Annotated in this window: 53 protein-coding genes and 2 tRNA genes (2 of these 55 only partly in view); 18 read left to right on the plus strand and 37 right to left on the minus strand. The window is 59.5% G+C overall.

Going from position 1 to position 56,902, the window contains the following annotated elements:
* From ACIOU9_RS06955 to ACIOU9_RS06990, 8 genes are all read right to left on the minus strand, one after another.
* Positions 1-364, minus strand: the beginning of a protein-coding gene (locus tag ACIOU9_RS06955) for a DUF4081 domain-containing GNAT family N-acetyltransferase (RefSeq protein ID WP_286134155.1). Its footprint begins 533 nt before the window's first position; the window shows 364 of its 897 coding nt (coding positions 1-364); the start codon lies at positions 362-364; its stop codon lies off the left edge, out of view.
* Entirely contained in the window at positions 318-1,484 is a 1,167-nt protein-coding gene (gene ispG, locus ACIOU9_RS06960) for a flavodoxin-dependent (E)-4-hydroxy-3-methylbut-2-enyl-diphosphate synthase (RefSeq protein WP_105657267.1), read from the minus strand. Before ispG ends, ACIOU9_RS06955 begins: the two co-directional genes overlap by 47 nt.
* Positions 1,485-1,623: 139 nt before the next feature.
* Positions 1,624-2,178 (minus strand): NAD(P)H-dependent oxidoreductase, encoded by a 555-nt coding sequence (locus ACIOU9_RS06965; protein ID WP_105657266.1) that lies wholly within the window; start codon positions 2,176-2,178, stop codon positions 1,624-1,626.
* Between the two features lie 121 nt (positions 2,179-2,299).
* Positions 2,300-2,722: an alternative ribosome rescue aminoacyl-tRNA hydrolase ArfB gene (gene arfB / locus ACIOU9_RS06970; protein ID WP_105657308.1), complete on the minus strand. Its 423-nt coding sequence runs from the start codon at positions 2,720-2,722 to the stop codon at positions 2,300-2,302.
* A gap of 114 nt (positions 2,723-2,836) precedes the next feature.
* A complete protein-coding gene (locus ACIOU9_RS06975; RefSeq protein WP_105657265.1) occupies positions 2,837-3,136 on the minus strand; it encodes a YciI family protein in 300 nt (99 codons plus the stop codon).
* A gap of 23 nt (positions 3,137-3,159) precedes the next feature.
* Complete coding sequence (locus ACIOU9_RS06980; protein ID WP_105657264.1) at positions 3,160-4,509, minus strand: RIP metalloprotease; 1,350 nt, start codon at positions 4,507-4,509, stop codon at positions 3,160-3,162.
* Positions 4,506-5,729, minus strand: coding sequence for a 1-deoxy-D-xylulose-5-phosphate reductoisomerase (dxr, locus tag ACIOU9_RS06985; protein WP_105657263.1), 1,224 nt, complete (start codon positions 5,727-5,729; stop codon positions 4,506-4,508). The genes ACIOU9_RS06980 and dxr overlap by 4 nt, the downstream gene beginning before the upstream one ends.
* 76 nt (positions 5,730-5,805) lie before the next feature.
* Positions 5,806-6,960, minus strand: a complete 1,155-nt coding sequence (locus tag ACIOU9_RS06990; RefSeq protein WP_105657262.1) for an acyl-CoA dehydrogenase family protein — start codon at positions 6,958-6,960, stop codon at positions 5,806-5,808.
* A gap of 237 nt (positions 6,961-7,197) precedes the next feature.
* Here ACIOU9_RS06990 and ACIOU9_RS06995 point away from each other — a divergent pair, with 237 nt between their 5' ends.
* Both ACIOU9_RS06995 and ACIOU9_RS07000 read left to right on the plus strand, forming a co-directional pair.
* Entirely contained in the window at positions 7,198-7,818 is a 621-nt protein-coding gene (locus tag ACIOU9_RS06995; RefSeq protein ID WP_105657261.1) for a TetR/AcrR family transcriptional regulator, read from the plus strand.
* Between the two features lie 69 nt (positions 7,819-7,887).
* A complete protein-coding gene (locus tag ACIOU9_RS07000; protein WP_105657260.1) occupies positions 7,888-8,349 on the plus strand; it encodes a GNAT family N-acetyltransferase in 462 nt (153 codons plus the stop codon).
* A 445-nt stretch (positions 8,350-8,794) separates the two neighbouring features.
* Here ACIOU9_RS07000 and ACIOU9_RS07005 read toward each other — a convergent pair whose 3' ends face one another.
* The 11 genes from ACIOU9_RS07005 to pdhA all read right to left on the minus strand — a co-directional run bounded on the left by ACIOU9_RS07005 (position 8,795) and on the right by pdhA (position 24,591).
* Positions 8,795-10,492 carry an ABC transporter ATP-binding protein gene (locus ACIOU9_RS07005; protein WP_105657259.1) on the minus strand — a complete coding sequence of 566 codons (1,698 nt, stop codon included), beginning with the start codon at positions 10,490-10,492 and terminating at the stop codon, positions 8,795-8,797.
* Positions 10,489-11,559 carry an ABC transporter permease gene (locus ACIOU9_RS07010; protein ID WP_105657258.1) on the minus strand — a complete coding sequence of 357 codons (1,071 nt, stop codon included), beginning with the start codon at positions 11,557-11,559 and terminating at the stop codon, positions 10,489-10,491. The genes ACIOU9_RS07005 and ACIOU9_RS07010 overlap by 4 nt, the downstream gene beginning before the upstream one ends.
* Positions 11,560-11,610: 51 nt before the next feature.
* Positions 11,611-13,128 (minus strand): ABC transporter permease, encoded by a 1,518-nt coding sequence (locus ACIOU9_RS07015; protein ID WP_105657257.1) that lies wholly within the window; start codon positions 13,126-13,128, stop codon positions 11,611-11,613.
* A gap of 141 nt (positions 13,129-13,269) precedes the next feature.
* On the minus strand, positions 13,270-15,078 hold the full coding sequence (locus ACIOU9_RS07020) for an ABC transporter family substrate-binding protein (RefSeq protein ID WP_105657256.1): 1,809 nt from the start codon (positions 15,076-15,078) through the stop codon (positions 13,270-13,272).
* A 437-nt stretch (positions 15,079-15,515) separates the two neighbouring features.
* Complete coding sequence (locus ACIOU9_RS07025) at positions 15,516-17,159, minus strand: ABC transporter ATP-binding protein (RefSeq protein WP_105657255.1); 1,644 nt, start codon at positions 17,157-17,159, stop codon at positions 15,516-15,518.
* 3 nt (positions 17,160-17,162) lie between these two features.
* Entirely contained in the window at positions 17,163-18,185 is a 1,023-nt protein-coding gene (locus ACIOU9_RS07030) for an ABC transporter permease (RefSeq protein WP_286134154.1), read from the minus strand.
* On the minus strand, positions 18,178-19,104 hold the full coding sequence (locus tag ACIOU9_RS07035; protein ID WP_105657254.1) for an ABC transporter permease: 927 nt from the start codon (positions 19,102-19,104) through the stop codon (positions 18,178-18,180). Before ACIOU9_RS07035 ends, ACIOU9_RS07030 begins: the two co-directional genes overlap by 8 nt.
* 190 nt (positions 19,105-19,294) lie before the next feature.
* Positions 19,295-20,926 (minus strand): ABC transporter substrate-binding protein, encoded by a 1,632-nt coding sequence (locus ACIOU9_RS07040; protein ID WP_105657253.1) that lies wholly within the window; start codon positions 20,924-20,926, stop codon positions 19,295-19,297.
* A 196-nt stretch (positions 20,927-21,122) separates the two neighbouring features.
* The gene (locus ACIOU9_RS07045) at positions 21,123-22,472 is read right to left on the minus strand and encodes a dihydrolipoamide acetyltransferase family protein (RefSeq protein WP_105657252.1); all 1,350 of its coding nucleotides are present in this window, start codon (positions 22,470-22,472) and stop codon (positions 21,123-21,125) included.
* The gene (locus ACIOU9_RS07050; protein ID WP_105657306.1) at positions 22,472-23,461 is read right to left on the minus strand and encodes an alpha-ketoacid dehydrogenase subunit beta; all 990 of its coding nucleotides are present in this window, start codon (positions 23,459-23,461) and stop codon (positions 22,472-22,474) included. Before ACIOU9_RS07050 ends, ACIOU9_RS07045 begins: the two co-directional genes overlap by 1 nt.
* Positions 23,462-23,475: 14 nt before the next feature.
* Positions 23,476-24,591 carry a pyruvate dehydrogenase (acetyl-transferring) E1 component subunit alpha gene (gene pdhA, locus ACIOU9_RS07055; RefSeq protein WP_105657251.1) on the minus strand — a complete coding sequence of 372 codons (1,116 nt, stop codon included), beginning with the start codon at positions 24,589-24,591 and terminating at the stop codon, positions 23,476-23,478.
* A gap of 150 nt (positions 24,592-24,741) precedes the next feature.
* Here pdhA and ACIOU9_RS07060 point away from each other — a divergent pair, with 150 nt between their 5' ends.
* Complete coding sequence (locus tag ACIOU9_RS07060) at positions 24,742-25,215, plus strand: Lrp/AsnC family transcriptional regulator (protein WP_105657250.1); 474 nt, start codon at positions 24,742-24,744, stop codon at positions 25,213-25,215.
* Positions 25,216-25,300: 85 nt separating this feature from the next.
* On the opposite strand, the gene ACIOU9_RS07065 is transcribed toward ACIOU9_RS07060, so the two are convergent.
* Both ACIOU9_RS07065 and ACIOU9_RS07070 read right to left on the minus strand, forming a co-directional pair.
* Positions 25,301-26,926 (minus strand): cation acetate symporter, encoded by a 1,626-nt coding sequence (locus tag ACIOU9_RS07065; RefSeq protein WP_105657249.1) that lies wholly within the window; start codon positions 26,924-26,926, stop codon positions 25,301-25,303.
* Complete coding sequence (locus ACIOU9_RS07070; protein WP_105657248.1) at positions 26,927-27,271, minus strand: DUF485 domain-containing protein; 345 nt, start codon at positions 27,269-27,271, stop codon at positions 26,927-26,929.
* 197 nt (positions 27,272-27,468) lie between these two features.
* Here ACIOU9_RS07070 and ACIOU9_RS07075 point away from each other — a divergent pair, with 197 nt between their 5' ends.
* From ACIOU9_RS07075 to ACIOU9_RS07090, 4 genes are all read left to right on the plus strand, one after another.
* Entirely contained in the window at positions 27,469-28,650 is a 1,182-nt protein-coding gene (locus ACIOU9_RS07075; protein ID WP_105657305.1) for a sensor histidine kinase, read from the plus strand.
* Between the two features lie 29 nt (positions 28,651-28,679).
* Positions 28,680-29,396, plus strand: coding sequence for a LytTR family DNA-binding domain-containing protein (locus ACIOU9_RS07080; RefSeq protein ID WP_105657247.1), 717 nt, complete (start codon positions 28,680-28,682; stop codon positions 29,394-29,396).
* A 125-nt stretch (positions 29,397-29,521) separates the two neighbouring features.
* Entirely contained in the window at positions 29,522-29,821 is a 300-nt protein-coding gene (locus ACIOU9_RS07085) for a hypothetical protein (RefSeq protein WP_286172046.1), read from the plus strand.
* Positions 29,814-31,289, plus strand: coding sequence for a cation acetate symporter (locus ACIOU9_RS07090; RefSeq protein WP_402696381.1), 1,476 nt, complete (start codon positions 29,814-29,816; stop codon positions 31,287-31,289). Before ACIOU9_RS07085 ends, ACIOU9_RS07090 begins: the two co-directional genes overlap by 8 nt.
* Here the strand turns inward: ACIOU9_RS07090 and ACIOU9_RS07095 are convergent.
* Positions 31,286-32,236 carry a DMT family transporter gene (locus tag ACIOU9_RS07095; RefSeq protein WP_105657244.1) on the minus strand — a complete coding sequence of 317 codons (951 nt, stop codon included), beginning with the start codon at positions 32,234-32,236 and terminating at the stop codon, positions 31,286-31,288. The genes ACIOU9_RS07090 and ACIOU9_RS07095 overlap by 4 nt on opposite strands.
* 39 nt (positions 32,237-32,275) lie before the next feature.
* Here ACIOU9_RS07095 and ACIOU9_RS07100 point away from each other — a divergent pair, with 39 nt between their 5' ends.
* The gene (locus tag ACIOU9_RS07100) at positions 32,276-32,779 is read left to right on the plus strand and encodes a MarR family winged helix-turn-helix transcriptional regulator (protein WP_105657243.1); all 504 of its coding nucleotides are present in this window, start codon (positions 32,276-32,278) and stop codon (positions 32,777-32,779) included.
* Positions 32,780-32,883: 104 nt separating this feature from the next.
* On the opposite strand, the gene ACIOU9_RS07105 is transcribed toward ACIOU9_RS07100, so the two are convergent.
* The 6 genes from ACIOU9_RS07105 to rpsB all read right to left on the minus strand — a co-directional run bounded on the left by ACIOU9_RS07105 (position 32,884) and on the right by rpsB (position 38,558).
* A complete protein-coding gene (locus ACIOU9_RS07105) occupies positions 32,884-33,456 on the minus strand; it encodes a DivIVA domain-containing protein (protein WP_105657242.1) in 573 nt (190 codons plus the stop codon).
* A 149-nt stretch (positions 33,457-33,605) separates the two neighbouring features.
* The gene (locus ACIOU9_RS07110; RefSeq protein ID WP_286134152.1) at positions 33,606-35,162 is read right to left on the minus strand and encodes a phosphatidate cytidylyltransferase; all 1,557 of its coding nucleotides are present in this window, start codon (positions 35,160-35,162) and stop codon (positions 33,606-33,608) included.
* Positions 35,162-35,719, minus strand: coding sequence for a ribosome recycling factor (frr, locus tag ACIOU9_RS07115; protein ID WP_105657241.1), 558 nt, complete (start codon positions 35,717-35,719; stop codon positions 35,162-35,164). Before frr ends, ACIOU9_RS07110 begins: the two co-directional genes overlap by 1 nt.
* Positions 35,720-35,797: 78 nt before the next feature.
* On the minus strand, positions 35,798-36,520 hold the full coding sequence (pyrH, locus tag ACIOU9_RS07120; RefSeq protein WP_105657240.1) for a UMP kinase: 723 nt from the start codon (positions 36,518-36,520) through the stop codon (positions 35,798-35,800).
* A 204-nt stretch (positions 36,521-36,724) separates the two neighbouring features.
* Positions 36,725-37,561, minus strand: coding sequence for a translation elongation factor Ts (gene tsf, locus ACIOU9_RS07125; RefSeq protein WP_105657303.1), 837 nt, complete (start codon positions 37,559-37,561; stop codon positions 36,725-36,727).
* A gap of 145 nt (positions 37,562-37,706) precedes the next feature.
* Positions 37,707-38,558: a 30S ribosomal protein S2 gene (gene rpsB, locus ACIOU9_RS07130; protein ID WP_105657239.1), complete on the minus strand. Its 852-nt coding sequence runs from the start codon at positions 38,556-38,558 to the stop codon at positions 37,707-37,709.
* Positions 38,559-38,954: 396 nt separating this feature from the next.
* Here rpsB and ACIOU9_RS07135 point away from each other — a divergent pair, with 396 nt between their 5' ends.
* Positions 38,955-39,488 carry a M23 family metallopeptidase gene (locus ACIOU9_RS07135; protein ID WP_105657238.1) on the plus strand — a complete coding sequence of 178 codons (534 nt, stop codon included), beginning with the start codon at positions 38,955-38,957 and terminating at the stop codon, positions 39,486-39,488.
* A gap of 256 nt (positions 39,489-39,744) precedes the next feature.
* Here the strand turns inward: ACIOU9_RS07135 and ACIOU9_RS07140 are convergent.
* The 7 genes from ACIOU9_RS07140 to ACIOU9_RS07170 all read right to left on the minus strand — a co-directional run bounded on the left by ACIOU9_RS07140 (position 39,745) and on the right by ACIOU9_RS07170 (position 45,861).
* A tRNA-Ile gene (locus ACIOU9_RS07140) sits at positions 39,745-39,821 on the minus strand.
* Between the two features lie 99 nt (positions 39,822-39,920).
* Entirely contained in the window at positions 39,921-41,108 is a 1,188-nt protein-coding gene (locus ACIOU9_RS07145; RefSeq protein WP_105657237.1) for a glycosyltransferase, read from the minus strand.
* Positions 41,109-41,159: 51 nt separating this feature from the next.
* Complete coding sequence (locus ACIOU9_RS07150) at positions 41,160-42,071, minus strand: DMT family transporter (protein WP_105657236.1); 912 nt, start codon at positions 42,069-42,071, stop codon at positions 41,160-41,162.
* A gap of 86 nt (positions 42,072-42,157) precedes the next feature.
* Positions 42,158-43,003 (minus strand): phage holin family protein, encoded by an 846-nt coding sequence (locus ACIOU9_RS07155; RefSeq protein WP_166650650.1) that lies wholly within the window; start codon positions 43,001-43,003, stop codon positions 42,158-42,160.
* Between the two features lie 273 nt (positions 43,004-43,276).
* Positions 43,277-43,352 (minus strand) — tRNA-Asn (locus ACIOU9_RS07160).
* Between the two features lie 139 nt (positions 43,353-43,491).
* Positions 43,492-44,565, minus strand: coding sequence for a glycosyltransferase family 1 protein (locus tag ACIOU9_RS07165; protein ID WP_105657234.1), 1,074 nt, complete (start codon positions 44,563-44,565; stop codon positions 43,492-43,494).
* A gap of 42 nt (positions 44,566-44,607) precedes the next feature.
* On the minus strand, positions 44,608-45,861 hold the full coding sequence (locus ACIOU9_RS07170) for an MFS transporter (protein ID WP_133833003.1): 1,254 nt from the start codon (positions 45,859-45,861) through the stop codon (positions 44,608-44,610).
* A 353-nt stretch (positions 45,862-46,214) separates the two neighbouring features.
* Here ACIOU9_RS07170 and ACIOU9_RS07175 point away from each other — a divergent pair, with 353 nt between their 5' ends.
* The 3 genes from ACIOU9_RS07175 to ACIOU9_RS07185 are packed head-to-tail and all read left to right on the plus strand — an operon-like array spanning position 46,215 to position 51,410.
* Complete coding sequence (locus tag ACIOU9_RS07175) at positions 46,215-47,708, plus strand: aspartate aminotransferase family protein (protein WP_105657302.1); 1,494 nt, start codon at positions 46,215-46,217, stop codon at positions 47,706-47,708.
* Positions 47,705-49,051, plus strand: a complete 1,347-nt coding sequence (locus tag ACIOU9_RS07180; protein ID WP_105657232.1) for a lysine N(6)-hydroxylase/L-ornithine N(5)-oxygenase family protein — start codon at positions 47,705-47,707, stop codon at positions 49,049-49,051. The genes ACIOU9_RS07175 and ACIOU9_RS07180 overlap by 4 nt, the downstream gene beginning before the upstream one ends.
* A gap of 10 nt (positions 49,052-49,061) precedes the next feature.
* Positions 49,062-51,410, plus strand: coding sequence for a GNAT family N-acetyltransferase (locus ACIOU9_RS07185; RefSeq protein WP_105657231.1), 2,349 nt, complete (start codon positions 49,062-49,064; stop codon positions 51,408-51,410).
* A gap of 54 nt (positions 51,411-51,464) precedes the next feature.
* Here ACIOU9_RS07185 and ACIOU9_RS07190 read toward each other — a convergent pair whose 3' ends face one another.
* Entirely contained in the window at positions 51,465-52,112 is a 648-nt protein-coding gene (locus ACIOU9_RS07190; protein ID WP_105657230.1) for a maleylpyruvate isomerase family mycothiol-dependent enzyme, read from the minus strand.
* Positions 52,113-52,320: 208 nt separating this feature from the next.
* Here ACIOU9_RS07190 and ACIOU9_RS07195 point away from each other — a divergent pair, with 208 nt between their 5' ends.
* From ACIOU9_RS07195 to bioB, 5 genes are all read left to right on the plus strand, one after another.
* Positions 52,321-52,665 carry a PadR family transcriptional regulator gene (locus ACIOU9_RS07195; protein ID WP_105657229.1) on the plus strand — a complete coding sequence of 115 codons (345 nt, stop codon included), beginning with the start codon at positions 52,321-52,323 and terminating at the stop codon, positions 52,663-52,665.
* A gap of 2 nt (positions 52,666-52,667) precedes the next feature.
* Complete coding sequence (locus ACIOU9_RS07200; RefSeq protein ID WP_105657228.1) at positions 52,668-53,039, plus strand: DUF1048 domain-containing protein; 372 nt, start codon at positions 52,668-52,670, stop codon at positions 53,037-53,039.
* A gap of 1 nt (position 53,040) precedes the next feature.
* On the plus strand, positions 53,041-53,832 hold the full coding sequence (locus ACIOU9_RS07205; protein ID WP_402696387.1) for an ABC transporter ATP-binding protein: 792 nt from the start codon (positions 53,041-53,043) through the stop codon (positions 53,830-53,832).
* Positions 53,829-54,605 (plus strand): ABC transporter permease, encoded by a 777-nt coding sequence (locus ACIOU9_RS07210; RefSeq protein ID WP_105657226.1) that lies wholly within the window; start codon positions 53,829-53,831, stop codon positions 54,603-54,605. The genes ACIOU9_RS07205 and ACIOU9_RS07210 overlap by 4 nt, the downstream gene beginning before the upstream one ends.
* Before the next feature lie 180 nt (positions 54,606-54,785).
* Positions 54,786-56,018: a biotin synthase BioB gene (gene bioB / locus ACIOU9_RS07215; protein ID WP_402696389.1), complete on the plus strand. Its 1,233-nt coding sequence runs from the start codon at positions 54,786-54,788 to the stop codon at positions 56,016-56,018.
* Between the two features lie 22 nt (positions 56,019-56,040).
* Here the strand turns inward: bioB and map are convergent, their stop codons facing one another.
* Complete coding sequence (gene map / locus ACIOU9_RS07220) at positions 56,041-56,823, minus strand: type I methionyl aminopeptidase (protein ID WP_332486657.1); 783 nt, start codon at positions 56,821-56,823, stop codon at positions 56,041-56,043.
* Between the two features lie 46 nt (positions 56,824-56,869).
* Here map and ACIOU9_RS07225 point away from each other — a divergent pair, with 46 nt between their 5' ends.
* Positions 56,870-56,902, plus strand: partial view of a helix-turn-helix transcriptional regulator gene (locus ACIOU9_RS07225; RefSeq protein ID WP_332486659.1) — the 5' end (the start) only. Its footprint extends 261 nt past the window's final position; only the first 33 of its 294 coding nucleotides appear in the window; its start codon is at positions 56,870-56,872; its stop codon lies beyond the right edge, outside the window.

Genomic DNA, 56,902 nt, shown 5'->3' on the forward strand with positions numbered 1-56,902 from the left:
CTGTTTCTGCCGGTCCGAATACCGAGGCGAATCGCTGTCGGGAATCGATGGCATGCATGGCGTACTTCTGGGCATCGGACTCCGGCATGGCGGTGGGCGCCATATTAGCGCCCACCCAGCATGCCGATTCAAGACCTTCGCTGCCGTCCAAGCCAACGATGTGCGCAAACCCGTCTGGGACTGCTGACCGGTGGATGCTCACCTGCGAACGGGTGAATATATTGGCGACGGGGTCGCGATCGAGCAGCTCAATGAGGGCTGTCGTATCACGACGGCCCAAGATGCGCGGCTCTCCCTCGACGCTCCGGCGGCTAGTTCTAGCTGACGGAGACCATGGGAGAACCCGAGGAAGGATTCTCGTCATTGTCCAGTCCCATTTCTGCTGCCAAACGGTTGGCTTCTTCAATCAAAGTCTCAACAATTTGATCTTCCGGGACGGTCTTGATGACTTCGCCCTTAACGAAGATCTGCCCCTTGCCATTGCCGGAGGCAACGCCGAGGTCAGCGTCGCGGGCTTCGCCCGGTCCGTTGACAACGCAGCCCATTACTGCCACGCGCAATGGAGCCTTCATGCCTTCGAGCCCAGCGGTAACCTGCTCGGCCAAGGTGTAGACATCCACCTGGGCACGACCGCAGGACGGGCAAGAAACGATGTCCAGCTTGCGGGGGCGCAGGTTCAACGATTCCAGAATCTGGTTGCCGACCTTCACCTCTTCTACCGGTGGAGCGGACAGCGATACGCGAATGGTGTCGCCAATGCCCTTGGAGAGCAGTGCACCGAAAGCGGTGGCGGACTTGATGGTGCCCTGGAATGCTGGACCGGCTTCGGTCACGCCCAGGTGCAGTGGCCAGTCCCCGCGTTCGGCCAGCATCTCGTAGGCACGGACCATGATCACAGGGTCGTTGTGCTTTACCGAGATCTTGAAGTCATGGAATCCATGCTCTTCAAATAGGGAAGCTTCCCAAACAGCTGATTCAACCAGCGCTTCAGGGGTGGCCTTGCCGTACTTCTGCAGCAAGCGGCGATCCAGCGAGCCAGCATTGACGCCGATGCGAATGGAGGTGCCGTGGTCCTTGGCGGCCTGCGCGATTTCCTTGACCTGGTCATCGAACTGGCGGATATTGCCGGGGTTCACGCGCACCGCGCCACAGCCTGCTTCGATGGCAGCGTAGACGTACTTTGGCTGGAAGTGGATATCGGCGATCACCGGGATCTGCGACTTCATCGCAATGATCTTCAGCGCTTCCGCATCCTTATCCGTTGGGCAGGCCACACGCACGATGTCGCAACCGGCAGCGGTCAGCTCGGCAATCTGCTGCAAGGTGGCGTTGATGTCGTGGGTCTTGGTGGTAGTCATCGACTGAACCGAAATCGGCGAGTCGGAGCCGACACCTACGGATCCAACCTGGAACTGGCGAGTCTTGCGACGTGGTGCGAGTACCGGCGGTGGGCCTGCCGGCATGCCTAGGCTGACCGAAGTCAATGGACGCCTCCGAATAGATTGTGGGTATTTCTCTAGTCCAAGTATGTCACCGTATCGCGGTGAGCGGGTACTCATGCGAGAAAGGCCACGGTTACCGTGGCCTTTCTTGCACTATTGAGCTTCCGGGGATCGTGAAAACCTAGTTGGCTTCGGCGATTTCCTTGATGCTGCTCAGCACGCCAGAGACCTGCTCGACAACTTCAGCGTCATCCTTCGGGTGCAGTTCAGCGAAGCGTACTACCGAGTTAGGGATAGCCAGCTTGACGTTTTCCAGCACGTTGGCGCCGGCGATGTTCAGTGCCTTGCGCGCTTCGTCCTGCGCCCAGACGCCACCGTACTGTCCGAAAGCGGTGCCAACGACCACGGTTGGCATGTCCTTGAGTGCACCGGCACCGAAGGGGCGGGACAGCCAGTCAATGGCGTTCTTCAGGACAGCTGGCATGGTGCCGTTGTACTCAGGAGTGACCAGCATCAGCGCATCGGCGTCACCGGCTGCGTCGCGCAGGGCCTGGGCGGCGGCAGGAACGCCACCTTCCACGTCGTGGTCCTCGTTGTAGAAAGGAATGTTCTCCAAGCCGCTGAACACGGAAACTTCCATGCCTTCAGGTGCGTTGTGCGAAGTGGCTTCGGCCAGCTGCTGGTTGGTCGAACCGTTGCGCAGGGAACCGACGAGGGTGAGGACCTTGGTGGTCATAGGGTGTTCTCCTAAAGGCAAAATAATAGAAAGCTGACGCTTCACCTACTTTCAACCGTTTCCCCACCCCAACCATTCCGTGCAGCAAAGTGACATGAAGCACAGTAGTCGATCGCTGGGATCAGTCCATCCCTGGTTTGCGGCGAAGTTGCTTGGTGGCTGAGCGAGTAGCTTTGGCACTCAGCCTGCGCCGGTGAGAACCGCGGGTAGGTTTCGTTGCCCTGCGTGCCGGTGCATCCGGCGCCAGCGCTTTTTCCACGATGCGCCCCAACTTCTCTTGGGCGAGCTGGCGGTTGCGCCATTGCGATCGTTCTTCGGAAGCAGTCACGACGATGGCCCCGGCCACCAAGCGAGGTCCGAGCTTCGCCAGCAAGCGCTGACGCTGCCAGTCGGACAAGGCCCGCGAAGCGCCAATTACCCAGGTGAGTTCCACCCGTGAGTCCGAGGTATTCACATGCTGCCCGCCGGGGCCCGAGGAACGGGAGAAATGCCAGTTCAGCTCGGTTGCAGGGATCGCCAGCGTTGACGTGATCTGCACATCCATGATGTTTTCCACTTCCTCTCCCCTACCAGTCTGCGCCATCCGAGCTGTTTAATGCAGGCAGCCTCCGCTGTTCTCGGAAAAGAACAGCGGAGGCTGGTGCAAGGTACCTATCGCCTAGGACGCGAAATCCTCCAGCAGGCCAATTACCGGGTTCCATTCGGTGACGGTGGCCGCGCCGATTCCGCCAACCTTCTGGAAAGGATCATTGGAAAGCACTTCGTCCAGCGCAGCTTGCGATTCTGCCGCGAAGATCAACAGCGCGCCGTCGTTGACCGGGGTCGGCCCCGAAGCAAGAAGGCGTACCGCACCTTCGCCGAGGAAGCCGCAAAGGTACTGGCGGTGTGCTGGACGGTGTTCATTGCGCAGCTCGGTGGAGTTCTCGGCGTACGCGTATTCAACAGCAAAAACAGTCATGCCTACAGCATATTTCTCCCTGCTTAGAACAGCTGTATCGGCTTGAAGATATCCGCATATATTAAGAGCCCGCCCATGACCAGCATCGCTACCACCACGACATAAGTCAGCGGCAATAGCTTGACCGTGTCCACAGGCCGTACCTTCTTGATCCTGAAGATCCTGGCAACTGTGCGCTTCAGCCCCTCATACAGCGCGCCCACCACGTGGCCGCCATCCAGCGGCAGCAGCGGGATCAGGTTGAAGGCGAACAGGGCCAAGTTCAAACCGCCCACCAATGACAGCAAGGTTGCGAATTTGTCAGCTACCGAGATGGAATCCTCCGCGCTGATCTCTCCGGCAATGCGCCCAACGCCCACGATGGACACCGGCCCATTCGGGTCGCGTTCCTCGCTGCCAAAAGCAGCTTGGGCGACATCCACCATGCGCTGGGGCAGGTGCAGGATGACATCGCCAATTCTCAGCAACTGATCCCCGATCACGCCGGGAACCGCGCTCAGCGGCTGGGTCAGGTCCCGCTGCAAGGAGCCCATCCCGACGAAACCGACCTTGGTCATGATGTATTCGCCCTGCTCATCGAGCAGCACGTAGCCATTTTTGTCGGTCGCCGGGCGTTCGGTCAGGTACGGAGTCAGCTCGGTGGTGCGAATCTGCCCGTCGCGGGCATAGTCCAGGGTGATGGGTTCTCCTGGATGATCGCGGATGACATCGGTGAGCTTATTCCATTCAGCTTCCGCAACAGCGGTGCCGTTTACGGCGGTGATCGTGTCCCCTGGCAGGAGGCCTGCCTCGTAAGCCGGCGCTGGGACATCCTTGTCGGTGCATTCGGCCTGCTCTGCGTTCTGTGCGCTGGCAATGCACTGGTACACCTCGGAGACCGTGGTGGTTGGCGTAGCCTGGCCGAAGCTGGTCAGCACGATGCCGATCACCACGAACCCGATGACCAGGTTCATGATTGGGCCACCGAGCATGATGATGACGCGCTTGTAGATCGGCAGCTGGTAGAACAGCCGGCCTTCATCGCTGGGCAGCACGTTCTCGTTGGCCTGCGAGCGTGCGTCATCCACCATCTGTCCGAAGACCTTCTGGAAGAGATTCGGCTTCTTCACGGAAGCATCCGAGACGACCTGGTCGCGTGGCGGGTACATGCCCACCATCGAGATGTAGCCGCCCAGGGGCAGGGCCTTGATGCCGTATTGCGTTTCGCCACGCTTGAAGGAAACCAGCGTTTTGCCGAAACCGATCATGTACTGCGGAACGCGCAGCTTGAACAGTTTCGCGGGTACCAGGTGCCCGATTTCATGCAGCGCAATGGAAAGCCCGACGGCTACCACCATGAATAGGACGCCGCCGATGAACAGCAATGCACTCATGCTTTGGCCTCGATGATCTTCGTTGCATGGGCGCGGGCCCAGCGGTCTGTTTCCAGCACTGTTTCGACCGATAGCGCTGCGCTCATCGGGGTGTACTCGTCCAAGGCCCGTTCCACGGTCTCAACGATGTCGGTGAAGCGGATCTTTCCATCATGGAAGGCATCCACTGCAATTTCGTTGGCGGCGTTATAGACAGCCATATGCGTTCCCGACGACGCTGCGGCCTGCTTGGCAAGCTTTACAGCGCTGAAGACCTCCTCATCCAGTGGTTCGAAGGTCCAGCTTGCTGCGGTGGAGAAATCGCAAGCCTTCGCGGCACCGGTAACCCGATGCGGCCAATTAATGCCCAAAGCGATCGGCAGGCGCATATCCGGCGGCGATGCCTGGGCGATCACCGAACCGTCGATGAACTCCACCATCGAGTGAATGATTGACTGGCGATGCACCACAGGCTCGATCTTTTCCAGTGGCACGTCGAACAGCAGGTGGGCTTCGATGACTTCCAAAGCCTTGTTGACCATGGTGGCCGAGTTGGTGGTGACCATGCGCCCCATGTCCCAGGTTGGATGAGCCAGCGCCTGGGCGGGGGTGACATCACGCAGCTGCTCATGGCTGTAGCCGAAGAATGGACCGCCAGAGGCAGTCACCAGCAGCTTGGCCACTTCCTCGGGCGCGCCAGAGCGCAGGGCCTGTGCGAGGGCGGAGTGCTCGGAATCAACGGGCGAGATCTGGCCTGGTGCCGCGATCCGCTTGACTACCTGGCCTCCGATGATCAGGGATTCCTTATTGGCCAGTGCCAGCAGGTGGCCGGCTTCCAAGGCAGCAATGGTCGGGGCTAGGCCAATGGCACCGGTGATGCCATTGAGCACCACGTCGGCCTCGGCGAAAGCGGCAACCTCGGTTGCCGCATGCGCGCCGGCCACCAGCTCGGGAGTGTATCCGGTTACCGATGCATCTTCTGCGGCTCGCTTAATGGCCGCGGCAAGCTCCTCCTTGGATTCCACCGCGCTGCCAACGAGCGCAGGGCGGTGCTTAATTGCCTGGCGAGCCAGTAATTCAAGGTTGTACCCACCGGACAGCGCTGCCACGGAGAATTGTCCGGATGCGTTTTCGATGACGTCCAGTCCCTGCGTGCCGATGGAACCGGTGGAACCGATCAGGCTGACGCGACGGGGATGTCCGGCTGGAATGAAAGTTTTCTGGGAGCTCACCCTACCCATTATGGTTCGTTTTACTGTGAGCGCCCAAAGAGCGCCACACCCCAAAATCAGGATGCAGCGCCCCCTCTGGCAAGAATCAGAGACCTAAGCTGCGGGCAATGAGCATCTGCTGGACCTGCGTGGTTCCTTCGCCGATTTCCAGGATCTTCGAATCGCGGTAGTGCCGTGCAACCAATGACTCATTCATGAATCCGTAGCCGCCAAAGATCTGGGTAGCATCACGGGCGTTATCCATCGCCGCTTCGCTGGCAATCAGCTTGGCATGCGCGGCTTCGATCTTGAAGTCCTTGCCGGCGAGCATCTTCGCCGCCGCCGCGTAGTAGGCCAGACGGGCCGTGTGGGCGCGCGAAGCCATGCGAGCGATCATGAAGGAGATGCCTTGGTACTGGCCGATGGCCTGGCCGAAGGAAGTCCGTGTCTTGGCATACTTCACCGCCTCGTCGAGGCAACCCTGGGCGGCTCCGGTGGCCAACGCCGCGATGGCGATACGTCCCTCATCGAGAATTTCCAAGAAGTAGGCGTATCCGCGTCCGCGCTCGCCAAGCAGGTTCTCCTCCGGAACTCGCACGCTGCTGAAGCTCAGCGGATGGGTGTCACTGGCACGCCAACCCACCTTGTCGTAGGCCTTCTCCGCGGTGAATCCTTCGGTTCCCGTCGGCACGATGATTGCCGAGATTTCCTTCTTGCCGGTTGCTTCGTCGACACCGGTGACAGCGGTGGCCGTGACGAGGGAAGTGATGTCGGTACCGGAGTTGGTTATGAATTCTTTGGCGCCATCGATAACCCATTCGCCATTTTCCAGTTTCGCTTTGGTCAAGGAAGCTGAGGCGTCGGAGCCTGCACCGGGTTCGGTCAGGCCAAAACCGGCCAAGCGTTCGCCGGCGGCCAGGGCTGGCAGCCACTTCTGCTTCTGGCCCTCGCTGCCAAAGCGGTAGATCGGCATCGCGCCCAGGGAGACGCCGGCTTCGAGAGTGATGGCTACCGACTGGTCTACCTTGCCCAGTTCTTCGAGCGCCAGCGCGAGGTGGAAGTAGTCGCCGCCGGAACCGCCGTATTCTTCGGAGACTGGCAGCCCGAAGAGACCCATCTGCCCCATTTGCTTGACGATGTCATAGGGGAACGCATGGTTGGCATCGTTCTGCGCGCTCTGCGGGGCTACGACTTCCTGGGCGAATTCGCGGACCATGTCGACCAGGTCTTGATACTGGTCGTCGAGTTCGAGATCAATCATCAGGCTCTCTCTTCGTTGAGGGACGAACCGGCATCGGCTGCGGGATGTGCATAAACCGGTGGCGGTCATGTTCTGCGCCAGGTGCGTGAGTTTCTTGGAAGCACACGCCGCGACGCGTATGGTTAATATTTATTAACTGGTTGCTGCCTACGGGTGGGTAAACAGCTACATTTTTGACATTAGTGGCAGCGGTCACACTTGTCCAGACCGAGGCTTGGCAAACGTAAGGAGTTGATTGTGTTGGCGAGCAAATACCAGTCGCTCAATGAACCAACAGAGCGTGAGCGCGCCAAAGCTGAACGACGAGAAGCACTCTTGCGCGAAGCCACTCGACTGTTCGCCTTGAATGGCTACGCGGGTGTTTCGCTGGAGGATCTGGGCGCTGCCTGCGGCATATCCGGTCCGGCCGTGTACCGGCATTTCGCCGGCAAGCAGGCAGTGCTTATCGCTCTGCTAGTAGATATGTCCAAAGATATCTATGCCGGGGGCTGCACGGCCACGGAAGCCGGCGGCACTCCCCTGGAGGTGCTTTCGCGTCTGGTTGATTTCCACACTGACTTCTCGCTGTCCCGCCCGGACATTTTGCAGGTCCAGGACCGTGATTTGAAATCGCTCCCGAAGGCCGAACTGGCATTAGTCCGCAAACTCCAGAACTCCTATATCGGGCTTTGGACTACGGAACTGGCCAAATTGCATCCCACCGGAAGCAAGCAGTCGCACAGATTCCGCGCGCACGCCGTCTTCGGCTTGCTGAACTCGACTGCTCATTCCGCCCACTCGCCGAGGACTAAAAAGTCCGGCCTGAAGCCGTTATTGTCCAACATGGCACTCGCCGCACTCACTTCCCCGGTAGTGTAGGTTTCAAGCCATTGTTCACTGGTGTGCCAATACCGGCACGCTGACCCACACGATTGAAAGGCCTTTATCGTGCAGCTACGAGAAGTCCGCCCTTCCGACTTGGACGCATTCTTCGCTCATCAGCAAGAACCCGAGGCGAACCTCATGGCCGCTTATCAAGCGCGTAACCCAGCCGACCGCGCGGTATTCGACCACCACTGGAACTCGATTCTGAACGATCCGAATGTTCTGGTTCGCACCATCGAGCATGAGGGCGAAGTCGTTGGATCCATTCTGGTCTTCGACGGCGAAGTACCAGAGATCAATTTCTGGACTTCGACCAAGTACTGGGGCAAGGGACTGACCACCAGCGCGGTAGACACCTTCCTCGCCGAATACACCAAGCGCCCATTGACCGCGCATGTGGTCCAGGACAATCTAGGTTCCATCAAGGTCCTGGAACGCCGAGGGTTCAAGACCGTTGGCACCGAGCAGATCTTCTCCAACGCCCGCGCAGAGGTCGTTACCGAAAACGTCATGCAGCTGGACTAGATTCCAAAAGATAGGCAAAAGCTGGCTCTCGGCAGAGAGCCAGCTTTTGCCTATTAACGGGCCTCTACCGCCGAGGTTCCCTTGGTCCTTTCCTGGATCAGCATCGTCCCGCGCCCGGCGCAAAGCCCCAGGCAGGCGTCTGCGGGTTCCGCCCGAGCTGGTTTTCTGCTGCACGATCCGTGCAAGAACGCCAGTGCGGGTCATCCTGTGATTCCTGCAGCGATGAGTGTTGAGCCCGAGGCATTCCCTCTCGTTCAGCTGGTCCAAGTTCCGCCGCCCAGCACCTGCTCGTAGGCCCGCAAGTACTTGTATCGCTTTCCCGGACCGAGGCCGGATCCGGGGAATCGGCTTTCGCCATGTCCAGCTCTCCCGGGCAGACGGAAGGGGCCCGCTTCCAGTTAAAGATCTGGAAACGAGCCCCCTTATTCGTCGTTCAGCTCAGCATCTACTTCGTGCTGTTCAGCAAGCGCCAAGCCTCACGGCGTACTGCCTGCTCATGCGGATCCGGCACCGGAGCCGCGGCCAACAGGCGTTTGGTGTAGTCGTGCGTTGGGGCATGCAGCACGGTATCCACCATGCCCTGCTCAACCGCCCTGCCTGACTGCATCACTACGACCGCATCAGCCAGCATGTCAACGACAGCCAGATCATGGCTGACAAAGAGGCACGCGAAGTTGAAGTCCCGTTGCAGGTCCTGCAGCATTTCCAATACGACTGCCTGAACCGAAACATCCAAAGCACTAGTTGGCTCATCGGCAATCAGCAGCTCGGGGTTCAAGGTCAACGCGCGAGCAATGCAAACACGTTGACGCTGGCCGCCTGAGAGCTCGTGGGGGTATCGGTTGATCACGTTGCGCGGCAGCTTCACCGCATCGAGCAGTTCTTCAGCACGCTTGATGCGCCCTGCTTTGCTGCCAACCTTGTGAACCACCATTGGTTCGGTGATGCAATCGCCAATAGGGAAACGCGGGTTCAAGGATGCTGCCGGGTCCTGGAAGATGACGCCGATTTTCTTGCGAACCGCACGGGCTTCCTTCGGGGAAAGTTTCGGCAGATCATGGCCCTGGACCGACAAGCTGCCGCTAGCCACAGGCAACAAGCCGAGCACCGCCTTGGCGATGGTGGATTTGCCAGAGCCGGACTCGCCCACAATGCCTAGGACTTCGCCCTTGGCAATATCGAAGCTCACCTCTTCCACGGCGCGGAAGATCTTTCCCCGCATGTCGTATTCCAGCACGAGGTCCTTGGCTTCAAGCACCAGCTCGCGTCCTGGAGGCGCAGTTTCGGAGCTGTGCGGGGGCGTCGCAGTAGTAACAGCCGGAGCAGACAAGCGCGGTACCGCGGCCAGCAGACGCTGGGTGTATGGATGTTCCGGGCGCAGCAGAACTTGCTCCACGGTGCCGGTCTCGACGAGGTTGCCCTGGAACATCACGGCCACTTCATCGGCCATATCCGCGACAACACCCATGTTGTGGGTGATCAGCAAGATGCCGGTATTCAGTCGATTCTTGAGCTCGCGCAGCAGATCGAGAATTTCTGCCTGCACCGTTACATCCAGTGCGGTGGTTGGCTCATCGGCGATGATCACCTTGGGATCGCAGGATATCGCCATGGCAATGACGATACGCTGGCGCTGGCCGCCGGAAAACTGGTGCGGGTACTGCTTGACGCGCTTGGCGGGATCCGGGATGCCCACCATGTCCAGCAGCTCGATGGCCCGGTCGGTTGCTTCCTTGCCATAGGCGATGTCGTGCAGTTCCAGCGCTTCAGTCAACTGCCGCTCAATGGTCAGCACCGGGTTCAGCGCAGTCATGGGCTCCTGGAAGACCATCGCGATGTCGGTGGCACGCATCTTGCGCAGCTTGCCTTCGTCCAGGCCAACCACGTTGACGTTGCCGACCTTGGCGACACCTGAGACATTGGCGTTTTCCGGCAGCAGGCCCATCGCCGCAGTTGAGGTGACGGACTTGCCGGAACCGGACTCGCCAACCAGCGCCACGACCTGCCCGGGGCGGACGGTCAAGGACAAGCCCTTGACTGCGTGGACGTCTGCACCACCGGTGGCAAAGACGACGTTGAGGTCGGTGAAGCTCAGCGCGTAGCCGTCTGAGCCTTGTTCGTTCATTGGTGCTGCGTGGCTCATGGCTTCTCCTTGCGGGTTGGAAGGGCGAACAGGCCGGCGCGGCGGCGGCGCTTCTTTCCGATTTGGCGCGGGTCGAACGCATCGCGCAAGCCGTCACCCAAGAAGTTCACCGACAGGGCGATGGTAACGATGATCATGCCTGGCCACCAGAACAAATACGGGCGGGTGGTGAAGGCGTTCTGGTACTGGCTGATCAGCAGGCCCAGCGAGGATTCTGGAGCCTTCACGCCGAAGCCCAGGTAGGACAGCGAGGACTCCAGCAGGATCGCGCCAGCGATCGCGAAGGTTGCGTTCACGATGATCACGCCCATGGTGTTGGGGATCAGGTGCTTGAAGATCACGCGGCTGGTCTTCGAACCCATGGCCTGGGCGGCAGCAACGTATTCGCGTTCGCGCAGCGAAAGGATTTCACCGCGCACCAGTCGGGCCAAGCCGGTCCAGGTCACCAGGCCGAGCACGAGGGCCAGGATGATGATGGAACCGGTGGATGCACCAGCCATCTTGCCCAGAACAGCGGCCAGGACCAGCAATGGGATCACGATGAACAGGTCAGTGATGCGCATCAGGATTTCGTCAACCCATCCGCGGAAGTAGCCGGCAACAGCACCGATGACGGTTCCCAGGACAGTGGCGACCAAGCCAACCACAACGCCGATAATGATGGACTTCTGCGTGCCGTTCATGACCAGGGCGAAGTAGTCCTTGCCGACCGAGTCCTGCCCGAAGGGGTGCTCGCCGATGCGGATGCCTTCGCCGCCGAGCCAGGCGGGGACCAGGCTCAAGGTCGGCTTGCCGCCATCCACAACGGCACCAGCGTGGTAGAAGTTCTGTCCCCACCAGCCGGGGATCGGTCCCCAGCCAATGGAGCTGAAAGCGAAAACGGTGATGACGACCAGGATCACCGCGGAAATCATCGCCGGCTTGTGGCTGACGAAGCGCTCGAGAACAATGCGTCCCTGGCTCTTCGGCTTTTCGTGGATTTGGGCCAGCTTGGCGTCTTCCACCTCGGCCACGGAATTCAGGTTCTGCGGCTCGTTCTCGTTCAAGTTCTTGTTCGGGGTGCTCATCGCTGGTCCTTAGGGTTGCAGGCATGAAGGATGTTCATTGGTCCATGCCTCCTAGACTCGGATTCGTGGGTCAAGCAGGGCGTAAACGATATCCGCCAGCAAGTTGAAGATGATTGCGGCGGTACCGGTAACCAGGAAGAACGCCATCACAGGTGCCGGGTCGACATGATCCAGGCCGGTTGCGAACATTTCGCCCATGCCCTTCCAGCCGAAGACGCGCTCGGTAATCACGGCACCGCCGATCAGGCCGGCGAAGTCGAAGGCTGCAATGGTGGCGATGGGGATCATCGCGTTGCGGAACGCGTGCCGGAAAATCACGGTGCGTTCGCTCAATCCCTTGGAACGGGCGGTGCGAATGTAGTCCTGGCGCTGCACTTCGAGCATGGAAGAACGCGTGTAGCGCGAATAGCTAGCCAAAGAAATCACTGCAAGCAGGATGGTCGGCATCAGCAACTGGGTGCCGTTATCCAGGAAGTGATCCCAGAAACCGCCTTCGAGGTTAGCAGTGGACGACCCGATGGTCGCGATGGGGCGACCCTTGACATCCAGGAAACCAGGCCAAGCGCGGAACATGTGATCGACAACGGTCAATCCTGCACCGACAACACCGGTGGCTACGGAGACGGACATCGCTGCTTTGCGCAAGCGGCCGCCCATGAAGCGCCCGACTACTGCCGGAATCGCTACCGCGAGGACCAATCCGAACAAGAGAATCCATGCGTTTGGTTCCAGCAGCATGTAGAAGGTCGCGTAGTACATGGCCAAGACCAGCACGACGGTAATCAGCGCCGGGTACAGCACGCGCTTTTCATTCAGGCCAACGCTCATGGCAGTGGCGCTCAAGGCCACGAGTGCCGTCAGCACGATGATGATTGCGGGGCCCATTTGCGGGTAGCGGTAGAAATTCAGCCAAATGCTGTACTGCAGCACCAGCGGGACGAAAACAGCGGCAGCTATGAAGGTGATGCCACGGCGCTTCAAGGAGCCCCCGAGGAACATCTGCAGGACGAGTCCGACGACGATGCCTATGGCTATGGATGACCCCAGGGATATCTGCGGATCCGCCAGCCAGTCGTTGTAGCTGATCGCCAGGTACTCCTTGAGCAGCACAGCTGCCCAGAAGACGGGAAGCGAGAAGAAGAGGAAGGTCATGAAGGTAACGATGTAATCCAGGCCGGAGTACTGGCGGATTGCAGTCAAAACGCCAATGGCGATACCCAGAACCGCGGCGATCACCGTAGCGAGCACTACCAGCCGCAAGGTGGACGATGCGGCATTGGCCAGCAAGCCGGAGACCTCTACGCCGTTGATATTCTGTCCCAGGTCGCATTGGCCAATCAGGCATTTGCTGGCGCCGGTCAGCCAGTCCCAGTAGCGTCCGTACCAGGGTGCATCCAGGTTCATGTATTCCACACGCTGGGCCATCAAGTACTCGCGGTTATCCGCGTTGCTTTCGCGGAGGTCCTTGAGCGGGTCACCTGAATTGATTACCAGTACGTAGAGCAAGAGCGATGCGGCGAACAGCACGGCAAGTGCTGAGCCTAGTCTCTTGGCGATAAATTTCCACACGGTTCTAATGTCCTACTTTCATCTCACGGAAGTGAGCCGGCCCTTGAGGTTGGGGACCTTTGAACACACTGCGGGGCCCGATTTTTGATCGGGCCCCACATGTGCTCACTCACATTGTGCAAGTACGTTGCCTAGGGGCAATTACTCAGCACGTACCCACTGCTCGGCGTTCCAGACGATCTGGTCCTGCGTTGCGGTGTGACGGACATTTTGGATATCCGAACCCGAGGCGCTCAAGCCTGGGTGGGCGAATACCGGGATGCCGAACAGGTCATCCCACAACAGCTTCTCGATCTTCTTGGTCTGCTCGGCATGGACAGCCGGGTCCAGCGAGCTTGCCAGGGTCGCCCATGCTGCATCGACTTCAGCGTTCGAGTACTGGCCGAAGTTCTGCGGCTTGCCGGTGGCGTAGATGTTCTGGCCGGAACTGATCTGGCCGGAACCTGCCCAAGCGAACAGTGCTACTTCGTAGTCGCCACGGTCTTGCGCACCGTTTGGCGAGAAGAAGTCAGCCGAACCGGTGTCCTCGATCTTGAAGCCCGCTTCATCGCAGGAGGACTTGATGGCCGAGACCTGGTTGGCGCGGCGTTCATTAGGTGCCGAGTAGCCGATGCGTACTTCGGTACCCACAGCGTCCTGCTCTTCGAGGATCTTCTTGGCGCCTTCGATATCAACCTGGTCGTAGCGGCCGTCGTAGGATGCGTCCACTACTTCCTGGTAGTTATCCTGGAACGGGAAGACTTCGCGGGAGTTCATCACGATGGCGTCAGGGTTCAGCGGCTTGATCAGGTTGTCAACAATCTGCTGACGTGGAACACACATGGCAAAGGCCTTGCGCAGTTCCAGATTGGTCATTTCGTTGCCCTTGGCGAAGTTGAAGTCAAGGTGCTCCCAGGTCAGGGTGTCGCCCTTCTGGATTGCTACAGCGTCGCCAAGATTCTCCAGCTGCGCGAGCGTATCAACGGTGGGCTGCGGGTTAATGACGTCAACGTCTTTATTCTGCAATGCCTGGACCATGCTTGCGTCTTCAAGGAAGCGGAAGGTCAGTTCCTTGGTTGCAGGCGCGGGGCCATAGTAGTTCTCGTTGGCAACCAGGGTTACGGACTCTCCAGCTTTCCAGCTACCCAGCTTGTAGGGGCCGGATACAGGCGAGATCTTCTCATCGGGCAGCTTGCCCGGGTCAGTCATCCAGCCTTCGTTCCAGAAATCGGCAGCCTTCTTCAGCTTGTCGGATTCCCCAGCGAGAATGGCTTTGACGAGCTCTTCGGTGCTCATGCCCGACTCTTCGGCCACCACATGTGCTGGGTGGAGCATCCAGGACTGGAGGGCCCAGTCCGGATCAGGCTCGGCGAATTCAACAGTGAATTCCTTGCCATCCCAGTCGCCCTGCGGACCAGCTGGAACAGTGTCGCCGAGATCAACAGAGACCGAGTTGAACAGCGGCTTGTCCTTGGCACCTTCGTTGAGGTTCAGGTTCTGCACTGCCCATGCCAGCACGGAGTCGGCCACGGTGATCGGCGTGCCATCGGACCATTTGGCTTCTTCGTTGATGGTGTACTTGATGGTGAGCGGATCGTCGCTCACCTTCTCATAGCTGCCCAAGGCCTCGTTGGGGTACAGCGTGCCGTCAGTACCGAAGTAGCTGAACCCAGCGAACATCCGGTCCACGATGGCCGAGTTGTAGGTGGAATAGGTGTTCGGAGTAAAGCCGTTGTAGCTCAGGAATTCCGGGGCACCTACGGTGACGTTGATATTGTCTTCGGCAGTCTTGATATCACCCAGATCGGCTTTGCCGCTGTTTGCTGCTTCTGCCGAACCGTTGCCGCCACCTGCGCCAGCATCCTTTGATGCATCGGCGCCTGTGTCTCCGCCGCCTGGTGCACAAGCCGAAAGGGCCAGGGCCAGTGCTGCGCCTACAGCTACTGCTTTCGAAACGCGCTGAAACCGCATTTCGCCTCCTTGAGTTCTTGAACGATACGAGTGCTGGATCGGTGGATCCAATGTGGATCAGATCACATGATCAATCCATTGAGCAATAGACTAACCCGAATTTTCTGGCTTGGATATAGAAAGAAGCGCTTCAGATATTGCCGCGACTCTCCCCCTGAGAGTCATTCGCAACGCGCTTGTTACCCACGGGTTTACGAGATCCAGCTCACATCCCCGAGATTTCAAGGATTTCTTTCAGATTGGGAAAAATCAATCGGGCAACTGTTTCATGCATGTTGACTCGCGGAGTGATTTATAACATTTTTGCAACGTTTGTTTCAGATTGATTAAATCTGAAATATTCGTTGAATATGACGTTGATTGAGCTCAGGTTAAGCGCAGAATGGGCCGGTGAAACCTTACGGTTTCACCGGCCCATTCAGCGGATTTCCGAGCTGCTAGATCAGCGAAGCTCCAGGGATCGCAGCCAGCAGGTTGCGGGTATATGCACTCTTTGGCGCATCGAAAATCTCGTCCGTCGTTCCCTGTTCGACGATCTTTCCGTGTTCCATCACGCATACGTTGTCCGCGATCTGGCGGACTACAGCCAGGTCGTGGGTAATGAACAGGTAGGTAAGGCCCATTTCGCGTTGCAGCTCATCAAGCAGCTCAAGCACCTGGGCCTGCACCAGCACGTCCAACGCCGAAACAGCCTCATCGCAAACGATCATTTCCGGCTGCAAGGCCAGAGCACGCGCGATCGCGATGCGCTGGCGCTGTCCGCCGGACAGCTCGTTCGGGAAGCGGTGCATGGTGGATGCCGGCATGGAAACCTGATCCAGCAGTTCCTTGACCTTCTTCTCCCGTGATGCCGCGTTACCAATACCGTGAATGCGCAGTGGTTCTTCGATGGTTCGGAATATCGAGTACATCGGATCCAAGGATCCGTACGGATCCTGGAAAATCGGCTGGACACGTCGGCGGTACTTGAACAAGTGCTTCTCGCTCAGGTTGCCAATCTGTTCGCCATCAAAGATGATCTCGCCCTCGGTCTTGTCCAACAGGTTGAGCACCATCTGGGCGATGGTGGACTTGCCGGAACCGGACTCGCCTACCACGGCGGTGGTGGTGCCCTTGGGGATCTCGAAGGACACGTTGTCCACCGCGGTGAACTTCTCCTTCTTGCCGAACCCCTTGCGGATATCGAAGACCTTCGTCAGGTTGCTGACTTTCAGCAGCGGCTCGGCCTTGCCCGGAATTACCTCATCAACAATCGCCTCGTGCTTGTCTCCACGCTGTGCTGACAACGATGGAGCCGAGTTGATCAGGCGCTGGGTGTACGGGTGCTTGGGGTTGCGCAGAATCTCCAGCGCTGGGCCATATTCGACGACACGCCCCTTGTACATCACGACGACCTTCTCGGCACGCTCTGCTGCCAAGCCCAGGTCGTGGGTAATCAGCAGCACGGCGGTGCCCAGTTCACTGGTCATGGTGTCCAGATGGTCCAGGATCTGCTGCTGCACGGTGACGTCCAGTGCGCTGGTTGGCTCATCGGCAATCAGCAGGCGCGGGCGGCAGGCCAGGCCAATGGCGATCAGCGCACGCTGACGCATGCCACCGGAGAATTCGTGCGGGTACTGCCTCGCACGCGTCTCCGGATCGGGCAAACCTGCATCGGCCAAGACCTGGGCTACACGCTTGTTCGGGTTATCCCCCGCCAAGCCGTTGGCTTTCAGGGTTTCCTTGACCTGGAACCCGATCTTCCAGACCGGGTTCAAGTTGGACATCGGATCCTGCGGAACCATGCCAATATGGTTGCCGCGCAGCTCTACGAATCGCTTTTCGCTCGCTTGGGCGATGTCCTCGCCGTCAAAAAGAATCTGGCCGGATGAGACCTTGCCGTTGCCGGCCAACAGGCCGATAGCAGCCAGTGCCGAAGTTGACTTGCCGGAACCGGACTCGCCCACGATGGCCACGGTTTCCCCGGGCATCACGGTGAAGTTGGCGTCGCGCACTGCGTGCACTGGACCGTCAGGAGTGGAGAAAGTGATCGCCAGGTCCTTGACTTCCAGCAGAGGCTTGGGAGTTGCACTCTGAGTCATTGCTTAGGCTCCCTTCCGGGCCTTCGGATCCAGTGCGTCGCGCACTGCATCGCCGAGCATGATGAAGCTCAATACCGTTACCGAAAGGAACAGTGCTGGCCACATCAGCATGGTCGGGTTATTGCGCAGCTGGGTACGTGCGGAGGAAATATCGTTGCCCCAGCTCATGACGTCTGGCGGAAGCCCGACGCCCAGGAAGGACAGCGTGGCCTCGGCAACGATGTATACGCCGAGGTTCACCGTGGCAACAACAATGATCGGTGCCAACGAGTTCGGGATGACGTGCTTGACCAAAGCGCTGAACTTGGACAGGCCCAACGCGCGCGAGGCCTTCACGAAGTCCGCGTTGCGGGCCTCGATCACTGCGCCGCGGGTAATGCGTGCCAGCTGCGGCCAGCCGAAGATCGCAAGGGTGATGATAACCGTCCAAACGCTTCGGTTTTCACGGAAGGCAGGAAGCTGCATCACGATGATGGCGCCAAGGATCAGCGGCAGCGCGAAGAAGATATCGCCCAGACGAGCCAGGATGGTGTCGATCCAGCCGCCGTAGTAGCCTGCCAGCGCGCCAATGGCACCGCCGAGCAGCACCACGATGAGGGTAGTGAATACGCCTACGAGCAGCGAAGCACGCGTGCCGTAGATCGTACGGGCGTAGATGTCGCAACCCTGCAGGTTGAAGCCCATGATATGTCCTTGGCGTGCTGGCTCATTGGAATTTTCCAGCAAGCATGCCTGGTTGCCAGTCGGATCAATGGACGTGAACAGCTGCGGGAACGCAGCTACAACCACGACGGCGATGATCAGAAGCGTGGAGATGATGAACAGCGGCTGCTTGCGCAGTGAACGCCATGCTTCAGCCCACATGGACAATGGCTTGCCGGTTTCCTTGACAGAATCCACCGCCTGCAGCGGAGTCTCCTCCAATGGGGCCACGTAGTGCTCAATTTTGTACTTGGAAACTTTGCCGGCACGGGTGTTTCGGATGGGAAGGCCGTCTTCGGGATTAAAGTTCTGGTTCTCAGGCATAACGGATCCTTGGGTCAAGCAGTGCGTACAGCATATCCACGATCAGGTTGGCGATCACGAAGACGATCACCAAGACGCCTACAACGGCAACCACCGTCGGGGTTTCGCCCTTCTGGATTGCCTGGTAGAGCAAGTGGCCGACACCGGGGACATTGAAGATACCCTCGGTAACAATGGCGCCGCCCATGAGTGCGCCCAAGTCGGCGCCAAGGTAGGTCACGACTGGAATCAGCGAGTTGCGCAAGATGTGCACGGTGACAACGCGGTTGCGGCTCAGGCCCTTGGCAGTTGCGGTGCGCACATAGTCAGCGGTTTTGTTCTCAATGATGGAGGTACGCGTCAGTCGCAAAACGTAAGCCAGAGAAACGAGTCCCAGGACCAAGGCCGGCAGGATCAGTTCGCCCCAGGTTGCCGAACCGGAAACGGTTGGCTTTGCCCATTCGAGCTTGACTCCGACCACGTACTGGAGCAGGAAGCCCAGTACGAAGGTTGGAACTGCGATGACCAGCAGCGATGCGATCAGGACGGTCGAGTCGAACAATTTGCCCTTGCGCATGCCGGCGATGACGCCGAAGATGATGCCGAAGACAGATTCGATCAGCAACGCCAGTATCGCCAGGCGTGCAGTGACAGGGAATGCTCGTGCGAGCATCTCCTTGACTTCTTGGCCCGAGAATGAAGTTCCCAGGTCCAAAGTCACCAGGTTCTTCAAGTACAGGCCGTATTGGACCCAAAAAGGCTTATCCAAGTTGTATTGCGCAGTTAGGGCCGCTTGGGTGGCATCACTCATTGGCTTGCCGCCGGAGAGTGCCGCGATTGGGTCACCGGGAGTCGCGAAAACCAAGAAGTACACCAGCAAAGTAGCACCGATAAACACCGGGATCAGCTGCGCGATTCTCTTCAGGGTAAAACTTAACATGCTTGCATCTCACCTCGAGACACATGAGGGCACAAGGCCATTTTTATCCTCTTTCCGTCGATAAAGTAATCGACGTTTATTTTTGCGAGGCAGGACGGACACGCCAAAGGGAGACCCTGAGCTGCTCGGATCTCCCTTGACGAGTTTTCAGCTTCTATTCGCTCTGATTAGGCCGAATGCTGAAGGAAACTTATTTGCCAGTGATTTGCTGGTACATAGGAACACCGTTCCAGCCGAACTCAACGTTATCCACGTTTTCGCTCCAACCACCCTGAACTGCCTGGTACCACAGCGGGATAGCCGGCAGATCCTTGAACAGGATTTCCTGTGCTTCGTTGAAGATCTTCGCACCCTCAACAGGATCCGTGGCGGACAGGCCCTCGGTCAGCTTGGCGTCGAATTCCTTGCTGGAGTACTTACCGTCATTCGAACCAGCCCCGGTACCGAATAGTGGACCAAGGAAGTTGTACAGCGATGGGTAGTCGGCCTGCCAACCGGTACGGAATGCACCGGTCATCTCGTAGCTGGTGACCTTCTCGCGCAATTCCTTGAAGGAGCTGAATGGCTTGGCCACGGCGTTGATGCCCAGGTTGCTCTTCAACTGGTTGACGACAGCTTCGACATATTCCTTGTTGCCAGCGCCATCAACGTTGTAGCCGACGGAGAATTCATCGCCGGAGTCCCACTTGCTGATTGCATCAGCCTCTTCCCACAGCTTCTTGGCTTCAGCCCCGTCGAAGTCCAGGACTTCGCTGCCTGGAACCTCTGCGTTATAGCCTTCAAGTACCGGTGCGGTGAAGTCGTCGGCCTTGATCTTGCCGCCGTTGTACACCTTGTCGATGATCAGCTGGCGGTCAATGGCGCGGGAGATCGCTGCACGGCGGAGGTTGCCCTCTTCACCCTGCTTGAAGTGCTCCAGGTAACCCGGAATGGTAATGGTTGCGTTGCCAGCGTAGGGCGAGTTGATCGAGCGGTCGCCCAGATCAGTCTCGTAGGAAGCCAGCGAGCTTGGCGGGATCTGGTCCAGCACGTCCAAGTTGTTGGACTGCAGATCGCTGTACGCCGAGTCGGTGGACTGGTAGACCTTGAAGTCGATGCCGGCGTTAGCCGCCTTGCGTGGTCCGTCGTAGCTCTCGTTGACGTCCAGCTTCAGGTTCACATCGTGGTTCCACTCGGTCAACGTGTATGGGCCGTTGCCGATTGGCTTTTCGCCAAAGGCCTTTGGATCCTCGAAGGCCGCTTCAGGCAACGGCATGAACGCCGTGTAGCCCAAGCGCAGCGGGAAGTCGGACTCAGGCTGGGACAGCTCGACGGTGAAGGTGGTGTCATCCACTACCTTCAGGCCTTCCATCTCTTCCTTCTTGGAGCCTTCCTTGTTGACCTCATCGAAGCCCTTGATGGATTCGAAGAAGTACGAGTTCAGCTGTGCGTTCTTTGCCGCGGCGCCGAAGTTCCAGGCATCCACGAACGAAGCAGCAGTTACTGGGGAACCATCCGAGAAGGTATGTCCGGCCTTCAGCTTGATGGTGTAGTTCTGGGAGTCTTCGGTTTCGATGGACTCAGCGAGTTCATTGACCGGAGCGCCCTTTGCGTCATAGCTGACCAAACCGGTGAAGATCAGGTCCATTACGCGGCCGCCGCCAACTTCGTTGGTGTTAGCCGGCAGAAGGCCATTCTGCGGTTCGGTGGTGTTTGCGGTGACGACGTACGAGCCGTCACCTTCGCCACCGGCGGTTTCATTGGAACCGCCGCCACAAGCGGACAGGGTCAGCGCCAAGGCTGCAGATAAAACGACAGCCTTAGATGCGTGCGAGTATCGCATCCTATTTCTCCTCAACAGATCGTTGCTGCTTCTGCATTTCGCAGAGCCGTGCAGGCAAGCGTGAGCTATAGCACGTAGTGAATGAGATTACATCAAACATTGCGAAACAACCAATGAATAGTCATGAAAGCAATGCTTGAAATCGGGTTACTCACCCGGCTGAAATAACTTCAGCCGGGTCAGTTTTTATTTAAGCTCAAATAAAAATATTCATCATTCCGGGGTCTTCCAATACCGAGCCGACACCTGCGAGGAACTCGCTTGCTTCCTTGCCGTCAACCACTCTGTGATCGAAGGACAAAGCCAAAGTCATGGTATGGCGAAGGGCAACTTGGTCTTGGTATTCCCAAGGCCTTCGTTTCACTTGGCCTAATGCCAGGATTCCAGCCTGCCCCGGAGGTAGAATCGGGGTCCCGGCATCCACGCCGAAAACCCCCACATTGGTAATGGAGAATGTGCCACCGGTCAATTGGGCTGGTGACAACGTTCCTTCGCGGCCCTGGAGAATAATCTCGCTGAGTTCAGTTGCCAATACGGGCAACGTCTTGGCTTGGGCATTTTTCAGCACCGGAACCAGCAAGCCGCGGTCACTTGCCACAGCCATGCCCAGATTCACTGACCCGAACTCAATGATTTCGTCAGCCTTTTCATCCCACGTCGAGTTCAGCGCAGGATAAGTCTTCAGCAATCTCGTCACCACGAGCGCCGCCAACGTTGTGATGTTGAGTTTCCGGTCCTTCAGCAAGCGATGCGAACGCATTCTTTCCACCAACGCCATGGATTCGGTGACGTCAATAGTGAGGAACTCGGTGGCATGCGGTGCAGTAAACGCCGACTGCACCATCGCTTTGGCTGTGGCTCTGCGGACGGCGGTGATCTTCACATGGCGGTCCACATCCGGCGAGGACGCTGGCTCATTTCCCCTTGCCGATGAGGTGCTGGTACCTACGGAATCGATGGCCTGCTGAACATCCCTACGCAGCACCAGCCCACCCTCGCCGCTGCCGGCGAGCGCCGAAATATCGACTCCATGATCGCGTGCCAGCTTGCGTACGGGCGGTGTGCATCGAGTCGTCTCATGTTGCTCGCGCTCAGGACTGGCCGGCGCGGCATCCGGTGCGGATGCAACTGGTTCCGCCAATTGCGCCGCTCCCCCGTTGCGGGAGCCACGAGCTTTTCGCGTTGGACGGTTGCCGGTGTCTGCCGGGGCACCGTAGCCAACGAGGGTTGGGGTGCGCTCGACGGCCGCACTTTCCCCATGATTTCCGGGACCTGCTGCTGGCGGCTGCCCGCCGGAAGCGCCTGGCTCCTGATCAAAAGTGACCAGCGGACCGCCAACCTGCACTGTTTCACCTTCGGTGGCATGCAGAGCCTGAACGAAGCCGGCATACGGCGAGGGCAGTTCAACCACTGCCTTGGCGGTTTCAACTTCGGCAATGATCTGGTTGAGCGCAACATGCTCGCCAACCTTGATTTTCCAATTCAGCACCTCGGACTCGGTGAGCCCTTCGCCGAGGTCCGGGAGTTTGAATGTGTGGGCGGTCATCACTTGGCAGCTCCTTCGGTTGCCTCGTTGTGGCGCATCACGGTATCAACCGCGTGCATCACTCGATCCAAATCGGGCAGGTGGTGGCTTTCGAGCCGCGATGGCGGATACGGAATATCGAATCCGGTGACGCGCAATGGGGCGTGCTCCAGATAGTCGAAGCAGCGCTCGGTGATTTCGGCACAGATTTCTGCACCGATACCGCTGGTGCGGCTGGCTTCATGGACTACAACCAGCTTGCCGGTGCGCTTGACGGATTCGGCCACGGTGTCGATATCCAACGGATCCAGGGTGCGCAGGTCGATGACCTCCAGACTGGTACCTTCATCTTCTGCGGCCTTGGCCGCATCCACCAAGGTGTAAGTGGTCGGGCCATAGCCGACCACGGTGACATCTTCACCGGGTCGGATGATCTTGGCCTTTGGCGATCCGTCTGGCGTTGGAGCCAGAAGTTCAGCTGTGCTTTTCTCGTGGTAGCGGCGCTTCGGCTCGAAGAAGATGACCGGATCATCGCAATCGATGGCCTGGCGCAACATGCTATAGGCATCTTCGACACTTGAAGGCGCGAAGACGCGCAGACCGGCGGTGTGGGCGAAATATGCTTCCGGCGATTCGGAGTGGTGCTCCGGTGAACCGATTCCTCCGCCGTAGGGAATTCGAACTGTCACCGGCATCTTCACACGGCCCCGGGAACGGTAATGCAATTTAGCCAGCTGGGATACTAGCTGGTCAAAGGCCGGGTAGGTGAAGCCGTCAAACTGGATCTCCACTACTGGGCGATAGCCTCGGTAGGCCAGGCCGATGGCGCTGCCGACAATGCCGGATTCTGCCAGCGGGGTATCGACGACGCGGTGCTCGCCGAATTTGGATTTCAGGCCATCGGTGACCCGGAAGACGCCGCCGAGGGTTCCGATGTCTTCACCAAGCAGGATGACTTTCTCGTCCTCGTCCAGGGCATCGTGCAGCGACTTGTTCAGCGCCTTGAGCATGGTGGTTGCCACAGTTACTCTCCACCTTCAAAATCTGCCAAGTAGTCCAGATAGTTCTTGGCTGCGCGTTCGGTTGGTTCGTGCTTCTCGGCATATACATTGGTGAACAGCTCTTCCACCTTGGGGTCCTCCATGGTGGTGATCGCGACGCGAAGCTTCGCGGCCAGATCATCGGCTGCGTTCTGGGCACGCTGCTCGTAGGACTGCACATCGGCACCCATCTCATGCAGGTACTTCACCAGGCGGTCGATAGGGTCCTTGGCTTTCCACTCTTCGAGCTGCTCGCTCTTGCGGTAGCGGGTTGGATCATCGGCGGTGGTGTGCGACCCCATGCGATAGGTGACCGCTTCAATGAAGGTTGGGCCCAGGCCGTTGCGCGCGTGATTCAGGGCGGCCTTGGTGGCTGCGTAGACTGCAAGGATGTCATTGCCATCCACCCGCCAGGTCTTCAGCCCGAAGCCGTGGGCACGGTCGGCAATCTGGGTGCGGCTTTGCAGGTGGACTGGTTCGGAAATGGCCCACTGGTTGTTCTGGCAGAAGAACAGCACTGGCGCCTGGTAGCTGGCGGCGAAGACCATGGCTTCGCTCACGTCGCCCTGGCTGGTGGCGCCATCGCCAAAGTAGGCCACAGAAACTTGCTTGCCCCCGTCGAATTTGATTCCCATTCCGTATCCGGCTGCGTGCAAAGCCTGGGAGCCAATGACAATCTGCTGGCAAGCAATATTGACTTCATTCGGATCCCAGCCGCTAGCCTGGGCCCCGCGCCACACGCTGAGCAGATCTTCTGCTTTCACTCCCCTGGCCCATGCGACGCCATGCTCGCGGTAGGAAGGGAAAATGAAGTCATCCGCTTCGGTGGCGCGGACCGAGCCGATTTGTGCGGCTTCCTGGCCTAGCAACGGGGCCCAGAGTCCCAGCTGGCCCTGGCGCTGCAATGCGGTGGCTTCATTGTCCATGCGGCGCAGGACCACCATGTCGCGAAGGAAATCTGCAAGGTCCGCTTCTTTGAGGTCCTTCAGATAATGGTCAAGTTCTTCGTCCGGGATTCGTTTCCCGTCGACGTTCAGCAGCTGATGCGTGGGTAGGCATCCGGCGGCTACGTCAATGTGCTGTGTGGACACGATCGGCATCCTTACTCTCACGTAGTCGGTTGCGGGTTTTCATTCACAAACACCGCTTAATGTGATGCTACTCACGCAAGGCAGGATGCACAATGGTGTTTTTGGAATTAGAGCAAAACGCACTGTTTATGAGAACCGGTCAGTGCTAACGTGCACATTATGCTACTTCTGGACACTACCGACCGGCGCATCCTGCTGGCCCTCTCGACCGCAGCCAAGCGCACCGGCTCGGCTATCGCCACGGCTTTGAACCTCGGGCGAAATACCGTGCAGACGCGGATGACCCGCCTGGAGAATGAAGTTCTTGATTCCATTGACCGCCGCATCCCGCCCGAAGTGCTGGGCTACGGGCTGCTTTCCTTTGTCGAGCTGCATGTTGAGCAACGCCATCTCGGGGACATCGCCGCCAAGCTCGAAGCCATCCCCGAGGTGCTTGAAGCACACGGGCTCACCGGCTCTGCCGACATCTTGGTGCGGGTAGCGGCCAAAGACGCCGAGGAGCTGTTTCGGGTCCATGGACAGCTGCTGCATATAGACGGAGTGAATCGTGCGGACTCGGCACTATCCATGGCCGAGCTCGTCCCCTATCGCACCACCGCTTTGCTTCAGCACTCGCTAGCCGACAACGCGTAGCACTCAGGGCAGCAAAAAAGTTCCGGGAACCAGCCTGCTGGCTGGTTCCCGGAACTTCGCTATTGAGTTTTATGAATTCTTCGCCTTAGTGGTCGACTGCCTTCTCGGCACCGACACCGGTCAGCGAACGAACTTCCATTTCCGCCTGCTTGGTAATGTCCTCGACACGCTTGTCGGTAACCGAGCCCAGCCAGCCTAGGAAGAAGGCCAGCGGAATGGAGACGATACCCGGGTTAGCCAGCGGGAAGATCACCATATCGATGCTTGGGATCATTGCGGTCTCCGAGCCCGAGAACACTGGCGAGAAGATGATCAGCAGCAAAGCCGAACCCAGGCCGCCGTACATGGACCACACTGCGCCGCGGGTCTTGAAGCCCTTCCAGAACAGCGAGTACAAGATGGTTGGCAGGTTAGCCGAAGCGGCCACCGCGAAGGCCAATGCCACCAGGAAGGCCACGTTCTGCCCCTGGGCACCGATGCCGCCAGCGATAGCGAAGACTCCGATAACCAAGACCGTGCGGCGGGCAATCTTCATTTCCTTCTCTGGAGTGGACTTGCCCTTGGCAATCACCGACGCGTACACGTCATGGGCGAAGGATGCCGCCGCGGTGATGGTCAAGCCCGCCACCACAGCAAGGATGGTTGCGAAGGCCACTGCAGAGATCAGGCCCAGCAGCACTGTGCCGCCCAATTCGTAGGCCAGCAGCGGTGCCGCAGAGTTCACGCCGCCTGGAGCCGCCTGGATTCGATCCGGGCCAATCAGTGCACCGGCGCCGAAGCCCAGCACCAGGGTGAACAGGTAGAAGGCGCCGATCAGCCAGATAGCCCAGACGACGGACTTGCGGGCTTCCTTCGCGGTAGGAACGGTGTAGAAGCGCATCAGCACGTGCGGCAGGCCGGCGGTGCCAAGCACCAAGGCCAGGGCCAGCGAGATGAAGTCCAGCTTGGCAGTTTCAGAAACACCGTACTTCATGCCCGGATTCAGGATCTCAGGGTTGCCGGCTACTTCAGCTGCCTTGCCCAGCAGGTCGGAGAAATTGAAGCCGAACATGGCCAGCGTCCACACGGTCATGATCAGCGCGCCGGCGATCAGCAGGCAGGCCTTGATGATCTGCACCCAGGTGGTGCCCTTCATGCCGCCAACCAGCACATAGAGGATCATCAATGCGCCAACGATAACGATCACCAGCGACTGTCCCAGCTTCTCGTCAATACCCAGCAACAGGGAAACCAGCGCGCCGGCGCCAGCCATCTGCGCCAGCAGGTAGAAGACGCACACTGCCAGCGTGGAGATGGCCGCGGCGATGCGCACCGGACGCTGCTTGAGGCGGAAGGACAGCACATCGGCCATGGTGAATTTGCCGGTGTTGCGCAGCAGCTCCGCAACCAGCAGCAAGGCAACCAGCCAAGCAACCAGGAAGCCGATCGAGTAGAGGAAGCCGTCGTAGCCCTGGATGGCGATAGCGCCAACGATCCCCAGGAAGGAGGCTGCCGAGAGGTAGTCACCGGCAATTGCGGTGCCGTTCTGCGTTCCCGTGAAGGAACGGCCGCCTGCATAGTAATCCGCAGCGGTCTTGTTGTTCTTGGAGGCGCGGAGCACGATCACCATGGTGACGCCCACGAAGGCCAGGAAGATGGCGATATTGACCAAGGGGTTGCCGACCTGGGTCGACTCTCCCGCGGCCTGGGCCAGGATGCTGAGCTGGTTCATTTAGTTCACTCCCTCGCTCTCTAGGCGTTCACGGATTTTGGTTGCCTTGGGGTCGAGCTTCTTATTCGAAAAACTGACGTAGGCCGCGGTGATCGCGAAGGTCGACACGAACTGCAGCAACCCGAGAACAATACCCATGTTGATATTGCCGAGAACCTTGATGGACATGAAGTCGTGGAAGTAGTCGGCTAGCAGCACATAGGCGAAATACCAGACGAGGAAGAAGACTGCCATCGGGAAAACAAAACTGCGGTGGGTCTTTCGCAGTTCCTGGAATTCCTCGGATTGGCTCTCCTTGACGAAATCAACGTCAGCAGCGACGCCGTGTTCCGGGTTGGCACTCATGATGCCCTCCTTGAGCGAGTTGATGATGTGACTGGGCGCACATCGGTTTTGTGACTAAGTTCACTATTGGCGATAAACCCGTTGGCGACTAGGGGGCTTGCACAGCTCGTGGCTCAACGGACTGCTTTCTGCGCCCAACGGCGCAGCATGGCGCGCTGAACGGTCGGCAGATCAGGCAGGGCCCTAAGATGGGATACATGTCTCCAGCGCTGCAAGTCACCCTGATCGTCGCCATTGCGATGGTCGGAATCGCTCTTGTCGGCTACATCGGTTTCAGGATTTCCCGCTCCACCAAGGAAATGGGTACCGACGTCGAGGAAGCCACCTACAAGACGTTGCACCACATGTCCGTTGCGGTTCCCCATTTGGAGCGCGGCCTGACTGAGGACGGGGCGGCCAAAAGCGCCAAGGCGCTGCGCAGGCTCTTGAACTGCCAGGTATTGCTGATCAGCGACACCACCCATGTGCTGGCCACCGATGCAGGGGCCGATTTCACCGCGGAACTCGAAGAAGCAGCCTCCAAGGTTTCCAAAAGCGCGCTGGCAACCGGCAAAACCCAGGTAGAACGTTCCTCCGGCATGGACTTCGTGTCCGCGCCGATCACCGTAGGAGATCAAAGCGTGGGAACGGTGACCGCGCTATCACGCAGGGCCGGCGCCAGCTTCGTTCGGGCAGTTTCCGAGGTAGCGGTCTTTGTATCCGCGCAAGTTTCCACCGCCCAGCTCGATGAATCCAAGGCCATGCTGCTCGAAGCGCAGATGCGTGCCTTGCGCGCTCAGATCTCCCCGCACTTCATCTACAACTCGCTGAATGCGATCGCCTCGTTCATCAATACTGATCCCGCTCGAGCCCGTGAGCTGGTCATAGAATTCGCCGACTTCACCCGGTACTCTTTCCGCCGCCGCGGTGAATTCACCACCCTGGCCGAAGAACTGGAAGCCATTGACCGCTACCTGTTGCTGGAAAAGGCCCGTTTCGGTGAGCGCATCAAGGTCTCCTTGCAGATCGCTCCCGAGGTGCTGCCCACGCAAATTCCCTTCCTGGCCTTGCAGCCGCTGGTTGAAAACGCGGTACGCCATGGACTCGAAGCCCGGCCAGATGGCGGAGTCATCTCCATCACGGCCACCGAAGACGGAATGCACGCAGTCATCAGCGTGGAAGATGACGGCATGGGCATGGATCCCGAGCAGCTGTCCAGTGTGCTAGCTGGCGATACCCCGAATATGCACGTAGGCCTGCGCAACGTCGACCTGCGCATGCGCCAGCTCTACGGCAATTCCAATGGACTGGTGGTGGAGACCGCGCCGGGGGCCGGAACGCTGATCACTTTGCGTGTCCCGAAGTTCCGTCCGCCCAACACGATCACTTCCGATGCATAGAAAAATCCAATAAACGGTAGAATTTTCGCATGATTAACGTGGTGGTCGCCGATGATGAACTTCCAGCGGTAGAAGAAATCGCTTTTCTGCTCAGCCAGGATTCCCGCATCGGGAAAATTCACCGCGCCACCTCTGGTGCCGCGGCGCTGAAGGCGCTGGAGGAAAATACTGTCGACGCACTTTTCCTCGACATCCACATGCCGGCTTTGTCAGGCCTGGACATTGCCCGCGTCATCTCCCGGTTCACCAATCCCCCACTGATTGTTTTTGTCACCGCCGATGAAGATCAAGCGCTGCAAGCATTCGAGTTGGCCGCCATCGACTACGTGCTCAAGCCCATTCGCCCGCAGCGCCTGGCCGAATCCGTTCGCCGCATCTGCGAGCTGGTCGAGGAGACCCCTGCCAAGCCGGAAATGATCACGGTGGACCAGGGAGGCATCACCAAGCTGATCCCTCGGGCGGATATCGCCTACGTTCAAGCCCAGGGAGACTACGCCCGGCTGCACACCAAGGATTCGAGCTATCTCATCCGGGTTCCGCTCAACGATCTGGAACAGCAGTGGGGCGAGTCCGGTTTCGTTCGGATCCACCGTTCCTACCTGGTGTGCATGGATAAGATCGAAACCGTTCGCTTGCAGACCGGCAAGGCCGCTGTGCTGGTCAACAGCACCGAACTTCCGATTTCTCGTCGCGCGTTGCCATACCTGCGGGAACGCTTGGCTGCCAACCGCGTCCGCCCGCTGTAGGAAGCTGCTGGCCTTCCGTGGAGCACCTTCCCCAAGACAACAGCCGGCGAGAGCCCCTCATGCCCGGACGTTTCGCTGAGCAGCGTCCAAAACGCGTGCGTGTCCAGGCTCCGCAGGATGCATCCTTGACTGTCTCCCCCGACCGTCCCGAGCACACAGCAGAAGAATTCTATGTTCGCCAGCTGATCCGCTCCCAGCTGCGGCTGGCCTGTGCCGTCGCGGCGGGCCTGCTGGCGATGCTGGTAGGCATCAGTGCATTGCTCGTCTTTTGGCCGGTCTTCGAGGACATCCACCTGCTGGGCCTGCCCCTGCCATGGTGGGTTTTGGGCATCGGCATGTATCCACTGATCATCGTGGCCGGAATGCTCTACAACAGGGCCGCGGGACGCAATGAAGAACGGTATCGGAGCATCAGCCGTGGCTAGCCTGCTGTCCGTTTCCTCCCTGGTGATCGTTTGCCTCACCACCATGCTGATCGCCTTCCACGGCCTGCGCCTGTCCCGTACAACTTCCGACTTCTACGTAGCTTCACGCACCGTACGCCCGTGGTGGAATGCCTCTGCTATTGGCGGCGAATACCTGTCGGCGGCTTCGTTCCTGGGCGTTGCCGGACTGATTGTGCTCTCTGGGCAATCAGGTTTGTGGTTCCCCATCGGCTACACCGCAGGCTACTTGATGCTGCTCCTGTTTGTTGCCGCTCCCCTGCGACGTTCCCGGGCATACACAATTCCCGATTTCGCGCAGATCCGTTTCGAAGGCTCGCCGATGCTGCGGAAAATCACCACCTATCTGGTGGTGGTGATCTGCTGGCTCTATATCGTTCCGCAAATGCACGGAGCAGCCCTGACCCTATCCATCGCTACCGGATTCCCGAGTTGGGCCGGTCCGGTCATTGTTGCCGCGGTTGTCTGCGTGACGGTGCTGTCCGGCGGGATGCGCTCGGTGACCTTCGTCCAGGCCTTCCAGTACTGGTTCAAGCTGGCGGCCTTGGTTATTCCCACGATTTTCCTGCTGGGGCGGGCCATCCCCGAGCATTCGGCATCCGGGCATGCCCAGGCCCTGTATGCGCAGCTGGAGTCCGTGAACGCGATGAACCTCTACGAGACGGTATCCATCATCTTGGCATTGCTCTTCGGCACCCTGGGGCTGCCGCATGTGCTGGTGCGCTTCTACACGAACCCCACAGGCCAGGCTGCGCGTACCACCACGGTGATTGTGCTGTGCCTGCTCTCCGCGTTCTACCTCTTGCCGACGACTTTGGGCGTGCTGGGCTTGCTCTACACCCCGGAGCTCGGTGCCACCAATGAAACCGATGCCACCATCCTGCTCTTGCCCGGGCGCCTCTTCGACGGATTCCTGGGCGACGCCTTGACCGCAATTGTCGTCGGTGGCGCATTCGCAGCTTTCCTCTCCACCACCTCCGGTTTGGTGGTATCCCTGGCTGGTGCGCTGTCCCAGGAATTCTTCTCGGGTACCGTGCGGGGCTTCAGGATCTCTACCGTGCTGGCCACCGCCCTGCCCGTCCTGGTCGCGGTGGTGACCAATTCATTGGCCTTGGCGGGCGCCATTGGAAACGTCTTCGCCTTCACTGCATCCACCATCTGCCCGCTGCTGCTCTTGGGCATTTGGTGGCGTTCACTGACCGCTCGAGGTGCTGTTGCCGGACTGCTGGCTGGCGGCATCTCCTGCGGGATGGCCTTGATGACCGGCGCCTTCCTGCCCCAGGAAGATGAGATCTGGATCCACCTCTTGCGCCAGCCTGCGGCGTGGAGCGTTCCCTTGGCCTTCATGGTGATGATCTTCGTATCGCGCAGCACCAAGCGGAGCGTGCCCGCCAACGTTGAACGCGTCATGGCGTTGCTCCATGTCCCGGACTGGCGGGCGAAGTTCTAGCCAGTCTCCACGGATTCTCCGGCAGGCGCGTCGCGGCCAGATGCTTCGCGTGCCGAAGCTGATCTGCGCCGGGATCCCTTGGCCAGCCCCAGAAGGACTCCGCCGAGAACCAAGCCCATCCCGATCAGGCTTTGGAGGCCGAGGCTTTCCGCTGCCAGCAATGTTCCCAGCAGGACCCCTGTCACTGGATTGAGCAGGCCAATGAGGCCAACTGACGATGCAGGGAGATGGCGCAGCCCGGTGAACCAGGCAAGATAGGCAGCCGCGGTGGCAATGAGGCTGACATAGCCGAAGCCCGCCATCGCCTGCAGGTCAAGCGCAGGGGGTGCTCCATGCACGAACAGCGCGCAGGGGACCAGTACTGCCCCTCCGGCCACCAGCTGCCACGCGGTGACACGGATAATCGGCATCCCTTCAGACCATCGTTTGGTCAAGATGAACCCGGCACTGGATAGGACCATTGCTACCAGCGACAAGACGATCCCCAGGATATCGATGCCGGCCTGTGCATCGAATACCATGATGCCCACGCCGACGAAGCCCAAGAGGGCCCCAACCAAAGGCCAACGTGCAGGACGTTCACCGAGCAATAGCCATGCGAACAGCATGAGCACACCGGCAGAAATCGCCATGGTCGTAGCAGCGACACCCGATGGCAAAAGTTGCGCCACCACGTAGATCAGGGCAAAGAAGGCACCGATATTCAGCACGCCCAGAACCGCGGATTTCCACCACCAGCTGCCCTGCGGGAGTTTCCTGGCTAGCCCCAGCAACACCAAGCCCGCCGGCAATGCGCGGATCGCCGCACCCCAGAGCGCTGAGCCGTCGGGAAGAAATTCCTTGGTGACATAGTAATTGGAGCCCCACGCGATCGGGGCTATCGCGGTCAGTGCTACCCAGCCCAGCGTTCGAAGCCGGTGCCCCGCGGAATTCAAAATATCTTCCATGGAAGATACTTTAGCTTCCTTGGAAGATATAATAAAGGCATGGAGCAAAACGACCACGTATCGCGCATTCAACAGCAGTGGGCAGAACAACGGCCGGATCTCGACCCAGCGCCCCAGGGAATCATCGGCCGGCTGCATCGCTTGGCTAATTACCTGACCGAGGAGCTCTGCACGGTTTATGCAGAGCATGGGCTGACCGAAGCTGAATTCGATGTGCTCGCGGCCTTGCGGCGGGCAGGAGAACCCCACTCCCTGGCCCCCGGCGAGCTGGCACAGCAGACGATGGTGACCACCGGAGCCATGACCAAGCGGCTCGACAAGCTGGTCAGCAACGGCTGGGTCACCCGCGCGCTATCCGGTGATGACAGGCGTGGGCGCCGCATCTCCTTGACGGCTAGCGGCAAGAAGAAAATCGATGAAGCGTTTACCGCCCACATGCGCAACGAAAAGCGCCTCGTGGACCAGCTGGCCCCCGCTGATCGTCCTGCGCTCGAAGAAATGCTGCGAAACTGGTTGGCCCACTATGAACAGACCCGGCCCTAGCCATATGGGCCAGCGCGTCGCCAAGAATGCAAAAAGCCGCGCAGGGCAGCGGGAAGAATTTCCCACTGCCCTGCGCGGCAATGCGTTTGCGCTGGAGACAGCTGCTAGTCGATCGAAGCCATCAGCTCGACCACGCGGTCAAGGAATGCATCGACCTGCGATTCCTCGTAGCCATCGGTTCCCTGCGAAGAGCGGAATTCCACGCGGCGTACGGTGTCAACGGCCATGGGCACGTCGTTCTCGAAATAGTCGATGAGCTGATCGCATAGGCGATCGACATCTTCGATGTTGTAGCTCGACGCGTTGGAACGCGACGGGCGACGGAAACGCTCACCCTTGGCACGGTGCAGGCGGCCACGCAGGATCGCGGCCAGGCGGCCTACCTGCTGCAGCCAGACCTCCTCGCCCTGATGGGCAATCAAGTCGTCGCGCTCGCGCTTGGCAAAGACATCTTCCAAGCGGTCCAGCGCACCATCGACTTCGCGGGCCTGGTACCCGCCCTTCTGCGGCGCAAAAGTGGTGCGGCGGATCAGGTGGCTGGTGACCACACTGTCGTCGTTTCCTCCACCGTTGAAGGTGGCGCGGGCACGGCTCAGGAATGCATCAACTTGCTTTGCATTGTAGCCGAATTCCGAGTCCGGTACGCGGGAAAACGGAGCATCTTGCTGCTGCGACACGACAGTTCCTTTTTCTCTAGAGAGATATCAGTTGGGTACCCCGGTAAGGCGATACCCCTCATATTCTATTGGCTTGGGCCAATAGTTGGCTTAATGGCCACACCAGCCAGTGCATTCCAGTAGAGGATCACACCCGCTGGCGGGACCGGTCAGAAGACTTCGACGCTCCAGGCCAACACATGCGAAATCACGTAGCCCAGAGGAATGACAAACAATATCGAGTCCAAGCGATCCATGATTCCGCCATGGCCCGGCAGCAAGTTGCTCATGTCCTTGATGCCCAGTTCACGTTTGACCATGGATTCCGCGAAGTCGCCAGTGGTCGCGGCAATGGTGGTGAAGAACGCCAAGATGACGCCCGTCCACCATGGCATTTCCAGCCAGAAGTGCATTGCGCAAGCACCAATAGCCATCGAACCAATCATTGATCCGGCGAAGCCCTCCCAGGACTTTTTCGGAGAAATCTTTGGCGCCATCGGATGCTTGCCTATTAGCACACCCACGATGTAGCCGAAGGTGTCGTTGGCGACCGCGAGCAGCAAAAGCGTGGCAATGAGCCATTGGCCATTCTCGGAATCAAGAATCAGCAGGGCGAAGGAAAGCAGCAGCGGCACCCAGCTGATGATGAACACGCTGCTCATCACCGAGGCCACAGCACCCTTGAGTCCTTCCATGAGCCGGAAGAGCAGAGCGATGAGGATACAGGCAATGTAGCTGAATCCAAGGGCTTCCACCCCGCCCCAAATGGCACTGACCGGCAGCAAGACCGAGGACAGGTACAACGGCAATTGAGGCACCGCGGTCTTGGCGTGAGTAGTAGCTCTCGCAACTTCCCAGCAGCCAATGCCGCTGAGCGCAATCAGCGCGATGACCAGCAATGGCTGCGACCACATCAGGCCAACGAGGACGACGCCGAGCATCAGCAAGCCTACGCCGATTGCCGCGGGCAGGTTGCGTCCGGCGCGCGATTTCTTCGGCTCCGGGGTTCCTATCAACAGCTCGGCAGGGATGTCTGCTTCTGCCGCGTCGGGCTGGCCGGTCTCGGCCAGGTCCGTGGAGTCGGAAACCGGTGGAGCAGGCACCTTGCCCTCGGCAGGCGCTGGATTCTGCGCCGCTGATTCGGCGTCCTGTTTGGTCGCTTCGCCCTTCGCTGGCATACCACCCTGGGCAGCTGGGGCCGCTAAGATCTTGGCTTTGCCGGGTTCCGCCGATTCTACGGGCTCAGCCGGTTCCTCGGCTGGTCCGGCCTGCTGGGCAGCTACCGGCCCCGGAGCCGCCACCGACTTGGACGTATCAGCCTTGAAGGCTGCCTTGGCACGCTCTTTCGCTTGCCCGGTATCAGCCGTAGCGGCTGCATCCTTGCCTGGGGAAGCCTCGGCTGCCGGGTTCGCGCCAGCCCCTGGCTGAGGGGTCGGCAAAACGCCATCGGTGCCGGCAACTTGCTCCACGGCTGGTGCCGGTGCTGGCGTGGCCATTGGAGCAGCTACCGGATTGGCCGGTCCAGTCGTGACCGGTTCTTGGATTCCAGTGGCAGGTTCTGGAGTTTCCCTAGCCGCACGGTTCTTCATGAAACCGCGTTTTTTCCCCTTGGCGGCAGCCTCGCGCTGGGCACGAGCTTCACGTCGGGTCAGGGGCTGGGATTCTCCGGATGCCACTGAGGGCACCGCCGAAGCGTTGCCCTCAGTGTTGTCTGTCGAGCCTGGCATTAGACTTCCAGCAGCTCTGCTTCTTTTTTCTTCAAGATCTCGTCAACTGCGTCAACGTGCTTCTTGGTCAGCGCGTCGAGGTCCTTTTCTGCACGGGTGCCCTCGTCCTCGCCAATTTCGCCATCCTTGACCAACTTGTCGATGGAGTCCTTGGCCTTGCGGCGGTGGTTACGCAGCGCAACGCGGGCGTCCTCACCCTTGGCCTTGGCCAGCTTGACGTATTCCTTGCGGCGTTCTTCGGTCAGCACTGGAAGGACAACGCGGATCATCTTTCCGTCCGAAGATGGGTTTGCCCCAACTTCTGGATCGCCCAGAGCCTTTTCGATTGCGCGCATAGCGGTCACATCGAATGGGGTGATGGTGATGGTGCGTGCTTCTGGCACTGCAAAGGAAGCCAACTGCTGCAGTGGGGTCGGGGAACCGTAGTAGTCCACCATGACCTTCGAGTACATGCCTGGGTGGGCGCGACCGGTACGGATCGTCGCGAAGTCCTCCTTGGCGGCCTCAATGGTGCGTTCCATCTTTTCGGCGGTTTCCGCCAGCGTTTCGTCAATCACCGGTACTCCTCAAGTACTTCATCTGTGTTTCCGCTACGGGAAATTAAATCTACTTCAATCCTAAGCCACGATCACCGATTAGACGGTGACAGTGGTGCCAATCCGCTCGCCGCGAATTGCCGCGGCCACGTTTCCTTCGCCTTCCATGCCGAAGACCAGCATATTGAGCTTGTTGTCCTGGCACATGGTCATGGCGGTCTGGTCCATCACGCGGATGTCGTTGACCAGCGCGTCGCTGTAGGTCAAGGTCTCCAGCTTCTTGGCGGTCGGATCCTTCTTCGGATCCGCGGTGTACACGCCATCGACGCCCGACTTGGCCATCAGAACTTCGTCAGCATCGACTTCCAGGGCACGCTGCGCGGCCACGGTGTCGGTGGAGAAGTACGGCAGGCCTGCGCCAGCGCCGAAGATGACAACGCGGTCCTTTTCCATGTGGCGGATGGCACGGCGTGGGATGTAGTTTTCTGCGACCTGGGCCATGGCGATGGCCGACTGGACGCGGGTTTCGACGCCGCATTGTTCCAGGAAGTCCTGCAGTGCCAGGCAGTTCATGACGGTGCCAAGCATGCCCATGTAGTCTGCGCGCGAGCGGTCCATGCCGGAGGCCGAGAGTTCTGCGCCGCGGAAGAAATTGCCGCCGCCAACCACGATTGCGACCTCTACTTCGCCTACGGTTTCAGCGATCTGCTTGGCGATGCCGCGAACGGTATCCGGGTCAACGCCGATCTTGCCGCCGCCGAATACTTCACCGGAGAGCTTGAGCAGTACGCGGCGTCGTTTGGTTTCTGGGGTGCTTGGCATGAGGTGTCTTACTCCTGGAGGTCGGAATCAAGCTGGGGGTACTACTTCCCAGATCCCAAGCTATCGTGAGATCCGGGCTCAAGAAAAGGGAGGCGAGTCACCGAGTTTTCTCTCGGTGCTCACCTCCCTTTGATCTTGTGCACTCAGGTTGCCCTGAACGCGGTTCGCTTAATGCGTACGGCTAATGCTTAGAGCTGTAAAAGCTTAGGCACCAACGCGGAAGCGTGCGAAGGCAACTGGCTTGGTGCCAGCTTCTTCGAAGACCTTGCCTACGGACTTCTTTGCGTCCTTGGCGAAAGCCTGGTCAACCAAGACGATTTCCTTGAAGAAACCGGTCAGGCGGCCTTCAACGATCTTGGTGAGTGCAGCTTCTGGCTTGCCCTCCGCGCGAGCGGTTTCGTCTGCGATGCGGCGCTCGTCGGCAACCTTGTCAGCTGGAACCTCCTCGCGGGACAGGAAGGTAGGAGCCATTGCAGCGGTGTGGACAGCAACGTCGTGTGCGACGGTTGCGGCAGCTTCGCTGTCAGCGTCAACAGCCATCAGAACGCCAACCTGAGCTGGCAGGTCCTTGCTGGTCTTGTGCAGGTACGAAGCAACCTTGGCACCCTCGATGCGTGCAACACGGCGTACAACAACCTTCTCGCCGAGGATTGCGCCCTCTTCGATAACGATGTCGCCAACGGTCTTGCCGTCCAGCTCGTAAGCCAGCAGTGCTTCTGCATCTGCAGCACCGGAAGCCACAGCGGCATCCAGGACCTTGTTGGCCAGTGCGATGAACTTCTCGTTCTTGGCAACGAAGTCGGTCTCGCAGTTGATCTCGATCATGACGCCGACGTTGCCTTCAACCTTGGCAGCAACCAGGCCTTCAGCGGTCGAACGGCCTTCGCGCTTGGTAGCGCCCTTCAGGCCCTTGACGCGGATGATCTCGATGGCCTTCTCGGCGTCGCCGTTAGCCTCGTCCAGTGCCTTCTTAACGTCCATCATGCCGGCGCCAGTGCGCTCGCGCAGTGCCTTGATATCAGCAGCGGTGTAGTTTGCCACGTGCAATCCCATTCAGCTAGGAGTTTCAAGTTTATTTTGCTTATGGGACGGGTCGGATTTCCGGCCCGTCCCACAAGACTTGGTGAAGTTCACCCCGAGCTACACGCTAGTGCGCCCAGGCAAACTTCTGGAGTCACCGAGGTGACTACTTGGCTTCTGGTGCCTCAGTTGCATCGTCTGCAGCTGGTGCTTCAGTTGCAGCTTCTGCAGCTGGAGTTTCGGCCTTGGCCTTCTCGCCCTCAAGCAGCTCGCGCTCCCACTCAGCCATTGGCTCAGCAGCACCCTCAGTCTTGCCGGCAGCCTTGTTGTTCTTGGCGATAAGGCCTTCGGCCACAGCGTCAGCAACAACGCGGGTCAGCAGGTTGACGGAGCGGATTGCGTCGTCGTTGCCTGGGATTGGGTAGGTAACTTCGTCCGGATCGCAGTTGGTGTCCAGGATGGCCACAACTGGGATGCCCAGCTTCTGTGCTTCGTCGATAGCCAAGTGTTCCTTCTTGGTGTCAACGATCCAGATAGCGGAAGGGGTGCGGGTCAGGTTACGGATACCACCGAGGTTGTTCTGCAGCTTGGTCAGCTCGCGCTTCAGCAGCAGCAGTTCCTTCTTGGTGTGACCGGAGCCAGCAACGTCCTCGAAGTTGATCTCTTCCAGTTCCTTCATGCGCTGAACGCGCTTGGAGACGGTCTGGAAGTTGGTCAGCATACCGCCGAGCCAACGCTGGTTCACGTATGGCTGGCCAACGCGGTTAGCCTGCTCGGCGATCGATTCCTGAGCCTGCTTCTTGGTACCGACGAACAGTACGGTGCCGCCGTGGGCAACGGTCTGCTTGACGAACTCGTAAGCGCGGTCGATGAACGACAGCGACTGCTGCAGGTCGATGATGTAGATGCCGTTGCGCTCGGTGAAAATGAAGCGCTTCATCTTTGGGTTCCAGCGACGGGTCTGGTGGCCGAAGTGGACGCCGCTGTCAAGCAGCTCTCGCATGGTTACGACTGGCATGTCGCAACTCCTTTCAGCAGTGGCGGACCGGGCGCGCATGCGCCCGCGGTAACTGCTCTTGTTTGTTCGGGTTGATGCAGATAGCCATTGTGGATATCCGCCCTAGCATGAATACCGATAGATGCTTGGCATCTCGCCTTCGGTCCACCGATTCTCTCGGACCACTGGAACCTCAGGCCACAGCTCATGAAGCTGTGGATACTCATACGCGAAGTCAATCCCCTGCCCGACGCACCCAGTTTTGGACACACCTGTGACAGGACACTGCTGTTTCAAGTGTACTACAGAGAACTCAACGCTTTACACGGCGATATCGGTGATCTGCAGCCCATTCGCTTGCCCACAATTCGCTCTTCCAACTGCTTAAGATCCGGCTATTGGGTCCATCCTGAGAGGATGAAATCCAAGTATCTAGTCGCCGGGCTGCAGGTTTTGCTGCTGGCCTTCAGTGGTCCTCCGGCCTCGCCCCTGACTGCGGCGCCACAACCAGTCCAAGCACAAGCTGCACTCGCCGCCGGCAACGGCTGGCGTTGGCCGCTAGCTGGCGAACCGGAAATTCTGGAGCCCTTCGATAAGCCGGAGGAGAATTGGCTTCCCGGTCATCGCGGCGTGGATTTGGCTGCCAGCTCCGGAGACTCGGTCTTCGCGCCCCAGCGCGGCCAAGTCGCCTTCGCTTCAGTGATCGTGGATCGACCCGTGCTGGTCATCGACCACGGTTCCGGATTCAGGACCAGCATCGAACCGGTAGCCGCCGGAGTCTCGGTGGGCGATTGGGTCGAGGCTGGCGCGAAGGTGGGACAGGTAGCAACCGGGGCGCACTGCTCGGGCCGATGCATTCACTGGGGCGTGCGACTCGAAGGAGAATACATTGACCCGGTGTTGCTGATCCGCGACATGCGTCCATCAATACTCTTGCCGCTGCACGAATGACCGTGAAGGCTCCCAGGGGTGCACCATGAAGAGCCACGGTTACTGTCGCGGGTCTTGCAGACCGGATCCTCTGCGTGTTCTTGCCCCTGGCGAGAGCTCCATGCCGCGCAGCCGCGTGGCCTGTTCCTTGGACTGCCATGAGAGTTGCAAGTTGGCACCGCGCAATGGGCCGGGAACTGGCTTCTTCCAGTTTCCAGACCCCGGAACGAAAAATCGTCCAGCAGCTTTTTTGCATAAGCTGCTGGACGATCTTGTTTGGTAGGGAGTATGGGACTTGAACCCATGACCAAGGGATTATGAGTCCCCTGCTCTAACCAACTGAGCTAACTCCCCACATGGGCCCATCGCCGAAGCGGCGTAACCACACTCGAAATATTCTAGGGCATCACTAGCCGAAACACCGACTTGACGCACCCGATGACGATGAACCTATTAATGGGTGGAAACTTCGTGGCCGCGGTAAAGGGCTTCGAAGGAGTTCATTGTCTTTTCCTGCGCGTGGTTCTTCACCTTTTCGTGCCCGGCTTCACCCATCTTGGCACGGCGCTGCCCATCCAAGGCAAGAACCTGGTCTAGCTTGTTGGCCAGATCCTGCCGGTCTCCCGGCGTGAACATGTAACCATTGATGCCTTCGTCTACCAGGTGCGGCAGGGCCATCGCGTTGGCCAGAACGACGGGTTTGGAAGCCGAGAGTGCTTCCAGGGTTACCAATGACTGCAGTTCGGCGGTGCCTGGTTGGCAGAACACATCGCAACGCAGGTAGGCCTGGCGCAGTTGTTCATCACTTACATGCCCAAGGAAACGGACACGGTCTCGCAGCTGCAATTCGTCGGCGATCTTCTCCAAGTGAGCGCGTTGCTCTCCCCCGCCAACAATTTCAATGATGGCATCCGGCACCTGGCTCATTAAAGGCAATGCCTCGATGAGTTCATTGATGTTCTTCTCAACGGCAAGACGGCCTGCGAACAAGATCGTGGGGAACTCGTTTTTAATGATTTCTTCCCCTGCCGCCAGCTCGTAGTTGCCGATCTCGATCCCGTTAGACAGCGGAAGCACCCGGTTCAGTTTGGCACGCTCACGCATTGCCTTGGCCGCCAGTGGAGTCGGGGTCGTGACGGCGTCTGCCCGCCCAAAGATCTTCCCCATGTCTCTCCACGAATTCTGCGCGACAATTCGCTTGAACCACTGCGGGAAAGGCAGGAAGGGGTCAAGGTTTTCCGGCATGAAGTGGTTCGTGGCGATGGAACGAACCTTGTTCTTGCGAGCCCATCCGATCGTGCGCTGGCCAATCATATAGTGGCTCTGGGCGTGGACTACATCGGGCTTGATATCCGAGAGCAGCTTGCTGATCTGCCGATTGACTTCCCACGGGAACACGATGCGGAAGTACTCGTGGGTAGGTACCGAATGCGATTCCAGACGATGCACAATTGCTTCATCACGGATCTCGGTGTAGGTCTTGCCCTTATCTCCACGGGCCGCCAGCACATGCACCCGGTGGCCGCGTGCATGCATCGCAGTAGCCAACCGGTAGCAAAACATCGCTGCACCGTTGACGTCTGGCGGATAAGTGTCAGCAGCAATGACGATGGTCAGCGGTTTTTCCTTGGCCACGAGCATCCTTCGGCGTTCACACGCGTTGTAGTTTCTATTAAAATCTGCAGCTTCAGTCTATTTGGAATCAGGCATGGATTTTTCTGCTTCAGACTGGTTCCGGCGTTCAATAACATCCGGGTGATGTCTGGACAGTGCGGTCACACCGACGATAGCCAAACCAGCAGCCACCAGCATCAGCACGGTGACCAGTACCGGAACATCAGGACGCAGCTCCCCTAGGATGCCGATTCCAATGGCAATGCCAATTATCGGGTCAATCACCGTCAACCCTGCGATGACAAGGTCAGGAGGTCCCTTTGAGTAGGCCTTTTGCACAAAATACGAGCCGAGAAGGCCAGCTACAACTACCGCTAGGCCAGCCAGCCAAGGCAGCTGGACAAAGCTGCCGTCGCCGATATTCATCACGGCGATTGCAATGGTTCGAACCAGTACGGCGACGAATCCGAATAGGACGCCAGCACCGAGGATGAAGAAGAACGCACCGAGCTTCTTGTGGAAGAAGATGGTGGCCAATCCCACGATGGCAACGACTACCGCCAAGATCATTTCAATCAAGTGCGCTTCGTAGTCGTTTACCTCCTGGTTGCTGCTAGTGGCAGTGACGGCCAGAAGCACGAAGCCAACCGAACCCACCATGCAGCTGATGATCGCCAATACGGTGGGACGATTCATCGTCAGGTCGGTTTCCTTGGCATTGACCATCGCAGTGATCACCAATGCAATGGCACCAATTGGCTGCACCACCGTCAAGGGCGCGCTGGCTAGCGCGAAAACATTCAAGGCCATGCCAAGAGCCATCAGCCCCAGTCCGCTCATCCAGCGTTTGTTGCGGGCCAGCTTCCCGACATTCTTAATTGTCAGGTCCAGACCGCCAACAGCACTGCGGACTGCCTGCGATTGGAAGTGCGCTCCAAAGGCAAGACAAAAGGCACTGCATAGTGCCGCTGCAATAGCGATCCAAACCATGTCAGTGCCTTTCTAGCCTAAGTTTTCATACGACGGGGCACGCGCACGCTTGGTACGGCTAATGCCTGGCCCCGTCGGCGAAAGACCTAGGAGCGCTTGAACAATGCGCGGACAACAGCCATCAGCGCCAGCCCGGAACCTGCCATCACGATATACGGTCGTGCCTGCTCTAAGCGGTTTGAGCCGGCTCTGTCAGCCTCCGATTGGTCTTCGGAAGACGAAGACGGGGAAGGGCGAACGAATCCCTTCGCCTTGGCAGCTGCTCCGGAGAACTTTTCCCCAGCTCCCTGGGTGAACGAACGAATCTTGTCGATCTTGGCCAGTGGCGCTTGCACGCTCTCGCCCAGGTTGTCACGCAGAGCCTGGATCTGGCGGCGGCGACGCTTGGTGCGAAGGATCAGCTCATCGGCACTCGGTGCCGGAGGCTTCGGTTCCTTCTTCTTTTCAGCCTTCTCGTCATCCTCAGCCGACTTCTTCTTCAGCGGCTCATCAAGAGTGCTGACATCGAAGGCGCTGCCGTCCTTGAGCACGCCCAAGTCGTGGCGGAGTCCGCGAATAGCTGCTTCCGGCTTCAGCGGCAGTGCCTTCTTGACCTTGGCATATCCAACCAATCCCAAGATGGCAGCAACCAGCAAGAAGAATCCTGCAACGATCAATGCGGCTGCCCAACCGGGCAACCAGAGAGCTAATACATTGACCAGGGTAACTACAACAGCAATGACGAAGAGCAGCACTACGAGCAGTGCAGCTCCGGCGAGCGCCGCCGCCATGCCAATGCTGATTCCCTTGCCTTTGAGTACCGTAGTCGCGAGTTTGATCTCGTCCGAGAGCTGTTGTGGAACAAGCTCCTTGAGACCATCAACCTGCGTCTTAGCACTCTTGACACTCGACTTAAGGCTTTCGTCAGCTTGCGTCGATTCAGCTTCAGACATGGTTTCTCCATATTCTCGATCGCTCAGCAACCGGTACATCAAACGCTAACACCCCGGTTGCCGCATACGACTCAGTCTTCAGGCGTAAAACCCACTGCATTTATCTCATGCTGTGGGTGTAACTGTTAACGATTCGAAAGTCTATCGTCTAATCACCTGTGGTTATAGGAGGTTCGGGTGTTGCTGGGTTTTCACTTCGAATTTGCGCATGGCAACGACCGCTTTTGGGTAAAACAAAACCTCCCAGCTACTTGCGGAGCTGGGAGGTTTCTTTGGCTCCTCCAACTGGACTTGAACCAGTAACCCTTCGATTAACAGTCGAATGCTCTGCCAATTGAGCTATGGAGGAATGCAACGAGTAATACTTTAGCACTGGCCAAGTGCCGTTTTCAAATCGGAAGTTCCCGTTGCGGAGCATGCGTTCCCTGCCCCGAAATTCCGCCATTTTCCGGGCGAGACCGGATGCTTATCCACCAAGCAGCAGCAAACTACTTTCTGTGATCTGCCGCATATCTGGCCAAATCCAGCAGCTGCTGCGCTGATTGTTCCCATGAGTAGTGCCCGGCTCGTTCCACGGCGCGTTGCGAATACTGTCTCCAGGTAGCCTGCTCATCCAAAGTGCGTACTTGGTCCGCGAAGCCTTGTGCATCATCTGCCGAAGCGTACAGCGCGGCGTCATCCGCGACTTCCCTGAAAATCGGCATATCGGTGGCAATCACCGGAGTTCCCATGCTCATCGCTTCGACCAGGGGAAGCCCGTAGCCTTCTTCTCGCGAAAGGGTTACCAAGGCAGTGCATTCGCTGAGCAGCCGCTCGTATTCCTCATCGCTGACACCGCGGTGGAATACCACTGTGGATTGCGAGGGGATGAGCTTGGATAATTCAGCATGACGTTGCTCGTTGATCCCGCTTAGCAGGTGCAGCTCATAGTCCGGCAGGTGCGCCATACCGCGGATGAGTGTCTCGACGTTCTTGTATTCCATGAAGGAACCCATATAGACCAAGGTCTTCTTTGGGCGCTTCGCTTGGTCTCGACGAGCAAAATTTCCGGTGGGGGCGTTGGACACCAGTCCAATGCGCTTCTTGGTCAGTCGATGCCTGCGCATGAGTTCGGCTGTGGTGTTGGAAACGGTAGCCACCGCGTCGGCCCGATTCAGGAGCATCCGCTGCGGCCAGTAGACCTGATGGAACAAGAACCATCCAGCGCGAATCGGAGCAGGCAGGAACTTCGGTGCATGCGGATGCGAGTAGTAGATCAAATCATGCAGGGTCAAGACCAAGGGATATTTCCGCCCCAACGATCCGATGGTCTGCATGGGCGAGAACACGACATCCGGCTTGAGCTTGTTGATCTGCAGGGCGACGAATGGCTCGAGCACGCTCGTGGGGCCGGAAATCTTCAGATACGGAACATCGGGGAGCATTGCCAGCTGCCTGGTGTCATTGACCAGCATCGTGACCTCGGCAAGCTTGCTGGCGGCCTCGATCAACCCGGCGGTATACCGGCTAATGCCATCATGGTGGGTGATGCGGGTGTATCGAGCGTCGATAACGAGTTTCACGTGCGCGGTTGCCTTTACTTCGTGGTGCGTATGCTTTCCAGCCTAACGGCTTGCGGGGCCGCGCATCACTAGGTAGCTAATAACTGAGAGGGTTGCGGCAACGACCCAGGCAAGCAGTCCAGCGGTAATCCCCCACGCGCTGGCCAATGCGCCGCCCGCCAATCCGCCAACGGGTACGACTCCAAAGGTGAATAACCGGCGTGCGCTTAGGACCCGGCCCAGCAGCTGCTCCGGAACGATCTGCACAATCCAGGACGAGGCAGCAATGTTGAAGAGCAGCACGACGATTCCCCATCCCAGCGCGAAAATTCCCAGCAGCGCCATGGACCACATTTCGGTTGCATAAGCCGCGGCCAATACGCAGCCCGCCAAAACTGCCTGCATCGAACCGGTGTAGATCAGCAAGGTTGCCGGAGCGAATTTTCCAGCCAGCGTTCCTGCGATAGCAGCTCCAATTAGCCCGCCAACGCCACCCACCGAGGCGAAAAGGCCGTACCCGAATTCGCCAAAGCCGAGCTCGTTGATAATGAAGATCGCTTCCACGGATGACCCGATGGCCAGCCCCAAGTTGGAGAACATCACTGCAACGGTAATTGCCAAGAGCAGGCGGTGCCGGGCCAGATACCTGAGGCCAGCCAGGATGCCGCCCTTTTCAGTCGACGGCCCGGGGCGGCGGCCAGGGCCTTGCGACAGGCGAGAGGAACGCACCTGCAGCGCCATCAGCATTGCCAGCAGGCCCAGAGCCGTCGAGATGCTCAGCAGCGCTGGCGCTCCCCACAGCGCGAAGCCGGTTCCCGCCAAGGCCGGGACAATCACGGTCATTGACTGGTCCGCAGCTCCCAGCGAGGCGATCAGCTTGCTAATGCTCGCCGCTCGGACTTCAGGCTCATCTCCGATGAGCTGCGGAACGGCAGTGGTTTGGGACGTTTCGGAAAAAACATTGCAGAAGCCGAGCAATGCGCACAACAGCATCCCCAGCGGGATCGTTAGCTCCTCGGCGAAGGACAGCGCCGCTAGGCACCCCAGCAGGAAAAGCTTGGACCCGAGACCGATGCGCAGGACCCGCAACGCGGAATACTTGTCGACCAAATGGCCCGCGGGGATGCTGGCGAGCACAAAGGAAAGGGAACCAAGCGCATTGAGCACTCCCATCTGCATGGCAGTTGCGCCAAGGGTACCTACGAACAGCAGATCAATCGTGATATCAAAAAGTGAGCGTCCTGCCGCGTCCGTTGCGTTCGACCCGAGGAGCAGACGCTGGGATCGCTGGACTTTTCCTGGGCTTGCCGTGGCCACTTGCCCTCCCTTGCTCTAACTGTTTGATCATACAGTTCTAGCTTGAAAGTGCAATCAAACGATTAGTGATAATTCCGGGACATTGGAAGTCGAGAAGTTCTCTCCATTTCAACCTCGCAGGGGTCCAACTTCAGCCTCGCTCAGATGCAGGTCAGCGGGTAACTTATCACAGCCGGGCGCCACCCGCAGGAAAATGTAGAAACTTTTCTTCTGGCGGAGAGAGTGAATTACTCGGCTTGCATTAACTAATTGAAGTGTGTTGTTAATAGATTCTTGTTAGGTGAGCCTGACCAACTATTGATTGTCTCTATCTGAGGAGCATGCTTTTGGGTGCCTCACTGCCTACCCTGCAAATGCCTGATCTACCACTGCCGATCTACGATGATTCGTTGCTCTGCGCAGACACCGCCCGTGTCTACGAAAACGAGTCGCGTGAAGCCATTTCACGCGTGGCCCACCGATTGGCATCGGTGAACGCGCCGACGACCGGACCGACTCCGCAGCAGTTGCAGGAACGCATCGACCTGGTCGACCTGCATAGTCCGTTGGGTTCAACCCAGGACTCGTTCACCGAGCTGAATGAGTTGTATTTCAACGACGCGGTCTACTTCCACGACCCGAAGTACGCGGCGCACTTGAACTGCCCCGTCGTGATCCCTGCGGTGGTCGCCGAGAACTTCGTCACTAGCATCAACACCTCGATGGACACTTTTGACCAGAGCGCTGGAGCAACACTGATCGAGCGCAAACTCATCGATTTCACCGCCGATCTGATCGGCTTCGGGACCGGGCAGGCAGACGGAATCTTTACCTCTGGCGGAACTCAATCCAACCTTCAGGCCATGCTGATCGCACGAAACACCGCAACCGCAAAGCTGCGGGGCACCTTGCCTGAACGGCTGGCTAATCTGCGGATCTATTGCTCGGAAGATGCGCACTTCTCGATTCGCAACGCCGCGATGCTCCTTGGCCTGGGCTACGACGCGGCCGTGGCGATCCCTACAGACGCCCAGCACCGCATGGATGCGCAGGCATTGCGCGTGCGCCTGGACGCAGACCTCGCCGCCGGTTTGGTGCCCATGGCCATCTCCGCCACCAGCGGGAATACCGACTTCGGGGCCATCGATCCGTTGCCCCAGCTAAGTGCTATCGCCACAGAAGTAGGCGCGTGGTTCCATGTGGATGCCGCATACGGTTGCGGCCTGCTCGTCTCCAACTCCCACCGCCACCGGTTGGACGGCATTGAATTGGCCGACTCGGTCACCGTGGATTACCACAAGTCCTTCTTCCAGCCCATCGGCTCCAGCGCCTTGGTGGTCCGCTCGGCAGCCTCCTTGGAATCCATCGCCCACTATGCCGAGTACCTGAACCCGCGTGCGGAGGCCGAGTCCACCCCCAACCAGGTCTCGAAGTCCCTGCAGACCACACGGCGCTTCGATGCGCTGAAGCTGTGGGTCACGTTGCGCTCTTTGGGGGCCAGCCGTTTGGGTGCCATGTTCGACCAGGTCATCGCCTTGGCAGAGGACGCTCAACAGGAAGTTGCCATGCGCGCCCAGCTTCGGATGGCAGCCGACGTGCAGCTGAGCACGCTGGTCTTCTCCTTTGAAGATCCACAGCACCCACTGGAACTGGACGAGCACAATGCCCTGGCCAACCAGATCCGCCAACGCCTCTATGCCAGCGGCGAAGCGATGATCGCCGCCACCACGGTCAAAGGCAAACGCCTGCTGAAACTGACGCTGCTCAATCCGAATACGACCCTGGCCGATATCAGCGAGATCCTCGACGCTATCTGCCGGATTGGTTCCGGACTGCTGGCCGAACGCACCCTTGGAGAGAAGAAATGATTGAACCTACCGAGCACTTTGACGTCATCGCTATTGGCGCTGGCCCTTTCAATCTGGGTTTTGCCGCCTTGGCCGATGGATTGGATGATCTGCACGTTGCAGTTCTGGAAGCCGGAGAGAAGTTCGTCTGGCACCCTGGCATGATGCTTCCCGGAACCCATCTCCAGGTTCCCTTCATGGCAGATCTGGTGACCATGGCGGACCCGACCAGCAAGCATTCGTTCTTGAACTATCTCAAGGAAAAACAGCGGCTTTACCCGTTCTATATCCGCGAAGACTTCTACGCCTTGCGCGAGGAGTATTCCAACTACCTGGCGTGGGCCGCAGAAAATATTCAAAGCGTACGATTCGGGCACCGGGTGCTCGAAGCCGAATACCACGACGGGGTCTACCTGTTGTCGGTGCTCACTGCCGCAGGACTGACCCGATTCACCGCAGACAAGTTGGTGCTGGGCACCGGATCCCAGCCTTATCTGCCGCCGGTTCTCACCACGGAAGCACAAGCCACCGGCAACGTGGTGCACTCAAGCGACTACGCCTTCCACCGCGAGAAACTCCTATCCTCCCGGACCGCAGGTTCCGGCCCGAAAGTAACTGCTGTGCTCGGCAGCGGCCAGAGCGCCGCAGAAATCTTCTTGGATCTTCTGCGCAGCTTGCCAGAAGAGGATCATCTGGTGTGGGCAACGCGTTCAGAACGCTACTTCCCGCTGGAATACACCAAGCTCACTTTGGAGATGACATCTCCGGAATACATCGACCACTTCCATGCCCTGCCCATGGATCAGCGGGATGTCCTGTCAGCAGAGCAAAAGGGGCTCTACAAGGGGATCAACGCGGACTTGATCAACGAAATCCACGAAGAGCTCTACCAGCGAAGCGTCAATGGCGCAGCGAATGTGCACCTGCGTACCGGCTGCGCGGCCACGAGCATCGGCGCTGACACGGATCACCTGGCCATCAGCTTGCGCCATGAACGCACCGGTGAAGACCTGGAATTCCTCGCCGACCACCTTGTCATGGCAACCGGCTACCGCGCAGGCACTCCGGACTTCTTGCAAGGCATCAGCCAACGCATCGATTACCTTCCCGATGGCCGCTTCAATGTAGATCGCGAATATTCCATCGGGTTGGACCAGGACATCTTCGTGCAGAACGCTGAACTGCACACCCACGGCTTCACCGCTCCGGATCTGGGCATGGGAGCCTACCGCAATTCAGTAATTATCAACCGCTTGGCTGGACGCGAGGTCTACCCGGTCGAGCGACGGATCGCTTTCCAGCGATTCGGCGCCGCCGAACTCAGCGGCTTGCCCACTTCCGCCAATGCCAGCGCACGAGCCTAAGGAACTTCCGATGACCAACTACACTTTCCGTTCCGTGACGTTGCCCGGGGATACTGCGCTGCTGCATTCGTGGATTGCCACCGCGCATGCCTCCTTCTGGGGCATGGCCAACGCAACCGAAAAGGAAATCGAAGCAGAATACCGCACATTGCTTGGCACCCCAGGCTACGAAGTCCTCTTCGGCATCGACGCGTCAGGGGACGAGAAATTCCTTGTCGAGCTCTACGACCCAGCAGCATCGCCACTGGCCGATGCGTACAACTGCGTCCGCGGCGACCGTGGACTGCACTTCCTGGCTCCGGCAGCCACCGAGCCGCAGCCTGGGTTCACCCTCGACGCTCTCTCCTCGGCCATGGTCCAGGCTTTCGCCCTGCCCGGAACCGAACGAATCATCGTGGAACCTGACCTGCGCAACAAAGCCATCCATGCCCTGAATGCCCGCGTTGGCTTCAGCCCGGTACGTCCAGTGGAGCTTTCCGAGGCAGACGGCTCAATCAAGCAGGCTCTGCTGTCCATCTGCACTCGCCAGGATTTCGAAACCGCTACCGGCCGCGGCTTGGAATCCTCATTCCTCTCCCCTGCACGTTGGGACATCGCCAACCGCCATGTCTTGGCCAAGGCCCTGGGCGAATTTTCGCATGAGCGCCTCCTGGAGCCTGCCGGCCATGGAGAAAACCGCTACTCAGTCCAGAAGGATGCCCACCGCTACAGCTTCAGCGCCCAGCGGTACCAGCTGAACCACTGGTTGGTTTCACCGCAGTCCGTGGAACACCACCACTTCGTTGACGGCAGCTGGCAGCAGGCAGAGGTGGGCGCCATTGAGTTCATCACCCACTTCTGCCAGGAACTCACGCTTTCCCCGGTGCAGCTGCCCACCTACCTTGAAGAGCTCTCATCCACGCTGGCCAGCCACTGCTACAAGCAGGTTCATGCAACCCATAATTCAGCACAGCTGGCCCGGTTCGACGGCACAGCCGCACAGTCCTTCCAGCTCATCGAATCTTCCATGACCGAGGGCCACCCGTGCTTCATAGCCAACAACGGAAGAATGGGCATCGGGCGCACCGACTACCTGAGGTACGCCCCCGAAACCGGTTCCGCCCTGCACCTTGGCTGGGCTGCCGCCCACAAGTCCCGAGCACAATTCGACGCCGTGGATTCGCTGGATTACGAAGGGCTGCTGGCCGCCGAGCTGGATCCAGCCGAGCGCCAGCGCTTGGATGCGGCCCTGGAGGCCTCCTTGTTCGGCACCGGCTATGCAGCCGGGGACTACATCTTCATTCCGGTGCACCCTTGGCAATGGGAGAACCGCCTGTCGATCACGTTCGCCAATGATATTGCCCGCAAGCAATTGATCTGGCTGGGCACCAGCGTTGACGAGTACCAGGCGCAGCAGTCGATCCGCACCTTCTTCAACCGGTCCAACCCGGAACGACACTACGTCAAGACGGCAATGTCGATCTTGAATATGGGGTTCATGCGCGGGCTCAGTGCCGAGTACATGAAGGTGACTCCCGCGATCAACCAGTGGTTGGGCGAGCTGTTCGCAAAGGACCCGGTGCTCTCGATCCAGCCGGTCGCCCTGCTGCGTGAAATTGCGGCCGTAGGCTACCGCAACCCGCAGTTCGAAGCAGCCACCGGCAAGAGCGATCCGCAGCGGAAGATGCTGGCTGCGCTGTGGCGGGAGTCCCCGATCAGCCTGCTGGGCCCGGAAGAAAAGTTGGCTACGATGGCCAGCCTATTGCATGTCGATGCATCCGGCAGGTCCTTTGCCGGCGCCCTCATTCGCCGCAGCGGGCTAGCACCGGCCGACTGGCTAAGCCGTTACCTCGATGCCTACCTCATTCCGCTGGTGCATTGCCTGGCTGCCTATGATTTGGTGTTCATGCCGCATGGCGAAAACGTGATCATGGTGCTTGAGAACGGTGCTGTGAAGAAGGTCCTGCTCAAGGATCTGGGCGAAGAGATTGCCGTGCTCTCGGACCGGGTGGAACTCCCGGAGGAGATTCGCCGGGTACGCACCGGTGGAGATCCGGTATTGTCGGTCTTCACGGATGTCTTTGATTCGTTCTTCCGCTTCCTCGCGCCGCTGCTGGATGCCGAAGAACTGCTTTCCGAAGCAGATTTCTGGAAGACCGTAGTTCAACGGCTGCTGGATTATCGCGGGCAGCATCCGCAGTTCGCTGAACGCTTTGATCAGCTGGGACTTTTCGCGCAGAGCTTCCCGCTGTCGTGCTTGAACCGCCTGCAGTTGCGCAACAACCAGCAGATGCTGGATCTCGCCGACCAGTCCGGAGGCCTGCTCTACGCAGGCGATCTGGAGAACCCGCTGGCCACCGCCCTCATTCCCGCTGGCTGATTTGCCGGCTTCCCCAGCATCGCGCCGTACAGTCATCGTGCGGCGCGATGCTTGCTATTTCCGCGGCTGTGCCGTGATCCTGCGTGCCAGCTCGCCGACCCCTGCGCCCTGAAGCCGCGGGAGGACCTGTTCCCTTCCGGCCATCGCCAGGACCAGATCCAGCAGTTCGCCACGCACCTCGGGACCGTTCCCGCAACTGAAAGCGTCGTCCGCCGCCGACATCCGCAAGCCCTTGACCAGGGTGCTGCTATTGACTGCGAAGTCCTTGGAGGCGAAGAATCCTGCCACCGCTCGCAGTGCCGTGGGTTCAGGCCGCAGGATCAGATCGAGTGCCTGGGCGATGTCCTGCCCGTGCACTACCACTTCGCCCAGCAAACCGGTCACCGATTTCAGCGGGGCAATGGATTTGCTGGCAGAACGATTGAAATTATCCAGCGTTTGCCGGGCGCCGTCCCCGAGCTGCAGGCGCAGCAGCCGCTCGTTGTGCCGGTCGGCATTGAATCCGGAACGAGCCATATTCACCAGCCAGCGGGCGGTCGAGGTGGATCCGGCGGCCGCCAGATGCGCCGCCACATCGCGGATCTGCCAGTTCGCGCAGAGCGATGGGGCGTTCCACTGCTCCGGAGCCAAGCTGCCCAGCAATCCTGTCAACCGCGCACGCTCGGCATGGACCAGCTCCCAATGCCATCTCGCATCCTTCATGGCGCCTCATCTCCATAGATCCAGTACCGGCTCAGCTTCCAGGAGCATACCGGATTTCCGGTTGCGCCATCTTGCCACTGGTCAAATGGCGGTTCTCCAAAGCTCCGAAAAATATCTGGAAAATCTTGGTACTAAGTATTGCTAAATACCGCTACTTAGTTCTACTATCTACTTGTACTCAATGACACTAAGTAGAGAGGGGTGCACCATGGCCACACAGATGACCGAGATGCTCAAAGGCACCTTGGAAGGGATCGTCCTGGCGATCCTGGCCGAACGCCCGGCCTACGGATACGAGATCACCACGGAACTGCGCGAACGCGGCTTCACCGATCTGGCCGAGGGAACGATCTACGCGCTGCTGGTGCGCATCGAGCAGAAAGGCCTCGTCTCGGTGGAGAAAGTCCCGTCCGAAAAAGGGCCTCCCCGCAAGGTCTTCACCCTCAACCCCAGCGGCAAGCAGCAGCTCGACGACTTCTGGACCATCTGGAACCTGCTCGTCTCCCGCATCAACAACCTCCCCCACCCGAGCACCCCGCAGAAAGGGCACTGATCATGGTCGCCAAATGGATTGAAGCTTTCACCGGCTCACTGGAGCAGAAGAAGCAGTACAAGCAGAGCATGGCACGCCTCAAGGCCCTGCCCCAGCCCTATGCCAAGGCCGCTGCAGGAGTGCAGCGCTACCTGCTGAACCAGAGCGGGGTCACCGACGCCGAAACGATGATCTCCATGTATTCGGACCTGGCCGACCTCTTCGAAGGAGCAGCCGCCAACGGCACCGCGCTGCGCGAACTGCTTGGCCAGGACCCGGCGGAATTCGCCGATGACTTCGCCCAGGCCTACGGGGGCAAGCGCTGGACCGACAAGGAACGCACCCGCCTGGCCGACACCATTTCCGAAGCAGAGAACGAATCGAAGGAGCAATGACATGAATACCGCATTGGCCCCGGAACCGGCCATCGAGGTCACCGGACTGGCCAAGTCATTCAAGAAGCTGCCCGTGCTGCGCGGACTGGACTTCACCGTGCAGCCCGGCAGCATCTTCGCCTTGCTCGGTTCCAATGGCGCCGGCAAGACGACGCTGGTGCGGATCCTGGCCACCCTCCTTCCCGCCGATGCGGGAACCGCCCGGGTCTGCGGAGCTGCAGTGCGCGAGAACCCGGTCCAGGTCCGCCGGTCGCTGGGCCTGACCGGGCAATTCGCCGCAGTGGACGAGGTCCTGACCGGGCGCGAAAACTTGCTGCTGATCGCGCGGCTGCTCCGCTTGGAGAATCCGCGGTCCATCGCCAACGGCTTGCTGGAGCGCTTCAACCTCTGCGACGCAGCGGACCGGCCCGCAGGAACCTACTCCGGCGGGATGCGCAGGCGCCTTGATATCGCCATGGGACTGGCCGGCAACCCGCCGGTGCTCCTGCTCGATGAGCCGACCACGGGACTGGATCCCCAATCGCGCCGCGAGACCTGGCAGGTGATCCGCGACTTGGCCGAGTCCGGCACCACGTTCCTGCTCACCACCCAGTACCTGGATGAAGCAGAGCACCTGGCCGATCAAATCGCCATCCTCCACGAGGGCACCATCATCCACCAGGGCACGCTGGCCGAACTCCAGGCCCTGCTGCCGCCGGCCACCACCGAGCTGGTGGCCAAGCGGCCGAGCCTGGAGGAGATCTTCCTGGAACTGATCGGCCACCACCAGCGAACCGAAGGGAGCAAGCCATGAGCATCGCGGCACTGCGGGAAACCAGAATCCTCACCGGGCGCTCGATGCGCCACGTTGTCCGCAGCCCCGACACCATCATCACCACGGCCATCACCCCGGTGGCCATGATGCTGCTGTTCACCTACGTTTTCGGCGGGGCTATCGGCACCAGCGCCACCAGCGCCACCGGGCCGTATATCAACTACCTGCTGCCCGGGATCCTGGTCATCACCATCGCCTCCGGGGTCGCCTACACCTCCTACCGGCTGTTCCTGGACCTGCGCGATGGGCTGGTGCAGCGCCTGCGCTCCATGCCGATCTCCCGCTCCAGCGTGCTCTGGAGCCATGTGGCGACCTCGTTGGCGGCGAACCTCCTGTCCCTGGCGCTGGTACTGGGGGTCGCCCTGGCCATGGGCTTCCGCTCCTCCGCCTCCATGGCAGCGTGGATCGCCGTGCTCGCGCTGCTGTGCCTGGTGACCCTAAGCCTGACCTGGGTAGCGGTGCTTGCCGGCTTGAGCGCGAAATCGGTGGATGGCGCCAGCGCCTTCAGCTACCCGCTGATCTTCCTGCCCTTCATCTCCTCGGCGTTCGTTCCCACCGAGTCAATGCCCGGGCCGGTGGCCTGGTTCGCCGAGCACCAGCCGATCACTGCTATCGTCGATTCGCTGCGCGCCCTGCTGTCGCAAGAACCCGTGGGTTCCGAGCTCTGGATCGCCCTGGCCTGGCTGGCAGGCATCTTGATCCTGGCTTGGGCGCTGGCCACGCGGATCTACCGGAGCAAGACCTCCAGCTGAGCGGCGGGCGCTCCGCACGGGACGCGCGCCGTCTGCAACTGCTGTGGAAAGCAGAGCAAGCCCCCGACTTGAACATTGTTCAAGTCGGGGGCTTTTCGTGTACATTGGTGCCAGCAATTGAACACCGTTCAAGAATGGCTGCACCTTGGCAGGCAGTCATCCAACCAGGCGAAGGAACCCATGAGCATCCCCGCGCAGCGCACCGACACCGCAGATTTCACCGAGCTGGCCGCACGCATCTCCGCTGGCCACCAGCTCACCGCAGCAGAGGCCCTCGGGCTGCTGGCCACCAGCGACGCGCAGACTTCGCGGCTGGTCAGCGCGGCCGGGGTGCTGCGGCGCAAGCATTTCGGCAACACCGTGAAGGTCAACTACCTGGTCAACCTGAAGTCCGGCTTGTGCCCCGAGGACTGCACCTACTGTTCCCAGCGTCTGGGCTCCAAGGCCGAAATCCTGAAATACACCTGGCTCAAGCCCGGCGAAGCGGTGCGCCAGGCAGGTTTGGGCATCGCCGGCGGCGCCTCGCGGGTCTGCATGGTCGCCTCCGGCAAGGGACCCACGGACCGCGACGTGGAACGCGTCGCGGACATGATCGGCGCATTGAAGGAAGCGCATCCGCAGGTCGAGGTCTGCGCCTGCATCGGCATCCTGAAGCAGGGGCAGGCCCAGCGGCTCAAGGAGGCCGGCGCCGACGCCTACAACCACAACCTGAATACTGCCGAGTCCCTCTACCCGGAAATCTGCAGCACCCACAGCTTCGCCGAGCGCGTCTCCACCGTCCAGCAGTCCAGGTCCGCCGGCCTCTCCCCCTGCTCGGGGCTCATCGTTGGACTGGGCGAAACTCCTGAGCAGCTGGTCGAGGCGATCTTCGCCTTGCGCGCACTGGAGGCCGATTCCATTCCGGTGAACTTCCTGATGCCTTTCGACGGCACTCCGCTGGAAGGCACCTGGAACCTGACCCCGCGCGCCTGCCTGCGGATCCTGGCCGTAGTGCGGCTAGCCTGCCCGGACAAGGAAATCCGGATGGCCGGCGGACGCGAAATGCACCTGCGTTCCTTGCAGGCCAATGCCCTGGAAGTGGCCAATTCGCTGTTTCTCGGCGACTATCTGACCAGCGAAGGGCAGGATGCGAAAGCCGACCTGGCAATGATTGCCGACGCGGGGTTCGTGGTCCTGGGCCAAGAAGGCCAGGACCCGGCGCAGCTGGCCAGGACGCTGCGCGAAGCCGCCGGCCATGCTTCGCGCCAGCCGGAGGATGCGGGCAACGCCGGGGCCAGCGGGTGCAGCGGATCGTGCTGCACCTCCGTTGCTTCCCCGGCCTGCGGCAGCGCCTCCTCGGGCTGCGGCACCGGCACGGCCGAACCGGTGCTCCGCCGCCGCGGCGCCGGCACCGGGGAAAGCCCGAACGCCTGATCGCCGCCATGCCGGCCTCTGCCTATGCCGAGAGCTCGGTGGGCAGGGTGAGAATCTCCGCGCCAGTTTCCGTGATGGCAATGGTGTGCTCGGTGTGCGCCGTGCGGCAGCCGGTGGCGCTGCGCAGGGTCCAGCCATCGCGGTCGGTCACCAGCTTGCTGGTATCGGCCATGACCCACGGTTCGATGGCCAGCAGAAGACCGGGACGCAGCGTGTACCCGCGTCCGCGGCGGCCATCGTTGGAAACGTGAGGATCCTGATGCATGGTGCTGCCGATGCCGTGGCCGCCGAATTCCATGTTGACCTTGTACCCTTCGGCGGTCAGCACCGATCCGATGGCGAAGGACAGGTCGCCGATCTTGGCTCCGGGACGCGCCTCGGCGATGGCGGCAGCCAGGGCGCGCTGCGTGGTCTCGATCATCTTCAGGTCTTCTGCACGCGCAGCCGTGCCGACAATGAAGCTGATCGCCGCGTCGGAGGCGATGCCTTTCAAGGTGACGGCCAGATCCAGGGTGAGCAAGTCGCCATCGGCCAGCTGGTAGTCGCGAGGCAGTCCATGGAGCACCGCATCGTTGACTCCCGTGCAGATGTAATGGCCGAAGGGGCCGCTGCCGAAGGACGGGGCGTAGTCGACGTAGCAGGAGACCGCGCCGGCCTCCTCGATCATTTCCTTGGTCCAGGCGTCGATTTCCAAGAGATTGGTGCCGACCTGCACGCGGTGCTTGAGCGTATTGAGGATGTTTCCGACAAGGCGTCCGGTCTCGCGGGCGCGCTCTACTTCGCTGGCTGTGAGAATCTCGATCATTCCAATTACTATACCGGTATTTTAATACCGGTATAATGGTCTCATTATGGTCAGACTGCCGCTTACCGCCCGGGAAATC

The organism is Glutamicibacter sp. NPDC087583 (assembly GCF_044743685.1).
In the GTDB taxonomy this organism is placed as follows: domain Bacteria; phylum Actinomycetota; class Actinomycetes; order Actinomycetales; family Micrococcaceae; genus Glutamicibacter.

Coding starts and splice junctions, on each gene's coding strand:
- ACIOU9_RS07010 (WP_105657258.1), bottom strand. CDS start 11,559: ATGAGCACCCCGAACAAGAACTTGAACGAGAACGAGCCGCAGAACCTG.
- ACIOU9_RS07035 (WP_105657254.1), bottom strand. CDS start 19,104: ATGTTAAGTTTTACCCTGAAGAGAATCGCGCAGCTGATCCCGGTGTTT.
- ACIOU9_RS07020 (WP_105657256.1), bottom strand. CDS start 15,078: ATGCGGTTTCAGCGCGTTTCGAAAGCAGTAGCTGTAGGCGCAGCACTG.
- ACIOU9_RS07110 (WP_286134152.1), bottom strand. CDS start 35,162: ATGCCAGGCTCGACAGACAACACTGAGGGCAACGCTTCGGCGGTGCCC.
- pyrH (WP_105657240.1), bottom strand. CDS start 36,520: ATGCCAAGCACCCCAGAAACCAAACGACGCCGCGTACTGCTCAAGCTC.
- pdhA (WP_105657251.1), bottom strand. CDS start 24,591: ATGCCGATCGTGTCCACACAGCACATTGACGTAGCCGCCGGATGCCTA.
- ACIOU9_RS07135 (WP_105657238.1), top strand. CDS start 38,955: ATGAAATCCAAGTATCTAGTCGCCGGGCTGCAGGTTTTGCTGCTGGCC.
- ACIOU9_RS07005 (WP_105657259.1), bottom strand. CDS start 10,492: ATGAGCCACGCAGCACCAATGAACGAACAAGGCTCAGACGGCTACGCG.
- ACIOU9_RS06975 (WP_105657265.1), bottom strand. CDS start 3,136: ATGACTGTTTTTGCTGTTGAATACGCGTACGCCGAGAACTCCACCGAG.
- ACIOU9_RS07065 (WP_105657249.1), bottom strand. CDS start 26,926: ATGAACCAGCTCAGCATCCTGGCCCAGGCCGCGGGAGAGTCGACCCAG.
- ACIOU9_RS07070 (WP_105657248.1), bottom strand. CDS start 27,271: ATGAGTGCCAACCCGGAACACGGCGTCGCTGCTGACGTTGATTTCGTC.
- ACIOU9_RS07180 (WP_105657232.1), top strand. CDS start 47,705: ATGATTGAACCTACCGAGCACTTTGACGTCATCGCTATTGGCGCTGGC.
- dxr (WP_105657263.1), bottom strand. CDS start 5,729: ATGGGTAGGGTGAGCTCCCAGAAAACTTTCATTCCAGCCGGACATCCC.
- ACIOU9_RS07200 (WP_105657228.1), top strand. CDS start 52,668: ATGGTCGCCAAATGGATTGAAGCTTTCACCGGCTCACTGGAGCAGAAG.
- rpsB (WP_105657239.1), bottom strand. CDS start 38,558: ATGCCAGTCGTAACCATGCGAGAGCTGCTTGACAGCGGCGTCCACTTC.
- ACIOU9_RS06980 (WP_105657264.1), bottom strand. CDS start 4,509: ATGAGTGCATTGCTGTTCATCGGCGGCGTCCTATTCATGGTGGTAGCC.
- ACIOU9_RS07050 (WP_105657306.1), bottom strand. CDS start 23,461: ATGCTCAAGGCGCTGAACAAGTCGCTGCACGATGCCCTGGACGAGGAC.
- ACIOU9_RS07145 (WP_105657237.1), bottom strand. CDS start 41,108: ATGCTCGTGGCCAAGGAAAAACCGCTGACCATCGTCATTGCTGCTGAC.
- ACIOU9_RS07080 (WP_105657247.1), top strand. CDS start 28,680: ATGATTAACGTGGTGGTCGCCGATGATGAACTTCCAGCGGTAGAAGAA.
- ACIOU9_RS07045 (WP_105657252.1), bottom strand. CDS start 22,472: ATGACCGCCCACACATTCAAACTCCCGGACCTCGGCGAAGGGCTCACC.
- ACIOU9_RS07095 (WP_105657244.1), bottom strand. CDS start 32,236: ATGGAAGATATTTTGAATTCCGCGGGGCACCGGCTTCGAACGCTGGGC.
- bioB (WP_402696389.1), top strand. CDS start 54,786: ATGAGCATCCCCGCGCAGCGCACCGACACCGCAGATTTCACCGAGCTG.
- ACIOU9_RS07205 (WP_402696387.1), top strand. CDS start 53,041: ATGAATACCGCATTGGCCCCGGAACCGGCCATCGAGGTCACCGGACTG.
- ACIOU9_RS07155 (WP_166650650.1), bottom strand. CDS start 43,003: ATGTCTGAAGCTGAATCGACGCAAGCTGACGAAAGCCTTAAGTCGAGT.
- ACIOU9_RS07075 (WP_105657305.1), top strand. CDS start 27,469: ATGTCTCCAGCGCTGCAAGTCACCCTGATCGTCGCCATTGCGATGGTC.
- map (WP_332486657.1), bottom strand. CDS start 56,823: ATGATCGAGATTCTCACAGCCAGCGAAGTAGAGCGCGCCCGCGAGACC.
- ACIOU9_RS07060 (WP_105657250.1), top strand. CDS start 24,742: ATGCTACTTCTGGACACTACCGACCGGCGCATCCTGCTGGCCCTCTCG.
- ACIOU9_RS07185 (WP_105657231.1), top strand. CDS start 49,062: ATGACCAACTACACTTTCCGTTCCGTGACGTTGCCCGGGGATACTGCG.
- ACIOU9_RS07195 (WP_105657229.1), top strand. CDS start 52,321: ATGGCCACACAGATGACCGAGATGCTCAAAGGCACCTTGGAAGGGATC.
- ACIOU9_RS07040 (WP_105657253.1), bottom strand. CDS start 20,926: ATGCGATACTCGCACGCATCTAAGGCTGTCGTTTTATCTGCAGCCTTG.
- ACIOU9_RS06965 (WP_105657266.1), bottom strand. CDS start 2,178: ATGACCACCAAGGTCCTCACCCTCGTCGGTTCCCTGCGCAACGGTTCG.
- ACIOU9_RS07210 (WP_105657226.1), top strand. CDS start 53,829: ATGAGCATCGCGGCACTGCGGGAAACCAGAATCCTCACCGGGCGCTCG.
- ACIOU9_RS07100 (WP_105657243.1), top strand. CDS start 32,276: ATGGAGCAAAACGACCACGTATCGCGCATTCAACAGCAGTGGGCAGAA.
- ACIOU9_RS07025 (WP_105657255.1), bottom strand. CDS start 17,159: ATGACTCAGAGTGCAACTCCCAAGCCTCTGCTGGAAGTCAAGGACCTG.
- arfB (WP_105657308.1), bottom strand. CDS start 2,722: ATGGATGTGCAGATCACGTCAACGCTGGCGATCCCTGCAACCGAGCTG.
- ACIOU9_RS07175 (WP_105657302.1), top strand. CDS start 46,215: ATGCCTGATCTACCACTGCCGATCTACGATGATTCGTTGCTCTGCGCA.
- ACIOU9_RS07030 (WP_286134154.1), bottom strand. CDS start 18,185: ATGCCTGAGAACCAGAACTTTAATCCCGAAGACGGCCTTCCCATCCGA.
- ACIOU9_RS07150 (WP_105657236.1), bottom strand. CDS start 42,071: ATGGTTTGGATCGCTATTGCAGCGGCACTATGCAGTGCCTTTTGTCTT.
- ACIOU9_RS06990 (WP_105657262.1), bottom strand. CDS start 6,960: ATGATTGATCTCGAACTCGACGACCAGTATCAAGACCTGGTCGACATG.
- ACIOU9_RS07190 (WP_105657230.1), bottom strand. CDS start 52,112: ATGAAGGATGCGAGATGGCATTGGGAGCTGGTCCATGCCGAGCGTGCG.